Genomic DNA, 57,671 nt, shown 5'->3' on the forward strand with positions numbered 1-57,671 from the left:
CGAAACCTTTATTGAAAGCCGGGAACCCATGCTGTTGTGCTTTGATGTGCTGGCCCAGTACCTGTGCACGCTGGCAGTGTCAGACGGTTTTGTACCTGCTGAAATTTTTGAAGAAATAAAAAAGACACATTGCTATAATCAAATTACTGAAGATGAATGGCAGGAATTGTTGTTCTTTTTAACTGCAGGTGGTGCGGCTTTGCAGCAATATGATGAGTACAAAAAAATAGAAGTGGAAGAGGGCGTTTACCGTATCACCAACCGGCGCATGGCCATGCGGCACCGCATGCACATCGGTACCATTGTAAGTGACTCCATGCTAAAAGTAAAATTCATGAGCGGCGGTTATGTGGGTGTAATCGAAGAGTATTTTATTTCGAGGTTGCAACCGGGTGATGTGTTTACATTAGCCGGCAGAAACCTGGAATATGTGATGATAAAAGATATGACGGCGATTGTAAAAAAATCGACCTCCAAAAAATCAATTGTCCCCAGTTGGAATGGTGGTCGTATGCCACTAAGCGCCAACCTTGGACTGATGCTGCGCAAAACATTTGACAAAGCTTTTGAGATGAATGGCCGCACGCTTGTAAAAAAAGAAAGACTTGAAAACCCTGAACTGTCGGTGCTGAAACCCTTGTTCGATTTGCAGGAAGCTCTGTCGCATATTCCAAAAGAAAATGAACTGCTGATTGAACACATTGAAACCAAAGACGGCTTCCATTTATTTGTATATCCTTTTGAAGGCCGGCTGGTACATGAAGCCATGGCGGCAATACTGGCCTATCGCATCAGCCGGATAACGCCCATCACTTTTAGCTTTGCTATGAATGACTATGGCTTCGAATTATTAAGCGATCAGCCGATACCGGTGGATGATACCAACGTGTATGAATTGTTTAGTCTTGATAATTTGTTTGCAGACATTCAGCGTTCTGTAAACAGTGTTGAAATGGCCAAAAGAAAATTCAGGGATGTGGCCGTTATCGGCGGCCTGATTTTCCAGGGAACGCCAGGCGAGTATGTAAAAACAAAACACCTGCAAAACAGTGCGAGTCTGCTGTTCAATGTGTTTACCGAATATGATCCGAAGAATATTTTATTAAGACAGGCCTACCAGGAAGTGCTGGATCAGCAGATGGAGGAAGTACGCTTGCGCAATATGCTGGAGCGCATACAAAAAGGAAATATTAAAATACAATTTCCGGCCAGGCTTACCCCTTTTTGTTTCCCTTTAAAAGTAGACAGCATGAGAGAAAATCTTTCATCTGAGCAACTCGAAGACAGGATAAAAAGAATGCAGGCCCAGCTGGAAAAAATATAACTTTAGCAGGTCATCTTCTGGCGATTATACCACAAGATATTTTCTTTGCCTCGCATATAGTATAATAAACAGTATGGGAATACCAACGCCAAAGATTACGCTGGTTACACCTGTGAACTGTTTGGTTCCTAGCAAAATAAAATTTCCAATTACTGGTAAAATTTCTCCGGCCGAATAAATCCAAAATCCGTCCTTTTTTAATTTGCGCATCCATAATGCACCAACAAAACAAAGCACCAATGAGACAATACTGATCACCAAAATAGGAACGAGATTGTTCTGCATTAGCTCTATTGCAGCCCTGCCTTTTTGCATATCCTCCAATTGTTTGGCAGTCATTTCCTGACCGGAGCCAGCCGCCTTATCCATAATACCAAGTAAAAATTTGTTGAGCATTGGCGCTAACAGCGTATAAAGTAAGAGGAGACCGCAACCAATAAAAGTTAAAATGGTTAGTGTCTTTAAACCTGAAGGAAGTTCCCGCTTTTCGCCGGCAAAATCCAACACATCAGAAGTTGAGTTAGTTTCATTCATACTATAAATTTTTATCCAAAGTATATACTTATTCTTTCATTTCAAAACCATTCTTTTTCAGAAACCTGTTATCGGGTTACCTTTGCAGCAATGTCATTCGTAATTCCCCACCGTATATACAACAATACCTTTTTGCTGTCGGCTGACCGATGTATTTTTTGGGAAGAAGAAAAAATATTGATTTTATCTGATCTCCATTTAGGCAAGACCGGTCACTTCCGGAAAGCTGGTATTGCCATTCCGCAGGCAGTTTTTAAAGAGGATATGCAACGGCTCGTATCACAATTGCAATCCTTCAAACCCCGACAGGTTATCATCATCGGCGATATGTTTCACAGCGAAAGCAATAAGGAACATGAGTTCTTTTTAAAATGGAGGCAGGACTTTGCATCTTTACCCATTCACCTGGTAAAAGGCAATCATGATATTCTAAAAAAGGAATGGTACGCACTGGCAGACATTACCATACATACCTGCGAACTGCTAATCGGCGATTTTGTTTTTGTACATGATGTGGTGGATTGTACCGTGCCGGATCACGGCTATATTTTCAGTGGCCATATACATCCGGCGGTAACTATCCGTGGCTTGGGTAAGCAATCATTAAGTTTTCCCTGTTTTTATTTTGGCATGCGATACGCCGTGTTGCCCGCCTTCAGCAAATTTACCGGCACATTTACCATTGAACCAAAAGCGGGTGAAAACGTTTTTGCATTGGTGAAGCAAACCATCATCTCATTTTAATGCAGGATAAAATTTTAAAAATCGCATACGACCCAATCTATGCCCATCCTTTACCTGAAGGTCACCGTTTCCCAATGCTGAAATATGAATTGATACCAGCCCAGTTAATACATGAAGGAACAATCACATCAGCAAACATTTTTTCACCTTCTATTTGCCCGGATGAAGTTGTACTATGGACGCATGAGAAAGATTACCTGAACAGGTTGCATAACCAAAACTTATCGCCCAAAGAGCAGCGTCATATTGGTTTTCCGCAATCACCTGCATTAACCACCAGGGAATTGATGATTGCGCAGGGAACGATTGAATGTTGTTATTACGCCATGCAAAATGGAGTGGCGTTAAATGTAGCCGGCGGCACCCACCATGCCTTTGCAGATCATGGCGAAGGATTTTGCATGCTGAATGATATCGCAATTGCAGCCAATTATTTGTTGCATAAAAAGCTGGCGAAACAAGTTTTAATTATTGACCTGGATGTGCACCAGGGCAATGGTACGGCAAAATTGTTTGAAGCCGAAAACAGGGTATTTACTTTCAGCATGCATGGTGAACACAATTATCCTTTTCACAAAGAAAAAAGTGATTTGGACCTGCCTTTAAAAGATGGTATGGATGATGCAACCTATCTTACTTTATTAAAAGAAATCCTGCCTGCGCTCATCGATAAAACAGAGCCAGACTTTGCTTTTTATTTATCCGGTGTTGATATTTTGAATACAGATCGCTATGGTAAATTACAGGTAACTCCGGATGGCTGTAAGCAACGGGATGAATTTATATTTACCAGCTTGCTGCAGCACAATATTCCATGTGCCGTTTCTATGGGCGGCGGTTATAGTGCGGATGTAAAAATAATTGTGGATGCTCATTGCAATACATTCAGAACTGCAAAAGATTTATATGCCCTGTAATTTTTTGCCGATGATTTGTTATGCAAAACCACAGAATACTTCGTGGCCGTAATCTCATTGTTGCAAAGCAATACAATTACAAGGCCTTCCTCCTTGCTACTTCTTTCTTTATTAACCCCAACTCACGGCCTGTTTGGCCGCCCACGGATGAGTTTTCTTCTGCTCTCCGCATCAGGTATGGTATAACATCTTTGATGGGGCCAAATGGTAAATATTTACTAACCGAACAGCCCGCTTTTGCCAGGTTAAAAGTAATGTTGTCACTCATGCCAAACAGTTGGGAAAAATGCACATGCGGATGATTGAGCGGAATATTTTTTTGTTGCAGCAGCTGTGTGGTCAACAAATTGCTTTGCTCATTGTGCGACGCCACAATGACGGCAATGATATCAAGGTGTTCGATACAAAATTGTACGGCCGCGTCATAATCCCGGTCAGTGCTTTGTTTATCTGGCTGGATGGGAGAAGGATAATTCATTTCCGCCGCCCGCAACCTTTCTTTTTCCATATAAGCCCCTCTTACAAGCTTTGCCCCGAGGATAAAATTTCTTTCGGCAGCGGCTTCATAACTATCCTGTAAAAATTTGAGCCGGTCGTGGCGGTATAGTTGCAAGGTATTGTACACCACCACCCTGTTTTTATTAAAGGCGTCCATCATCAAAATGGTAAGGGCATCTACCGGATCCTGTATCCAGGTTTCTTCTGCATCTATCAATACGCCAATTTTTTTTTCCGCCGCCACTTCACAAAGCCGCATCAGTCTAACCCTAACCCGGTGCCACTCTTCCTTTTCGTTGGCGGGTAAATTTTCTATTACAGATAAATAACGCCGCATCAGTGTACCGGATGCTTCCGACATCAGCTGATCCATTTTTTCGAGTAATCCAAACCGGGCCAGCCCTGTTACCTTAACACTCATAAAAGGAATGTTAGCCTGCGTTGCAGCGTATTCTATCACCCGTATAAATTCTTCAGTGGAATGATCAAATCCATGCTCTCCATCATCCCCACCTTCAACACCGTAATCTAAAATTACCTGCACGTCATACTCGCCTAATTTTTTTGCAACGGCAGAAGTTTCTGCCAGCGTTTCGCCACCTACAAACTGTTTAAATATAGTATTGCGGATTACCGGCGTTGTAAAAGGCAATTTCCATTTAATTGCGAGTGGAGTGAATTTCAGGCCAAGGTTTACGAGCCATGGCTTGCCCATGGCGCTGAAAAGAAAATGGGCATTTGTTAGTTCGCTGTTTTTTTTGTACGCAAAAGCATACTCAGTATTATCGAAAGAAATAAAGTGATTGCCGTTCATAAAAATGGAAAATATTTACCAAATATACAGCATACTGTTTCACCGTTTACCTGACCTGGTTCAGTGCGCCGTATGTTTAACGGCATATTATTTTAATTGCAGAGGTTTTAAACAGTTATCGGTAATTATATAGCCTGGTGATTAAAAGGCTGCAAAACCATTTCATTGATAACCCCACTTGCAGGCTGCTGGCATAAAAACCAGATGGCTTTTGCCGCTTCCTGCGATTGCACCATTTTTTCCCGCTGTACTTTTAAATCAATGGTATCCCAAAAAGGTGAATCTACCCCACCCAAAAATAAATTGGTGATGCGGATATCTGTTCTTTTAACTTCTTCCCTTACACTTTGCATCATGCCAACCAGGCCGTATTTACTGGCGCAATAAGCGGCAGCACCGGCCATGGGCACTTTCCCCAATATTCCTGGTATGTTGATGATGAGTCCCTTTTTTACTTCTTTCATAGCAGGCAAAAAAGCTTTTACCAATAAGAAGGTAGCGAATAAATTGGTGTTGAGCGATTGCATAAAATCCTGTTCTGTTAAAGCATCCATGGGTTTTATTATACCAATGCCTGCTGCATTGATAAAGATGTCGATGGAAGCCATCTCTTTAAAATATTTTTCCTTTAATTGGTTTACTGCATCGGGGTCCGATATGTCCAGTGCCACAATTTTTTCCGGAGAAATATTATTCGCTGCAGCAAGTTGTTGCAACTTTTCCTGACTGCGTGCCGCAAGAAATAAATTGGCACCACTGCCTGCTAACAACTTCACCAGCTTTGATCCAATGCCGCCGGTGGCTCCGGCCAGTAATATATTTTTACCATTTAAAGTTTCCATCATAAAATGTTTGCTTCCTCAAACAATGTGGCAACCATTTTGTTTGAAAGCTACTGCAATATGCAATCAGTCACCATCATATTTCCGCACCAGCTTTTTAAACAGCATCCTGCTGTTGATGTCGGCCGCAAGGTTGTACTGGTTGAAGAAACCTTGTTTTTTAAACAGTATAATTTTCATCAGCAAAAAATAATATTGCACCGGGCGAGTATGAAATGCTATGCTGATTTTTTGCAACAACAGGAAATTAAAGTGGAATACATCGAAGCTGATTCCCCTTTATCAGACATAAGACAGTTACTGGCGCAGCTTCATCACCAGTCAATTACCAGCATCCATGTGGCCGATGTTACAGATGACTGGTTGCGCAAACGACTGGCATCAGCCTGTAAAAAATATGCCATCCAAATTGTAAATTATCCAACACCCTGTTTCATCAATACAATGAATGAGGTGAAAGATTATTTTGATAAAAGCAAAACGTATTTTCAAACAGCATTTTATATAGACCAGCGTAAACAACGCAATATTTTACTGGATGCCAACAGGCAACCCGAAGGCGGCCAATGGAGTTTTGATGCAGACAACCGCAAGCGATTTCCGAAAACAGAAAAGGCTCCCATTGTCAATCCGGCAAAGGAAGATGGCGATGTGCAGGAAGCAAAAAAATATGTGTCCGTTCATTTTTCATCCAACTATGGTGATGGAAAAAATTTTATTTATCCCGTTAATTTTAAGGATGCTGAAAAATGGCTGGATGAGTTTTTAGCACAGCGTTTTGAAAAATTCGGCGTGTATGAAGATGCGATTGTTGCGGATGAACACTACCTGCACCATGGCGTACTAACGCCCATGCTGAACATAGGCTTATTATTGCCACAGCAAATTATAAAAAAAGCAATCAAGGCCGCAGCCCAATATAACATTCCACTGAATTCGCTGGAAGGCTTTATACGTCAAATCCTTGGCTGGCGTGAGTTTATACGCATTGTGTACGAGCGGGAAGGCAGCCGCCAGCGTACCGAAAACTACTGGGGATTTACCAGGAAAATTCCCGCCAGTTTTTGGTCAGGTGAAACGGGTATTGTACCCGTGGACAACGTAATAAAAAAGGTATTGCAGACAGGCTACAGCCACCATATTGAAAGGCTGATGGTGATGGGCAATTTTATGTTGCTCTGCGAATTTGATCCGGATGAAGTGTATCGCTGGTTTATGGAAATGTATGTGGATGCTTATGATTGGGTGATGGTGCCAAACGTGTATGGGATGACACAGTTTGCTGATGGCGGGCTGATGACAACCAAGCCTTACATCAGTGGCAGCAATTATTTATTAAAGATGGGCGATTATAAAAAAGGTGAATGGACGGAAACCTGGGATGGATTGTTCTGGCGTTTTATGCAAGTGCACCGGGACTTCTTTTCACAAAACCCCCGTCTTGGCCTGCTGATAAAAACCCTGGATAAAATGCCGGCAGAAAAAAGAAACAGGCATATTGAAACAGCGGAAAATTTTTTAAAAAAACTGGATGAACAACATACATGAAATAGCGCAAGATATTCAGCGGCCCGGCATCAATGAAAAAGCACCGGCGACAATATTTACCGTTATTGAAACAGACCGCATTATTGAAATGGCATGGGAAGACCGCACCAGTTTTGAAGCCATTGAAGTACAATTTGGGTTAAAAGAGAAAGATGTGATTGAGCTGATGCGCAAAGAAATGAAGGCATCGAGTTTCAGAATGTGGCGCAAACGTCATCACGGAAGAAGCACCAAACATGCGGCTTTGCGGGGCAATTCTGTCAATCGTTTTAAATGCAAAAGCCAGCGGGCGATAACATTAAATAAAATCAGTAAAAGATAGCTGCTTTCGTTCGCTGTTTATTTTACTGGTCAGCAGCGTGCTATTTTTTACTTACATAACAAATTTACAAAGCCGCTGAATTCAGCGCATGGTTTTCAACCAGGAAGCTGAAGCCAAATAGCAGCAACCAGTTGAAGGGTGCGACGCCAATGAAGCCCAACCATGGTTCAATGCCCGGATCAAAAAACCTTTTAACAGTGTATGCTGCAACATCCTATACCCGACATCAGCCATTCCAACTTATCTTTGCCAAAATTTTTACATGGACAAAAAAGCAAGCGAATCGCTGGTAGTGATGACGGAACTGGTATTACCTAATGATACCAATACTTTTGGCAACCTGATGGGTGGACGGTTAATGTACTGGATGGACATCGCTTCTGCCCTGGCAGCAATGAAACACTGCGGATCTCCCGTTGTAACCGCTTCGGTTGATAATATCTCTTTTGAAAACCCTATCAGGCTCGGCAATGTAGTGCACATTGAAGCCAAGGTAAGCAGAGCGTTTAAAACCAGTATGGAAGTGCATTTAAAAGTGTGGGGCGAAGATGCATTACATCAATATAAATACAAAAGCAATGAAGCCTATTTTACCTTCGTAGCCCTTGACCCCAACAGCAAACCCAAACCGGTAAACCAGCTGATTGCTGAAACGGCAGAAGAAATAGAATTGTATGCAGGTGCATTAAGACGCAGGCAATTAAGACTGGTACTGGGTGGCAAAATGAAAGCCTCGGAGGCAGAAGAATTAAAAGCGCTGTTTGCGTAAATAAATTATTCCGGCACATAATTGTAAGGCAGCATATTCGCTGCCTTTTCGTATATCCAGTAGCCCGCATACAGCACATCCATTGGGTTGTTAATGATGCCCGCATTGTTAAGACTGATGGCTGGGGACGTAACAGTTACGTAGGCCCGGAACCCAACCGGAAGCCCGCCCTGCAAAAAAGTATTTTTGCTTAAGTAACTTTTTGAAGAAGGATTTTTTCCATATTGTACCATCAACTTGCCGGGAATAACGACATTATAATTACTGGTGTTACTGGTATCAGCTGAGATGATTTGTGCTGCTGTTACTTCGTACGCCATATCCATCTCTTCCCTGCTGCTTTTTTTACTGGTATCACTGCTCATCCGCACCGGCTTTATCAAATAAATATGATAATTTTCTTCCTTTAACCGGTTACTAATAAGCGCCCGGTAAAAATGAATGGTACTGCCATAATAGCAATGCTGCCGGTTCTTTTTCCATTTGTTTTTAACCCCCATTTCGTCAAAGCGGGTATAGCCGTAATATGAGGTGCGACCGCTTTGTTCATCATAAAAAAACTCCACCAGCTCAAAACTTATTTTGTAGCCCAACATTCTGTTTGTTATCACCAAAGGTGTGTCGCTATATGCTTTAAAAGAATTTTTACTGCCGCCGTTGGTAAAATAAATGTCTTTTTTATTTTGAATACTGCTGCGGCTTGCTTCTTCCGTAATACCTAAAAATTCTTTTTCAAAAATCGCCAGGTATTTTTTTCTTACGGCATCTGTTAATATCAATACATCTTTTAACTGTTCGGCTTTTTGTGCCAGTTTAAATACAATTGTATTGTGCTGAAGTGTTGAAGCATCCGGTTTATACACCAGTCGTTCATATCCCACGCTGGAAATAATCAACTCAGCATTTTCCATTGCCGGCAACGGAATTGAAAAAAAACCTTCTGCATTGCTGCTGGTGCCGATAGATGTGTTGTTGAAATATATACTGGCACCCTGCAAAGGCTGAGCGGTGGCCTCATTCACCACTTTACCGCGTATAACGGTTTGTGCCATGACACTCACTGCACCCGTGAATACGGCAATAAAAAAAAGCAGGCTGATTTTACAGTTTATACATCTCATATGGCTTCATGTAGCAGCAGGCTGCAATAATCAATAATTTAAAAATGGCCCGCATGCGCAATGCCGGAACGTTGTACTATTTCAAAGGCTTCGGATCTGGTTGATAGTCGAGCGGCAAAGTATTGGCCAGTTTCTCATAGCTCCAAAAACCACCGTATTCCAATTCACTGTCATCTACAGGCACACCAATGGTTGTCAATTCCACCGGCGCATGTTTAATTTCTATGCTTGCTTCTATCCCTTTTTTTAAATCCCCATCTATATACTCCAATACAGTCCGCAGGTAATTTTTTGTTGCCGGATTGTTGTTGTATTGAATAATAAGCTTGTCTTTTATGCCTATTGAATAATTATTGGTGCTGTCAATCCACAAAACCTGGGTGGCCGTTAGTGGTCTGTAGAGATCCTCATCGCCGGGATGCCGGGCACCGGCTGCAGGTACAGTGTCCTTTACAAATACACCAAACCCCTCCTGGTACAATTTGTTGGCTATAAGACTGCGATAAAAATGCTGGCTGCTTCCAAAGTAGCAATGGTTGCGAGCGGTTTGAAATTGACTGCCATCTGCCAGGGACTCGTAATGGCAATACCCTGAAAAATAGGATTGCCTGGTATATGTATCATAATAAAAACTCACAAGATTATAATACATTTTGTATCCGCAAAGTTTATTTACAACTATCAGTGTGGTATCTGCTGTGGCAATAAATCCTTCGAAGGAAGTATCCCTATCAAAATAAACATCTTTTAAATTGCTCACCGTGCTTTGAACTGCTTCATTTGTAATCCCCAGCAACCCTTGCAGGAAAGCTTGCCGGTAAGCCGGCGTGTTAGCCGTTTCCATAGCATCTTTTGGTAAACTACCAGCCTTCTTTTTGCGCATTTTAAACACAAATTTGTTACTCCCCATTTTTGCCGCGGCTGGTTTAAACGCAAACAACTCATATCCCGGGCTAATAATCACAACATCAGTATTAAAAAAACGGATGTTGTGAAAACTAAATTCGCCCTGAGCATTTGTTTCGGCAGCAATGGTAGTATTGTTGAAATACACGGTAGCATTTGGTATAGCAGCGTCGTTGTTTTCATCAATCACCTTACCTGTAAAACTTACCTGAGCAGTGGCCGTTTGTAAAATAAAAAACAGGGACAGAATGAAGGAGCAAACATTTTTGGGGTATGGTACATGCATAGTTAATCGCTGGGTTCAATTGGTTACGTGGTGCCTGCCTTTCAGCATATATTGTTTGCTTTGTTCAATACTATCCATCACCTGTTCCAGTATGTTTTCACTGGTATCATTGTAGTCAATTTGCAGCGGGGCTTTAAAAGTAATGGTTAGCCGGGTACCTCTCTTTTTAAATTTCAGACCCTTTTTATCAAAGGCACGCCAGTAGCCGCCTATTACAACCGGTATTACAATGGGCTGATGGTGTTTTATAATAAATGCCGTGCCTTTGCGCCCGGGTGCAAACGGTTTGGTTGTTCCCTGTGGAAACGTAATGACCCAGTTGTCGTTCAGCGCCCGTTCAATTTTACGGGTATCACTGGGGTCTAAACTTTTGCGCACTTCTTTTCCATCTTTTACCCAGGTACGCTTTACTGTAATGGCACCACCCAGGCTCAGTATTCTGCTGATCCAGTTTTTCTTCATGGTTTCTTCGGCCGCCACGTAGTAAATTTTTGTAAAAGGCCACAGCAGGTAATAAGGTATTCCCAGGCCATGTTTTTTTCGCCAGCTAACGGCGCAGAAAATATGTATAAAAGTAATTACTTCGGCAAAATAGGTTTGGTGATTGCTGACAAAGAGTACATTTTTCTTGGGCAGCTTGTGCAAATTCTCCATGCCTGTAATCTGCAGCTTATTAAAAATATTAATGCCAGGGTAGGTAATGGTTCCAATAACAGCATATACGATTCCCTTAACAAACCTGCTCTCTTTAAACTTCGTAAAAAACGTTGCCATGTAATTTTTTTAGCCGCAATCTCCCCTGCAATATACGGAATTATCATTTTTATAACTGCCTTAAAACCATCTTTAACGATTGGGTTTTGCAGCATGCCTCCAGGTAATTCATGGGGTTGCCAGCCCATCAGTAGCGACAGCACGTAGCGGCTCCCGTTTTATGCTCCGCGAATAAGTTAATATCTTTACCGCTATGCAATTAAACACCGTAATTTTTGATATGGACGGGCTGCTCGTAGACTCTGAACCCTTATGGGGCGAAGCAGCCGTTGAAGTTTTTAACCGTTATAACTTTCAGTTAACCGCCGCACAGTATGCCACCACCACAGGCATGCGTACCAAAGAGTTTGTTGAGTGGTGGTTTAACCATTATAAAATTGAAGCCCGTCACATGGCCGATGCGGAAAGCGCAATTTTAAAAAGCGTGGTAGAAAAGGTAGGCGCAAAAGCCAAACCCATGCCCGGTGTGGAGCACATCTTCAATTTTTTTATTGAGCGCAATTTTAAAATCGGCCTTGCCACTTCCTCCGGACAGCCGCTGATTGATGTGGTGGTAGATAAGCTGGGCATCCGCAATTTTTTGCAGGCCATTGCCTCCGCCGAAGGCCTGCCCTACGGCAAACCGCACCCGCAGGTGTATTTAAATTGTGCCGAAGCACTGGACACCCGCCCAACGCAGTGCATTTGCTTTGAAGATTCTTTCAACGGCCTCATCGCAGCCAAAGCCGCCCGCATGAAATGCGTGGTAGTACCGGCCCCGCACGACAGAAAAAATGAAAAGTTCAATGCCGCCGATTTAAAAATCTCTTCGCTTGCCAACTTCAACACTTTGCTGATGCAGAGTTTGTAAATATATTTTGATCCGGGCTAAGGGCTATGGTGAGCATCGTTGCGTCGCCCCCTTGTGCTTTTTTGACTTTGATGGGCTTTTATTAGTGGGTAGGATATCGGCAACACCCCGCTTTTGGTTGGATTGACTCAATGGTTTATATTTATTTGCACAAAACAAAATGTTGGGAAATATCATTAATCATTCAAAAAGCGCCACATGGAAAATCCTAAAGTTTTTATCAGCGTTGGAGGAACAGCTAATAGTCAACAAGAAGATTTTGTAAAACTTATTGAGGATAGATTAAAAAGTGAAGACTTGATTCCAAGTACGGTTGGAAGAAACAATTTTAGTGCGGATTCGCCTCTAAAAGCAGTGAAGGAATTGATGAATGATTGTTCAGGCATTTTAATAATAGCATTGGAACGTACATTCTTTGAAAGGGGAGTTGAAAAGAGAGGTGGGCCGCAACAAATTAATCTTAATGAAACAAGGTTTGCAACCCCATGGAATCAAATTATTGCTTGGTCCTTTCCAGACGGAGAATCATTACTTTATGGAAAGTATTTTGGGAGTGCCCCTAATTTCCTTTTATTTCTCAGGATGTCATTCAGCAATTACAAACTCAATGATTTTGTTAAACCAAGGTGAATGAAAGCAAATCAGCAATTGTGATTCAATATACATAATCTGATAACTACGTAAAAAAATTGCAAAGCACTAAGTCCGCAATTAATGTTGCATCAATAGACAATCCAGCCATTATTTCACCAGTTTAAACCCCGCCTCTTTTACACTGGCCGAACTTCCACCAACAAACACTTTAAAATCCCCCGGCTCAAAAATGTACTGCAATTTTTCATTGTAGAACCGCAGGTCATTTGCGGTCAGAGTAAATTCAACTGTTGTGGAGGCTCCTTTTTTCAGCTGTATTTTTTTAAATCCTTTCAACTCTTTTACCGGTCTTACAACACTGCCTACCAAATCACGGGTGTACAATTGCACGGTCTCCTCTCCATCATAATTACCGGTGTTGGTAACCGTACATTTTACTACCAGTTTTTCTGTTGATTTAATAACGGGTTTACTCAATACAATATCGCTGTACCCAAAACTGCTATAGCTTAATCCAAAACCAAACGGATATTTGGGGCTGTTGGGTAAATCAATATAAGATGAAACATAGTTTAAATCACTGTCATTTTTAGCGGGGCGGCCGGTGTTGTAATAATTATAATAGATCGGAATTTGTCCTTCTGTTCTGGGGAAACTAATGGGCAATTTTGCAGAAGGATTGTAATCACCAAACAATACATCGGCGATGGCGTTACCCGCCTGGGTACCCAACCACCAGGTGTACACAATGGCGGGAACGTTGTCTGCGATCCAGTTAAACACCAGCGGCCTTCCGGCACTCATCAGTACCACAACAGGCTTACCCGTTGCCACGATGGCTTTCACCAGGTCTTCCTGCACACCGGGCAGGCGGATGATACTTCTGCTTTTTGCTTCACCGGTCATGTCTCTTGCTTCGCCTACAGTCATCACTACAACATCCGCCTGCATGGCGGCTGCAACGGCTCCACTAAAACCTGCACGGCTGGTATCTTTTATCTCGCAACCTTTTGCATACAATACATTGGAACCCGCAGCCAGTTTGCTTTTCACACCCTCCCACAATGAAACAATGCGGGCGGTATCATCGGGCCAGTCGTAACTCCAGAAACCGAGGTTATCAGATTTTGCTTTTACAAACGGACCAATCAGCGCAATGTTTTTAACGCCTTTACTCAGCGGCAATAACTGCTTTTCATTTTTCAGTAACACGATACTTTTTTTTGCCACTTCTCTTGCTACTTTAATATGATCAGGGTTGTTAAACTGTTCTTTTTCTCTTGCTTCATTGCAAAATCTAAATGGATCATCAAACAGGCCCATTTCAAATTTCTTTCTCAGTATCCTTTTCACGGCATCATCAATCACTGCCATTTTCACTTTACCTTCCTTCACCAATTTGGCTAAATTTTGAATGTAGCTGCGGCTTTCCATATCCATGTCACTGCCTGCATTGGCAGCGGCCATAGCAGCTTCATAATTATCTTTTACAAAACCATGGTTGATCATTTCACCAATACTTCCCCAGTCGCTCACCACAAAACCTTTAAAGCCCCACTGGCCTTTTAAAATGGTTCTTTGCAGGTAGGCATTTCCACTGGCCGGTACGCCGTTCAAATCATTGAAGGAATTCATGAACGTGGCAGCGCCTGCTTTTGCGGCCGCTTCAAATGGAGGTAAATAAGTTTCCAGTAACTGGCGGTTGCTCATATCAACACTATTGTAATCCCTGCCTGCCACTGCTGCACCATAAGCGGCAAAATGTTTGGCGCAGGCCATCATGGCATCTGTATTGCCCAATCCTTTTCCCTGGAAGCCTTTCACCCTTGCTGCGGCAATTAAACTGCCCAGGTAAGTATCTTCACCTGCGCCTTCCATTACCCGGCCCCAGCGTGGGTCCCTTGCTATATCTACCATCGGTGCAAAGGTCCAGTGAATGCCGGCAGCAGCGCCTTCTGTTGCCGCCACCCGTGCAGACAATTCAATGGCCGCAAGATCCCAGCTGGCCGCTTCTGCCAGCGGTATAGGAAAAATTGTTCTGTAACCGTGCACTATGTCCTGCCCAAACAACAGGGGAATTTTCATTCGGGACTGCATGGCCAATTGCTGCAGTGTTCTTGTATGATCTGTACCGGTAACATTCAGCATACTACCCAGCATGCCCTTCTTTATCTGCTCCTGCTTATCGCCGTCTTTCGTTATAGGACCAGTTGCCGCCCAGTCGCCGTTGTACTGGTTCATTTGGCCTATTTTTTCATCCAGTGTCATCAGGCGTAAAACAGAATCTACCTTTTGATCAAGGCTCTTTTTTTGCGCTATGACTTTGTAAAAAGGTGTAACCAGCAATATCAACAAAAACAATGGTGAAAAAAGTAGAGAGGATTTCATACAAGCTGTTTATTTGAAATGCAAAATTACGGAGTGCAGATCAGTGGGACAGTTTTTAAATGAGTTTATTGAGTATATTTCAAATTGTAATTGGATGGCGCTGTCAACCGGTACGGTCATTCAACGGTGGATATTTGCGTTTGGTTTCAATAGCCGTTTGCTAATGATCCGTGGCGTTAGATTTATTTGCCTGGGTAGGTACAACAGCCGCCTTTCTTTTATCACTTAATTTTTTAAGATGCCGCAAGATGCGCTTTTCAGGAATATTTTCAGTGTCATCGCTCAGCAGTATTGACCACGGTTTAAGTGCGTCTATCTGGGAAAAAATCACATTCACAATGGCAATGGTGGGTAGCGCTAAAAAGATACCGGGCAACCCAATCATAGAACCGCCAATTACAACGCCCACAATCGTCATCAGTGCATTAATCTTTACTTTTGATCCGACAATCTTGGTCATCAAAAAATTCGCATCTAAAAAATGGATCGTTTCCATACCGGCAATGATCCAGATAATTTCATTCATGCTTGATGAATTACCCAGGGTTACAAGCACGGTAAAAACAAGGCTTGTAAACAATCCTATATACGGCACAATATTTAGCACCGCTGCAAAGACGCCCAAAAATACAGCATACTTCACCCCGATAATCAACAACACAGCTGAATTGCAGGCTGCTACAATAGCCATTTCTATCAGCAACCCAGTCATGTATTTTTGAATAATCTGTTTTGATTGGAGCAATACAAACTGCAACCGTTCTTTGTGCTGGCTGCTAAAAACGGCAAACAAAAACCGCCTGATTAATTGCCGGTAGCAAAGAATCAGAAAAGAATAAATAGCTACTATAATTGTAAACATGACTGTTTGCGATACGGTAAGAAAAGTTTGGCCAATATACTGGCCGCCCGAATGCCGAACCCCTTCCCGGATATCGTTGATGTAAGATTTTTGTACCTCAGTGCTGATATGCACTTTTTGTTCAAGCCATTTTTGCAGTGAAGTAATATGCCCGGCCAGGTGTTCCCTTATGGCAGGAACATCGTTTAAAAAGCCAATCATCTGCGCTGAAATAAAATAGACAATTGTGGCGATTACTGCAAGGGCTAAAATAACCGCCACAAGGTTGGCCATTGTTGCCGGCAGATAACATTTTTGCAGCAGGTTGGTAACGGGTAACAATAATATCGATAAAAGAATAGAAAAATAAATAGGTACCAGCACGCCATGACCAACAGAAATGAAAATACCGATTAATAAGATCAGTAATAATTGAAAACTAAGTTGCTGGGCGTAAGATATAGTTCTAATGTTGTTCATCGTAGCATTTGCATTTTATCCGCTGAATTTCTCAAGCTAAAAAATAGTGAAATCAAAAACAATGGTGAGTAAATTATGTGCCGGATTTATGCAACGGCAAAAACGCTCTCCAAAAATTCAGTGGGCATTATTTTACTCACTACCTCAATTTATTCAATACCTCGCCAATAGAACAACGTATTTTTCAGTCCCCAATACTTCACAACAAAATTTTTAAACATTCGTTTCCTTTGAGTATTTCTTCCTGCAGACAGGTGCTGGCTGGTTGCTGTTCAGTCCATTTGAAAACATTCATAAAGGTGGCTGGTGCGGACTGCGGTACACTGGCAAAACCCCAAAACGTTTTGCTGGTGTCATTTATGACCGTAATACGAGGTCTGATAGCGGAATGGAAACGGCTTGTGGCGAAATTAATACAGTAGTAACTTTCTAATTATTAAATTACCTTCCTGAAGAAAATTGCACATTATAATATCAAGGGCGGTGTAGGTAAAACTACTACCACCGTTAATATCGGCACTTAAAATGATGTGCTGGTTACAATTAACTTCAGCTGAGTGTAAAAAAATGAATCTCCATTATGAACCGTACGAGTGTTACTTTACTGTTGTTTTTAACAGCTGCTCTACTTATTATTTATTACCCGGTTTTTACTGCTGAGTTCCTCTATACAGATGAAGCCAACCAGCTTTGGGATGCCGCAACCAGGCTGAATTTTGAAACATCTGTTCCACAGGGAAGATTACTTACCTACAAAATTTTTGAATGGGTATTCAGCCACATACACACTGTTCACCAGGTTATTTATGCCCGCCTTTTTTCTTTCTTTGGATGGATACTGTGCTTGCCGGTTTGGTATTATATTATCAGTACCCTGGTTGTTAAAAACGGTTTACCCAAACAGCTTGTCTTGCTGGCAATGGTTTATCTTATCTGCATGCCACCCTTTATTATTTACATTGGATGGAGCGCCTGTATGGAAATGTTTATAGCCTGTTTAAGTGCGCTGCTGTCTGGGTTTGTGTTATATCAAGGTATAAGCTACAATGGTGAACTGGTAGAAGTATCATCTAAACGGATAGCACTATCCATTATTACAGGTGTAACCGCATTGTTCATTTATCAACATTGTTTTGGCTGCTTTTTTATTCCTTTTTTTATTCATTTTATCGCCACAAAAAAAATCAGCAAAACCATTTATATCGGCTTTGCTTTTTCCCTGGTAATCTTTATCGTGTATTACCTGGCATTTAAATACACCCTGAATGTGTATGCATTGCCAGCCAGTAGCAGAGGGGCGTTCGCCACTAATCCAGTGAATAAATTGTTGTTTTTTTTCTCAATGCCGCTGGCAACGGCTTTTCATTTTACGTATATTTTTACAGAAAAAAGTGTTGAGGGACTGATTGTTTACGGAACTGTTTTATTCGGATGGATGGCGGCTACTCTAATCACGCAGCGCACAAAATCACCGGCAGATAAACTGGTGTATTTATTGGGGCTGATTGTTTTTGCCATGTTCGCCGATCTGCCTTCTCTTATCGTACAGGAAAATTATTCTTCCAACCGCACTTTGTTTGCCCTGGATATGATTGCATTGTTACTTGTAGCGGAAACAATTTTTTCTCTGATTAAAAAAGAAAACACCAGTAATATTGTTGCAGGCGGATTTAGCATTTTCTTTTTAATGAATGCCTGGTATAATTACCATAAACAATTTATTGATCCGTTACAGGTGGAATATAGCCTGCTTAAGAATGTCATTACAAAACAATATCAGCCGGGTATCACCTCCATCTATTTTATTTGCCCCGGCGAAAATACATTCAAAGAAAAATATGGTATTACCCCTTCATGGGATGAATTTGGTATTCCTTCCACTGCAAAAATTTGGGCGCCTGAACCTACCATTAAACAATTGATTTTTGAAAAGACCGGCGACCGAAAAATTGCAGAAAAAATGGCAGTAAAAAGCTGGCCAAATAAAGTTGCCTTTGAATCTTCCGGAGGCACTCTTCCTCCAGGCGGGTTGTTGATTGACATGGAAGCAACACTGGCTAAATAATATGACGCGGGGAAAAGAAGTTCGTCTTATAAGAAACTCGAACTATTTGGATGAATTAAAGCAAAGAGCTATTTTTAGTTACAGCTAACAATCTAAAAATGATCTATCAATTCTTTCAGCCTGCTCCTTTTTTGAAAGAATACGTGAGGGAATATCTTTTGTTGCATTTTAAATTTGATGGTGTTTCTATAAATCCTACACGGGCATATACCCCTTGCCCTGAACAATGCCTGACTTTTGATCCCAGGGGCCGCATCACGGCCGTCGACAGGCAGACGGGTAAAGTACAACGCAGGAGTAATGCGTATTTATCCGGCCAGCAAACGGCCTGCTACGACCTTCATTTCGATCCGGATTACCTGATGCTTAAAGTTGTTTTTCAGCCAGGAGCATTGTTTAAACTGTTTGGTATTCCGCTGAATAAATTGGAGGGGTATGTAAACGCAGATGATGTGCTGGGTAAAGAGATCAGCCTTGTAAATGAACAACTGGCAAATACTGATATTTATGAAAAAATGATACAGGTAGTTGACTTGTATTTATTTCATAAAGTGAAAAAATTAAAGCGACAACATCAACCGATAGATGAGCTTGCCAGCATGCTTTACTGCCAGCCCAATCAATTTTCGCTTAACTGGTTTGCAACGCAGGCATGTTTAAGTCCAAGGCAGTTTGAAAGAAAATTCCTGGAACGTATAGGTGTGCCTGCCAGGTTATACCACCGCATTGCCCGGTTTAACAAGGCTTTTGAATTAAAAGATAAACACCCTGAGTTAGACTGGCTTGACATTTCAGAAACTTGCGGCTACACCGACTTTCAGCACATGAATAAAGATTTTAAGCAGTTTGCCGGAGTTACTCCTACGACGCTGCTTAAAGCTCATGAGCAAGCCACAGAAAAACTATTAAGGTTGGTCTGAAAATGTCGTTTTCTTACACCTGACAACAGGGGCTATTCATTTACATTTGCTTTACCGGTTTCTGATTAAAACAAACATTCATAAAGTAACCGGCTATTACCTATGCACAATTCAACTACAAGACGCACTGCCATTCAACAGCTGGCGATGGCTATCGCAGGGTTAAGTTTATTTTCTTTACCTGGCTGCAGTGCCAAACAAAAAGAACAGGAAGAAGTACACAACACAACGAAAAAATTGTCGCCATTTTCCCTGCCTCCAGCAGCTCCACTGGATCCCGGACCGGGCGGAATAAACATTCGTACGTGGATCCGCAGTTCGCAAACCAACATGCAGTTTTCAAACGTAGAGACTGCCGTTGCCCCCAAACAAATGGGCCCTGCCCCGCACGTACACAAAGAGCTGGATGAAATAATGTTGGTACTCGAAGGAACTGCCTCGGTTATTGTTGATGGAAAAACTGATGAAATAACAGCCGGTGGCTGGCACATGCGGCCAAGGGGATTGGAGCATACTTTCTGGAATGCGGGAGATAAACCGCTGCGCTTTATGGACATGTATTTTAACCAAAACTTTGAAGATTACCTCGAAGAATTATTTCATAAAATGATTCCTGATATGGTACAAAATAAATTATCTCCTGCCGATCCTGCGATAGCCGGGAGAATGGATGAACTGAACAAAAAATTTGGAGTAACCATGTTCCCTGAAAAAAGGCAGGCCATTATTGATCAGTATGGTTTAAAGGCTTAATGTACAAAAAATAAGCGGGATAAACTCCTGCAGCAAAGCGTTGCGAATCAACAATTGAATTAACTTACCATTATTATTTAATTGTTGAACCACCAACCTTAAACCACTTTGATTTTGAATCGCTGTATTTTTTGCATTGCATTTATCATTACTTCTATTTCTGTCAAACCCGTCAAAGCCCAGGACCTTTTTACGGGCTACGAACAGTTATTTACCACCCCACGGCAATACACCATTTACAAAACAAAAGACCCTATAAAAATTGATGGCAAATTAAAAGAAGTATCGTGGAGCAAGGCAGAATGGTCAGATGATTTTGTTGATATTGAAGGTAATAAAAAACCCGTTCCTCCATTGAAAACGCGTTTTAAAATGCTTTGGGATACGCAATATGTATACATCGCTGCTGAGCTGGAAGAGCCCAACACCTGGGCCACACTGAAACACCATGATGACATCGTTTTCAATGACAATGATTTTGAAATTTTCATCGATCCGGATGGCGATATGCACAACTATTTTGAGATAGAGGTAAATGCGCTCAATACTATCTTCGATTTGTTTTTAACCAAACCCTACCGCAATGGTGGCGTCGCCCTGATCAACTGGGATGTACAGCAATTGAAGTCGGCTGTATCCGTGCAAGGTTCTGTTAATAATACCAGGGACATTGATAAAAAATGGTTTGTTGAAATGGCCATTCCATTGCGTTCCATTGCTACCGGCTTTAAAGAACAGGTGCCTGCAGATGGAAGTTTCTGGCGCATCAATTTTTCAAGGGTTGAATATGAAACTGAAATTGTTCATGGTAATTATATTAAGAAAGCGGATTCTGTTTCAAAACGTCCGCTGCCAGAACACAACTGGGTTTGGTCGCCGCAGGGACCAATCAACATGCACATGCCCGAACGCTGGGGTTACCTGCAGTTCAGCACGCAAAACGCAGGTTCATCAAAAATAAATATGCCGTTGCCTGCGGCCGAAACATACAAAAAATATTTGTGGTTACTGTTTTATAAACAACAGCAATACCGGCAGCAACATCTCCAATACGCAACCGATTTACCGCTGTTAAATTTTCCTTCAACAATTGAAAGTGCTGGCTTAAATTGCCATATCGAACTGGTGGCAACAGGGCTTCAATACATAGCAGTCCTGCAGCCTGCCGGTATTGCGGAACGGTGGCAAATAGACCAGGATGGTAAAATCAGTAAAGCAAGCAATCCATGATCAGCAAAAGACAATTTTTAAAATCAGCGCTGGTAGCCGGTGTTGCCAGCGCACAGCTCTCCTTAAACGCATCTGCAGGCGATGGCTATTTAAAAAAGAATAAAAAGAAGTGGAAGCATTGGGTATGGATCAATCCCAATCCAAAAGATACAGATGCAGCCATTGATGCCTTGTATGCAGCTTATCATGATGCAGGTATCCGCGGTATATTTTTTGAAGCCGACAGTGAAAAACACTACCGGCTGGCAAAGAAAAATAACATCGCAGCTCATCGCTGGATGTGGACCATGAACCGTGGTGAAAAGGAATTGCTGGCAGCACATCCCGAATGGTATGCGGTAAACCGCAAGCTGGAATCCTGCGCTGAAAACCCTCCTTATGTGAGTTATTACCGCTGGCTTTGCCCATCCAAAGAAGAAGTGTACCAGTATTTGGAAGCTGATGTGAAAAGCATACTCAGCAAAGATTATGTTGATGGTATTCACCTGGATTATGTGCGTTATTGCGATGTTATTTTGCCATTGAATTTATGGGATAATTATGGGATTGAACAAACCAAAGAACTGCCTGAATACGATTATTGTTACTGTGATGTTTGCCGGGAAAATTTTCGTTTACAAAAAGGCGTTGATCCGTTGTCTGTAATGTATCCCGAACAGAATTTATCCTGGCGCAGGTTCCGTTACAATAACATAACAAGAATTGTAAACAGGCTTTCAGCTGTGGCGCATGATTTTAAGAAACCCATTACAGCAGCGGTTTTCCCAACACCGGAAGTGGCTAAAAGAAATGTGCGGCAAGACTGGACGAACTGGAACCTGGATGCTGTTTGCCCGATGATCTATCATGGATTTTATAAAGAAGATATTGGATGGATCGGTGATGCGGTGGCAGAAGGTGTGAAAGGAATAGGCGGTAAATTTCCCTTGTATGCCGGGTTGTATTTACCCGATTTTAAAAGCAATGATGATATAAAAAAAGGCATTGAAATTGCGATGCAAAATGGTGCAGCCGGTGTATCCTTGTTTGGACATGTGGATGCGCCCATACTGGAAATATTAAAGTCTGTGTCTTAAACAATCATTGCTTTTTGCTCCTTATGTAAACTAAAATAAATTGCCTGAAATGACAAACGATACGATTGCCCTGCCAGAAACTGACCCTGCTGATTTGATTGGTTTAAGAGACAGCGTTTACGCAACAGACCTGTTGATCACTGCGCTTGGCCATCTCGATTTTTTTACAGCCATTGAAAAATACGAACTGGATTTCGAAGGCATCTGCAATCACTTTAAAACAGACCGTCGGTGCACCGATGTAATGCTTACTTATTTTGTTGCACTGGGCCTGCTAGCCATCGAAAATGGTCACTATGTAGTTACTAAAAAGACGTCCGAGTTTTTGTTATCTACTTCAACATGGAACCTGATCCCCTACTTTTCCAACCTGCTTGAGCGGCCGATTATTGAAAAAATGCTGGATGCACTGAAGACCGGAAAGCCACAAAGCTGGGGCGCTAAAAAAGATGAGCTGGACTGGGCGAAAGCCATGGAAAGACCTGATTTTGCAGCGATGTTCACAGCGGGTATGGATAGCCGTGCGGCATTAATGGCTCCGGCTATTTCAAAAAAATTCGACTTCAGTAAATACAATACAATGCTTGATATCGGTGGTGCTTCCGGTGTGTATGTTTGTTCCATCATTGATCATTTCCCCAACCTCACCGGTGGCATTTTAGAAAAATCACCTGTAGATAAAATTGCTGAAATTTCTATCCGAAATAAAGAAAAAGAAGCATCTGTAAAAGTCATCGAAGGCGATATGTTTCAGTCCATCCCCGCAGGTTTCGACATCCATTTATTTTCGCATGTACTGCACGACTGGACGCTGGAACAAAACCAAATCCTGATCAACAACTCATTCAACAGCCTGAATAAAGGTGGCGTAATCATGATTCATGATGCCCATATTAACCCGGATAAATCTGGCCCGCTGTCAACGGCCGAGTATTCTATTCTGCTGATGTTTTCCTGCTGGGGCAAATGTTATTCCATTACAGAACTGGCTCCGCTGCTGGAAGCTGCCGGTTTTGTAAACATACGAGAAACCCACACCACCGGCAACAGAAGCATCATCACCGGAGAAAAGAAATAACACGAATACTTCTCTGGGAATGGCGAAAAAAGGCCAGGCACAGACCATCCCCAATTTTTACTTTTTACTTAAGCATTAAGCCTTTTGTCTCCTGCCTTTTGCCTACTGCTTTCTGTCTTTGCCTTCAGCGTTCAGCCTTAAGCTTTAAACCTTCTGCGTTCACCTACAAAACACCTGCGTTTACCGCCTTTCCACCTGCAATTGCCTAATGCCATTTTCATTAGTATTTGCGCTACTATACATTTGTGATATAAAATTAAACACAATGGAAAACAGTAAAGGAACAAGAAACTATGATGGAGGAAGAATCGTAGCAGGATTGATACTGGTGGGCGTGGGTGCATTTTTGTTATTACGTAACATGGGCTTCTGGTTGCCCGGTTGGTTATTTTCCTGGCCAATGATTTTAATACTGGTCGGTATTTACTCTGGCGTAAAACATAATTTCAGAAACAATGGGTGGATAATTTTAGTCGGTGTAGGCGGTTTTTTTTTGGTAAGCGATTTTATTCCCAGTCTTGGCTTGCAACCTCTTTTCTGGCCGCTGGTGATAATAGGCGTGGGAATATTATTTATACTAAGGCCCAACAAAAAAAGCTGGGTTGATTTTAATGCCGATATTAATATCAATAAACAAACAACCAGCACAACCGACGTATACGGCGTTACTCAATCGCCGGTTGTAGCGGGTTCTATCGACAGCTCAGACTTCCTGAATGTACGTTCCGTGTTCAGCGGCGTAGTAAAAAATATAGTATCAAAAAATTTCCAGGGTGGCCGTATCTCCTGCGTATTTGGCGGTGCCGAAATTGACCTGAGCCAGGCCGATATTAACGGAACGGTGATATTAAAACTGGAAGCCGTATTCGGCGGTGTAAAACTGGTAATACCTCCACACTGGTCTGTGCAAAATGACATCGAAGGTGTCTTTCATGGCATCGATGATAAGAGAAGATTCAATCCGGATGCCACCATCAATCCCGGGAAAATATTGATACTAAAAGGTTCTGCGGTATTCGGTGGCGTGGAGATTAGAAGCTACTAGCGAGTTGGTGAATGGTGAATAGTGAGTGGTGAATAGGGCCCACAAAAACAAAGTCACCAACGACCATTGACGATTGAGCGCTCACAACTCACCATTGACTATTGACCATTCACTATTGACCATAACAAAACTACAGCTCATGAATTGGTTCCTTGCAAAATTGGTTTTCAGAATTGTTTGCGGATCGGGTACGCATACCGCACAATTTGAAGAACAGGTCCGCCTGATTTATGCAGATGATGAATTGCATGCGTTTCACAAAGCAAGATTATTGGGAGAAGGAGATTCTTTAAAGGAGGGAAGTCTCGTGGACGTACAATGGAAATTTATCGATGTATGTGAGCTGCATTTGCTTGGACAGTCCACCGATGGCGCCGAGATTTTTTCTACGATAAAAGAAGAAGCAAATGCAGAAGCGTACATTCGCAGCATACAAAAAATAGCTTCGCAATTGTTCCAGCGCAGCCTGCATCAGTTCACTTGTTTAAACAGCATGTCCATTGGCACGTAATACTGCATCGCAAAAAAAAAGCGTACTGGTTTTCTTTGTCACCTTCCTCTCCTGGTTTGGGATATGGAGCACGCTGCAGGTAAATGTATTGCTGGATTTTGGCATCCCAGTTTCACGTGCCATTACTGATTCCGTCATCAGCAATTTATTGCTCGAAGCTTTCTGCCTCCTCATCATCAACAACATGCGGTATTATCTTCCCAAGAAAGAAAAATACTGGTACACGCTCATCATCAGCTTTGGGTTAAGTTGTTTATGGCTCTTATTATTACGCATCATTTTATGGCGGGTATTTAAAACTGACACGGCTTATTTAACTATGCTGGCGCATACTTCTCTCATCCGTTTTGCTATTGCTTTTTTAATCATCGGTTGTTGTACTGTGCTGAGTTTGCTCTGGTATTCCCAGCAGGATCAGCAAGCCGATAACGAGCGAAAGCAGGCTATGGAAAGGTTGGCAAGAGAGGCAGAACTGAATAAATTGCGCCAGCAATTACAACCGCATTTTTTATTCAACAGTTTAAATTCCATCAGTGCACTTACCGGAAGCCAGCCCGAAAAAGCCCGTCACATGATACAGCAGCTGAGTGATTTTTTACGCGGCACCTTAAAAAAAGAACAACAGCAATGGACCAGTTTTGAAGAAGAACTGCAATACCTGCAATTGTATTTAGATATCGAAAAAGTGCGCTTTGGTTACCGTCTGCAAACGCAGATAGAAACAGAACCTGCTGCAATGCAAATGCATTTACCATCTATGTTACTGCAGCCACTGGTTGAAAACGCCATCAAGTTCGGACTGTATGATACCATTGGTGAAGTCACGATTTTTATACAGGCAAAAAAAGTAAACGACCTGCTGGAAGTGAGTGTACAAAACCCTTTTGACGAAACCACCTCGGCGCCGGTAAAAGGTACGGGCTTCGGTTTATCTTCCATCCGTCGACGGTTATTTTTGTTATTTGCAAGGCACGATTTGTTACAGATAAAAAAAGAAGCACAACAATTTATTACCACAATCAGCATACCGCAACAAAATGAAAGCAATCATAATTGACGACGAACCACTGGCAAGAATGATGGTGAAAGAATACCTGCAGGCCTATCCGCACATTGAAGTAGTGCAGGAATGCAACGATGGTTTCGAAGGCATGAAAGCCATTCAGCAACACCAGCCCGATTTAATTTTCCTGGATATACAAATGCCCAAAATAAATGGTTTTGAAATGCTGGAACTCATCGATAATCCGCCGCAGGTCATTTTTACCACAGCCTTTGAAGAGTATGCTATCAAAGCATTTGACGCCCATGCTGCCGATTATTTATTAAAGCCATTCAGCAAGGAACGCTTTGATAAAGCCATGCAAAAATTGCAGCAACCTCACACCAACGCTGCACAAGCAGTAGTTGAAACTGCACTGCAGGCCGCCACACAAAGCAACCGCATTGTGGTAAAAGACAATGGCAAAATAAAGATCATCCCCGTAGTACAGGTGCAGTACCTCGAGGCCGCCGACGACTATGTAAAAATCGTGACCGCCGAAGGCAGCTTTTTAAAAAAGAAAACGATGCAGCATTTTGAAGACATCCTGCCGCCACAGGAATTCATCCGCATCCACCGCAGCTACATCGTCAACGCACAACTCATCACCCGCATAGACCCCTACGAAAAAGACAGTCACCTTGCCCTGCTAACCACCGGCGCCCGACTGCCTGTAAGCAAAGCTGGTTATGCCAAATTAAAAGAGGTGCTGGGTATTTAGCGTTGTAATTTTTTTATGTGACCAGCCGTATTTTTTTATAGCGGCATCGTTGCGTCGCACACTTTTACGGTATACCGTTGTGGAACTTTTATCGAAGTGGAGGCGTACCCCTGTCATCAACTCACACAGCAGACGATGTTTATTCAAAAGGCGATTGATGAATATATCTGATGTGCTGACTAATCTGTAATTAAAATTATCATTCAATTTAAACAAGGTATATTTATCAGCTTCCATACAACAACGGAATATGAAAACACTTAAATCCTTTGCTCTTTTACTAAGTTCAAATATAGCTGTTTGTCAAACAACACTACCTGTTTCAACACACAACCAAAAACCGGTTCAGTCAACTGATAGTATTTTGAGTGCATCGCAAACGGAGCTATTGGTTAACAGCTCTTATGCCAGATCATTGGATAGTTTGGCTTTGCATGTTACAGGCCAAAAAATAATGAATACGTATTCCGGCAATGCCGGCTTTATTTTAGTATTGAATAACAAATCCTGGGCAGTAGCATACAGGGTTGACAGCATGGTTGTTTCTTCTTTTGGCAAGGGCAAAATTCCCGATACAATTATGAATAAAATCAACTCAAAAAAATTGGGCAATGCGGCAGCTCCTATTGGCAATTATCAAATATCCAGCGGAGAAAAATGCGATATTAAAGCAGAACTAAAAAAGGCATATGGCAACGTAATAACGGGGCTTTCAATAGGAAAAAGTACATTCAACTTTAATTTTGAAAATGACATGGAACTGGAATTTCTGTTGGTAAAAGACAACAATAATCAACCAGCCATCAGGGTGTTTTGGGAACAATGGTGAGGCAGGATTAAAGTTGATGGAGCATGCTTGCTTACGCTGTTACCGATACAGTTTAAATATTTTCCTCGTTACGTCCCCGTTACACCATTGTGCCGGTCTGACCTTCGGTGCCCACCAGAGGTTTAGCCACTCACATCAAAAATATTTTCAGGTCTTTTGAAAATAAACGCTACGTTTATATTCAACACACAATCATTTAAACAACTAACAGGTGAATACAGCAATTCAAACAACACTGTTCCAAAAAATAGCAAGAATAATGTTGGGCACTTTTATGGTGCTTGCCGCCGCCGGGCATATGACATTTCAGCGGGCTGCATTCCAGGCGCAGGTTCCTGACTGGATACCCATGAGTAAAGATTTGGTCGTGTTGCTCTCTGGTGTTGTGGAACTGCTGTTGGGCCTTGCTATGATCTTTTGGAAAAAAGAAAGAGTAAGAGTTGGTATCGCACTGGCAATATTTTATGTATTGATTTTTCCGGGTAACATTGCGCAATATGTAAACGGTGTAAATGCGTTTGGTCTTGATACCGATGCTAAAAGATTAACTAGGTTATTCTTTCAACCCATGCTGGTGCTTTGGGCACTATGGTCAACAGGTGCGTTGAAGGCACTGCTTAAAAGAAGAGCACAAAATTGACGCCGGTGGTCTTTAACCTGCCCAATAAAAATGGTGCAGTGCTGCTTTGAATTTGTTCTGCTAAAAAAAATACGCCATTAAAACGAAATGGCTGTGTATCAATAAAACGTTCCCAGGTGAAAAATATTTTTTTAGTTTTGGTGCTGGCGCTGATATTTCGAGCAACTGCAAAGGCCCAGACATGCGATGATTTGCCGGCTAATTTCCGTTCGTACAATGAGGCCACCCGCGCAATACAAAACACTTCCTTCGTACTCACCGATGAACTTCCCTTCGGTAAAAGCTCCTGGTTTTTGAGTGCGGCGTACTACAGTTGTGATAATTATTTTGGCTACCTGGTATACTCAACACAGGACAGAAAAGAACACATTCTTGAAGGCGTTCCCCTGAAAGTGTGGACGGAATTTAAAACCGCCAAAGTAACCGTTACCTATTACATACAAAACGTAAAAGGGAAATACCGGATGGTGCCTGACTAAGAACTTATCTGCATCAAATAAAAAAGGGTCATGCTATAATGATGCATAACCCTTTAAGGAAAACCCCGCTTTGTATTTACTGAAATTTAATCGGTGTTTTATTATCCTTTACACCAAGGTCGGTCCACAAGGTTGTCGCAAGTCCGGCCAGTTGCTGGGACATGGTTGCCAGCTGGTCAATTTGTTTACGTTGATCAGGCGGCATTTTTTCATCTCCTGCAAAATGCGCTATAGTTGCGTTTCTGAACAATGGGGCGGCGAAGGAAGCCAGCGGCGCTGGCGCACCCATCAGTGTGGTCAGGTAATAATTAAAGTAGCCATCCAGGTGTTGGGTAAGGAACATATTTGAATAGGCGGTAAAACTTAAACCACCGGGCAAACTTGCCGCTATAGATTGTACTGTTTTTGTATCTACGTCCAGCGTTTTTTCTTTCATGGTTATAATCCTGTATGGACTGGGGTTACTCACCAGCGAACCTGTTTCAATGTCAAAAAGTTCTCTTCCATTGTGTGTATAAGAGGTGATGTCATTGGCATGATAGTGCCCGGTAAAAATAATATTTAACCCTGCATCCATCAGCTTATTGGCGATGTTGATATTATCCTCCACCACATACCCGGGATCTATCTGTGTTTGCCCTGCATAATGCTCTACTAGATTATGGTGCATCATGGCAAAGATGGTAATGTGCTGTTGTTTTGCCTGTTCCAGCTGAGCCAACGCCCATGTAAGTGTGGCTGGTTTAATCCGGCCATCTGCTATATCGCCGGATGGACCATACTCTTCATACCGGCTGGCATCAATTGCAATGATGCGTAACCCGGCTTTTGGTTGTACCACATAACTTAATGAGTTCGCATCCCTGGAAATAGCATTGTTGTATCCAAAATTGCCATAGATGGTTTCAAAATCAGTTTTTGTCGTCATCTCAACGGGATAGGCGTTGTTACCATCATATTTCTTTGCCTTGGCATTGTTAATATCATGGTTGCCGGGCATAACGTACACCTTGGTACCACCGCTCTGAAGCTGGTTAAAAAAAGCCGCCATCGCCTGGTGACCGATCTTTTCGCCATCCTTTGTAAGGTCGCCCGGCACAAGTAAAATATCCGGCCGTTGTGCGGTTAAATCAGCCAATACATTCCTGAAAATAGGATCGCTGAATTGCACCAGCTTGGGATCCCGCGCTACATAGTCTTGAAAAGCTGCACCCTCAGCACCATTGTTCACCAGCAAAGAGGGGTGCATGTAATGTATATCGGAAACGACAGCAATGGTAAGGTGGGGATTGTCTTTTAGCAATCCGTCGTCCGCCTTGTTGTATTTGGAAGACAGCGTTTCCTGGCTGGTAAATTCCTTTTTGCAGGATAAGACAAACAGGCTTAATACTGCTGCAAGCATCCATAGTTTGAGTTTCATTTTATAGATTTTAAATGATGAAAAATAGTACCCGATATTGGGAATCGATAAGATGTATAAGACTTAAAATACAGTGTTTCCGGAAACTGTTCAATACCAAAACTAATGGCCAAAAAAGCCGTTGCCAAATTGATTTCACCGTGTATCATTGTGTGTGACCGCATGATCAACCAAATAATAACTTTGCTGACTTGTAATTGGTAAAATTTGCAAAACGATCAGCATGTTGATGTGGCATTTGCAAAAAATGCTAAAAAATTAACCCAGTGTTATACAATTCTGCAAAAGAAATTTATCAGGGCAAACCAACTTTATCCTCTTTTGCCGTGCCACATACCATTCAATTTACCTTATCATGCTGCACTATGAATTCCGTCAGATTGAATTTACCGGCAATAGTCAAACGTTAAACCAAAAATAGACATGACCTTAAGGTTTGTCAATGACAACTATTAGTGAAAAAAATGATTGTGGTCAATAAGTTTGTTTTGTCAGTGGTCTCTTGATTTTCTCACTATGCTGCATTAGCTTACACACAATTCCTGGTTCGTTTTACAGCATTTTCTATCCAAAACAATCCGCTATATTTGGGTAGGCTGCAAATCCCTTATTATGCAAATTTCACCTGCCAACAAATTATCCGGTTTAATAAAACATTATCTTTTTTTAGAAAGCAATCAGTCGCAGATACGAAAGCTGCGCTTGTTTTCTGATGGTAATCCGGCAATGGTACTTTCGCTTAGAAACAGCCTGATAGATTTCAGCAACGGCAAAGGGCTGCCGCAATATTTACCTGCTTCATTTTTATACGGCCAGTTAACTAATTTCAGAGACATTTTTATGTTTAACGAAACAGCCCTGATCATTGTAGTTTTTCAACCAACCGGCTTATATCAGTTGCTTGGAATGCATATTGCCCAAATGCAGGATGCCATTGTACAAACAGAAGACCTGCTCGGTAAGAAAGCAATCGGCCTGCAGGAAAAATTAGCAGATAATTTTTCTCCGGGCAAGGCGGTTCAGCTGTTGGATAGCTTTTTCATGGACATTCTTGTAAGAAAATCATTTATTGACATTACAATGGTGAACGCGGCCGTTAATTGTATTGTATCAAACAAGGGTATTGTTCCAATGCGCCAGTTGGTAAAATTAACCGGCTATACAGAACGGCACATCGAAAGAAAATTTATTGAATCAGTCGGTATTGCTCCCAAAAAATTCGCCGGCATTGTAAAACTTCATTCCTTTTTAAAACAATTAAAAGAGGGCGAAAATCTTACTGCCGTTGCGTATGCCGCAGGTTATGCTGATCAGTCACATCTTATCAAAACTTTCAAAAAACACACTGGTATTACCCCGAAACTATACCTGGTAAAAGCGCAAAAACTAGCTTCCAATTTTGTGGAATTTGCCGAAATGTAATTAAAGTGCCATGTCGGAATTGTACAATTTTGTTAATGCCCTGCCGTGTAATTTTGGGCATTAATTAAACTCATCATCATGAATAATCTCAGAATAGCTACCGCACAGTTTGAAAACAAAAGCGGTGATAAAAATTACAACCTGTCTGTTATCGATTCCCTTTCACAACAGGCAGCTGCCGGCGGGACGGATGTTATTGCCTTTCATGAATGCTCTGTCACAGGCTATAGTTTTGCCCGTCATCTTTCAAAAGAACAAATGCTGGATCTGGCGGAGTTTATTCCTGGTGGTGAAAGTATTGCTGCGCTCACTGCGATAGCAACAAAACATGGTATTGTTATTTTAGCGGGGCTGTTTGAAAAAGATGAACAGGATAATTTATACAAGGCCTATGTATGCGTAAATGAAAACGGGCTGGCAGCCAAATACAGAAAATTACATCCGTTTATCAATCCCCATTTAACACCGGGCGATGCGTATTGCATTTTTCAAATCAAAGGTTGGCAATGCGGTATTTTGATTTGCTATGATAACAATATTATAGAAAATGTAAGGGCTACCAAACTGCTGGGGGCCGACATTATCTTTATGCCGCATGTAACCATGTGTACGCCCTCCACCAGGCCGGGCGCAGGTTTTGTTGATCCGGCATTATGGCTCAACCGCGAAAACGACCCTACTTCTCTGAGGCTCGAATTCGATGGCATGAAAGGTCGTGACTGGCTGATGAAGTGGCTGCCTTCAAGAGCGTACGACAATGCGGTGTACGTTGTATTTAGCAACCCGATTGGCATGGATGACGATCAATTAAAAAATGGATGTTCTATGATCATTGATCCTTTTGGTGATGTGCTTGCTGAATGCCGTTTATTGGATGATTGTTTTGTAACTGCTACCTTAACTCCGCAGAAATTAACGGAAGCAGGCGGCTATCGGTATATAAAAGCAAGACGACCCGATTTGTACCGTGATATCATTGGCATGGAACATCAGCCGGAACAAAAAGTTGTTTGGCTGAACGGAGATAAAAAATAGAGGATGGCCACGCCCAGCACTTATTTCTTTCCGAAGCTGATTAAATTGGCCATAATGCGGTAGGCACCCGTTACGCCATTTGGCAACTGCCGGTGAAATGAATAAGCGCAATAAGTATAGTACCCCTTTCCAAATTTAGCCATCAGCCATCCGCCGCTCTGTGGTGCCTGGTCTTTATCATGCGTGGCAACAATGGGCGTATACGCAGCGTCCCAGGTTGAAAAGAATTTTGAACCCCTTTGTTCTTCCCAATGCTCAAAATCTTTCACCGTTATCTTGTTTGGATAATTTAACACCCGGTGATGTTCATCCAACAATTGAATGGGCGAATCTTCTTCAGAAACTTCTTCGGAATTATCTGGTAATACAGCAGGATATGGAGCCATTTTTTGTGGTACAAATTCCGGCGTTTGAAACAACACGATTAAGTGGCCCCCATTTTTTGCATAATCCAGCAGGCGTTGGTTGTAAGTGTTTAAATCGGAGCGAACGGCGTAGGCTCTTGTGCCAATCATAATTACGTCATACTTGCTTAAAACAGCGGATGAAAGATCACTGGGGTTGAGTAACTGTACCGTAGCGCCCAGCTGTTCAAGGCAGCGTGGCACTTCATCACCAACGCCCATTACATACCCGATCCGTATGCCCGGCGTGATTGTGACGTTCATTCCTTTTATGTTGGCGATAGCAGGATGATACAATACAGCCTGGTCCATATCCCGATGGTTAATTAGCTCATAGCCCTCCGTATAGTCTTTACCGTTCGCCAATGCGGTCGCCTGTATAGCGTAATTTTTTTGCTCAATGCCCTGCATTAAAATTTTTATGGTAAAGTTGTTTTTTTCTCCAGCCCTGCTAAAGGAAAAAGCTTTTTGTTGCGGAACCGTTTTCCAGCCGGTGGGTACTTTCAACGCCAGGCTTCCGCTGATAATGCTGTCATAATTATTGACCAGTTCTATAGTCACATCGATACTCTTCACTTTTTTATTCAGCGGAATAATACCGTGCCGGGATTGGATATTTACGGCGATTGCCGGCGCTATTTTTAGCGTGTAATCGTTATAACCGTAAGGCAGATTGGCCTGCCTTACCTGAACCGGCATTTGTAGTTCGATTGCTTCCCCGTTAATGGTATAAGTGGCGGACACATTCATTGCCGGAGCACCCCATGGTAAATATTCGTATGCTGGGTTTTTTAAAAAGTATTGATTCTGCTGCAACGAATCCAGGTAAAAATAAGGTTGCGAATAAGGTGCATTTTCAGAAAGGGTCACCTCACACGACTGCGTTATTTTTTCATTCGGCCGCAACTGGTTAAACACGGCTTCATTACCAATCAACCTTGTTCCGGCCGGACCGGTAATCCGGATTAGTTTGGGCGAAATTGAAACCGTACTGTTGTTTACCAGCTCCACTTGTACCTTAAAAGTTTTGCCAGCAACGGCAACCCCCATCGTTGGGAGCGGTTCCCAGAAGTTCCGGGTATTGCTTGTATTTTCCGGCACGGCAATGCCTTGCAAATGAATGCCCAGGGCCGTGTTGATAGCATCCGTGAACTGGCGTTCTTTGATGCGTAATAAAAAAAGCGCTTCAGACGGATAGGTAAGTAAACGAATGGCAGCACGTGTTTTCGATAAGCCATCGGTAAGCTGCGAAACTACAGCTACAGGTGTATCAACACGAAGTGCGGCAATTGCTTGAGTTATGTCTGTGGCGATGTCCGTGAGTAAAGGCATTATTCCTGCGGGTGCCGTTTCACCACTCATGGTAAAGATGCCGGTGATAGTCGTGTCTATTCCGTCAAAAAAACTATTTTCTTTTTCATTGCTTTTTAAATTGCTGTGAAGACGTTCGTAATATTGAACAGCAGGGCCGCTGACTTCATTGATTTGCCCGGCAAATTGTGAGCGGTGAAAGCTATATCCCAGCGCAGCAAAATTTTTGTAGGACTTGCCAAGCCATGGACTGTACTCCCCGGTATTCAATCCGATATTCCAATGCTCATTTTCTTGCACGCCGCCTCGGTAAAATTTAAGCGCCTTCCACGGCCGTAATCCTTCACCACTAATTTGCTCGGGGAATGCCAACGGATCGCCGGCCAGCAAAAAAGCCTGCTGACTTATTTCGCCTGCTGCCTGGTGGTTTCCATGCCCGTCTCTTTCCGAACCATGAAACCGGGACACGATCACCAACGGCCTGTTGATACGGATAACCTTTACCATCTCCCGCATTACATTTTCTTTACCCCATTTATCATACGCCTCTTCTACCCTTTTTGAAAATCCATAATCAACCAGTTTGGTAAAATACAAATCATCCAAACCATAATAACTGGCCGCCAATAAAAACTCTTCTGTTCTTAATAATCCTAATGCTTCAAATGCTTCTACGCCCACCACATTGCCACCACTCTCGCCCCGGTTTAACGACAGTAAAGCAGTCCGGGCGCCGGTGCCGCGGCCAAGATAAGTTACCAGGTCTGCAGCTTCATCGTCGGGGTGCGCCTGGGTATGCAACACACTGGCAGTAGTTGTAAGTTTCAGCAATTTTTGATATAGCCCTGTTACACCATGATCCTGCGGCAAGTCACGTGCCGCCTGTTTCTCGCCGGTGAGGGTTAAAACTTTGTACAAGCGATCCGTGCTGATTTGCGCCGATACATTGGTGCTATCAATAGCGATAAAACATATAATAAAACCGCAGCAGTTAACTACTTCTAAAAAGAAAGAATGCAGGAACAACATACATTTCATGTGGCTGATAATTTATAGTACTGAAATTACTGTAATTGAATGGAATTAATCTGCCAACAATTTCAGCAAATCTCTGCCTGTAATAAATTCATCATTCATTTAAACCGCATGAAAAAAATGTTTCCGATGGCCGTACAAGACACCAGGTTTCTGCCATACTTGTACCCTTTCAACCGAGCAATTATAACAGCCTTGTTTAGCGCTGTGGATATGGATATAAGTGATTGAAGGATTTGAAAACATAATCTCAATCTGCTCACTCAGTGCGTCACCTTCGGTAACAGCTGCCTCTTTCATAAAACCCTTTTCATCATATCCCCTTAAAGAAAGTGGCTTGTTCATCAATATCACCGGAATTTGGTTGACTGCCATTGCAGCTGTTGTTGCCTGCTTTCTTACAAAGATGGGACCTGTAGCCTGGTAAGGTGAATTTGTTCTATGGTGCTGGTAAGGGAGTAATAAAATTTCTTCTCCTATGGCAGGATTATCCAGACTTACCCTGCAGGGAAAGCCACGTTCCTTGTCTACGATCATTCTTACAGCGCCTGTTTCAGCCAGTTGATCATCGCTCAAATCAAACAGGAAACTGAATTCATTTTCGTTTAAAGACTTCATTAAAAAATCTGTTTTCATGTTGCTATTTTTTATAAAAGTAGCTAACTCATGTGTTTTGTAAAACCCGGATCTTGCTATGTCTGCAGGCATTTTTTTAATTTTAACCACATTTGCTTCTGGCAGAAATTGTGTAAAAATTTACCCACTGCTACATTTTCTTTCGCCTTGTTCATACAGGCAAATTATTAATTGATTAAATCTTGTGCAACGATTTGAATGAAATAGAGACGGATATCTGAACACGTCTGAAATATTAACTATCATTATACAACTTGTAATGCAGTTCTTCAACAAAAGTGTATGTGATAAAAAATAAGCATGGGTATTGTAGTAAATTTTTCACATCTCCCCTTTTCAATGTACAGTATAGCAACGGGGTTGACCTAATATACAACTAATTAAGCTATGAGATATCTATTGCTGCTATTATTTACGACCGCTGCTGTTAACGTTACGTCATGCCGCGAAACAAAACAATCTGCAACCACACCCGCCGTAACGGACAGTTCACAAACCGGGGAAATGAAAATAATGATTCCAAATATTTATTGCTATTCCACCCCGGGCGGCAAAGATTCCGTGTATTTAAAAGTGGAAAAATTTCCAAATGTAGTCACCGGCCGGTTGATATATAAATTGTTTGAAAAGGATAGTAATACCGGGGATATCGATGGCGTATTACATGGCGACACGCTGATTGCCGACTATAAATTTCTATCGGAGGGAGTGAACTCGGTAAGGCAAATCATCTTTTTAATTAAAGACGATACGGACAGGGAAGGATATGGCGAAATGGAAGAGCGCAACGGTAAAATGGTCTTCAAAAATCTGCAGGAAACGGATTTTAAGAAGAGTGTACCGCTTAATAAAATAGAGTGCCCTATTCAATAGATACTTCGACTAAATTATGGTCCTCGTCATCCATTTGTTTTAAAATTTTGATTATGAAAAATTTAAAGCGATGCTTCTTTGCGATTGCACTGCTACTGTTGTTAAACAATTGCTCCAATACAAAAAAACAAACACAGGTTACCGGCGGCAGTGAAATGTTGTATGCCAATCAATGGAACCTTACAGAGCTAAACAGTACACCGGTTACTGAAGGCAAAGCTCACCTGCTGTTTTTCCCGGGACAGGTGACTAGGGTATCAGGCAACGCAGGCTGCAATAACCTTACCGGCACTGTTGAATTAACGGGCGTGAACCTGATACATTTTTTACCGCTTGCAACAACCCGTATGGCCTGTATTGAAGCCACCAGGGAACAGGAATTTACGAAGGCTCTGGGCCAGGTAAATAACTGGAGCATTGTTAATAACCAACTGCTGCTGAACAATGGCAAAATATTATTGGCCAGGTTAAATGCAGCACCGGTTAAACCAACAAATTTAGTGCAGTAACTATCGTACACACTGTGCAAGACTGTCTTTACCCCGCAAAAATCTTTTTATTCCAAACACTTTAAACAACTATTATGAGATTCATTACTTGTACTGCAAACCTGATTTTAAAATCAACCCTTACCCTTGCCGCAGTTGGATTTTTGCTTACCGCCGCCGCCCAGCATCTTAAGTCCGGCTTTGATAAAGAAGAATACCGGCAATTGATGTTATTGAATGTAAGAACCGCCGCAAACGAAGAATATGCAAAGGACTTTGAAGCACCGAAAGATTATCAAATGATCTATCGTTCTGCTGTTATTGGTCTTGATAATTTATGGGACCTGTGGACAGCTCCCAACAATACTGCAGTTATCAGCATAAGAGGTACCACCGTAAAGCCAGAGAGTTGGCTGGCGAATTTTTATGCGGCCATGGTACCAGCGAAAGGTAAGATCCAGATCAATGACAAAGAAGTTTTTACCTACCAGCTGGCGGCTAATCCCAATGCAGCCGTACATGTTGGCTGGTTATTGAGCACGGCTTATTTAAGTAAAGACATACTGCCCAAAATAAAAGAGCTCTATAGCAAGGGTACTAAAGAGTTTTTAATTATGGGTCATAGCCAAGGCGGAGCCATTGCTTTTTTAATGACTTCTTATTTATACAATCTGCAAAAAACAAATGAGCTACCGGCAGATATCCGCTTTAAAACGTATTGCAGTGCAGGCCCCAAACCCGGCAATTTGTATTATGCCTACGAGTACGAAGCGATGGTTCAGGGTGGCTGGGGTTTCAATGTGGTGAATGCAGCAGACTGGGTACCCGAGGTTCCTTTTTCCATTCAAACAACCAATGATTTCAACAGGCCCAATCCGTTTGCAGGGGCAGGCGACATGATTAAAAAGCAAAGCCTGATTAACAGGATCGCATTAAAATATGCCTACAATCAATTAGATAAACCCACAAAAAAAGCGCAGCGCAATTTTCAAAAATATCTGGGCGGTGTAGCATCTAAAATGGTAAGCAAATCTATCCCTGGCTTTACTGCGCCGGATTATTACAACAGCAATAATTATGTAAGAACAGGCACTACCATTGTATTGTTACCCGATGACGCTTACTACAAAGAATTCCCGAACGATACCAGTAACATTTTTATCCATCATCTGCACAAACCCTATTTGATGCTGCTGGATAAAATGCCCGCGGAAGCACCGACCACAACTTCAGCTACCAGCCTGGTGTATAACCCAAGTCCGGCAGATATTGCGGCGGCAAAGGATCGCACAAAACCGTTGATTCCAAAGAGAATGGTGTTGCACAGCGCCTTCGGTTTTCAAAGCCCAGACTTCGATAACCTGAACCAGCAACTGGCAGCGGCGGGCTTTATGAAATTTAATAAAACCTACTTCACAAGAGGTGCAGGCTTCTTTACCGTTTTCCCGCAAATAAGGTTGGCCACTTTAACCAACTATCAAACTTATACAGCTACCAAAGATGAAGGCAATGCAGAAAATTCATTGCGGGGCACTACAGTAGGCACATCGCTGGGCATTTCATTGCTAAGATCTTCTACTACATTTATCATTCCTTATGCCGGGGTTAGCTACTCGTGGTTTGGAGCAAGAATTTCAAAAACGCTGGCCGGCACTCAATCGTTTAATTCCTATTTAAACGGAACCGCCAACCAGCAGCATATTTCTTACAACGGGTTTGTAAGCAACATTGGTTTGCATGTTTCCTGTATGCCGTTAATCAATAAAAAGCTGTTGCATAATACTGTGGCAGGTTTTAAGGCGGGTTACTTTTCCGGCATCGGCAATCCCAAATGGAAAACAAATACCACCACGCTGGATGGCGGGCCCAAAACAAATACGCAGGGCTTTTATGTCAATGTTGTTTTGGGTGTTGCATTGTAAAGAGCAACAATAAACGCAGTGTTAACTAGTTGATGAATGGCGGTTAACACTGCGTTTATTTTTTTAGCAAGCCTGTTCACTATTGTACTATTCTCTATTGTACGACATTGAAAAATGCTTGTCTTTGATGTATTGGTCCTTAAATTTTTTGAAAATTTCATCCGGTTGTTTAACCCCATTTACAATCAACCCATTATTGCTTAATTCATAAGAGCTCAGTTCATTTTTATCTGTAATAATATGCTCTTTGATAAGGCCTGCAATTATTTTCTCCTGTAACAATCTCGCCCGCTCTTCGTCCTTTTTTGCCAGGGCTTCATCTTTTGCAGCCTGCTCCATATCTCTCTTTGCCTGGGCCATATCTTTCGCGGCATGCTCCACATCAAGTTTGGATTGCTTCAAATCTTCCTTCATTTCTTTTTCCGCCTTTTCCATTTCAATTTTTGCCCCGGCCATCTCAATATTCGATTGCGCAATATCCCGCTTTGATTGTTCGATATCTTTGTCAGCCTGCTCTTTATCCAGTGCCATCTCCTTGGCGGCTTCGTCCATTTCTTTTTTGGATTGTTCCAGTTCCCTTGCAGATTCAGCCATCTCTTTTTGAGACTGGCCCAGCTCAAGCTTTGCCTCTTCCATTTCCTTTTTGGATTGCTCCATTTCCTTTGCTGATTCAGCCATTTCTTTTTGCGATTGCTCCAGTTCAATTTTTGTATCAGTCAATATTTTAGCGGTAACTTTTTTATAATTGTCCATTTTTTCCTCCGGTATTTTTTTGCCGTCCACATACAGTTCCTTTACCTGGTTGTTTTCTGTTACCAGCATGTATTTTTTCCCGTTTTGGGTTGAATTGATGGTACCATTGATCAGTTGATCAGTAGCCGAAGGAGAAGGAACTGTGTCTGTTTGAATGGTTATGCCAGTGGCACGATTATTACCGGGAGTTTGCGTTTGGGCGTTGTTAGCAGTGAATGAAAAAATCAATACACTGGTTACAATAATACCCGCCGCTAAAAATTTCTTTTCCATGTTATTTAAGGTTTTGTTGTTGTTATAAATAATTCGTTTTATTCTGTTCATCAGTTGATTTTTTTCACCATTAAAGGCGGTAGTCAATATTGCAGCCTGCGGTAAATTAAAGGCTTCAAAAGACAGTAAGGCATTGATGTAATGTTGTTTGCTTTTCGTTTGCTGCACAGCGATTTCGTCGCAGCAATTTTCTCTTCCTGATTTTATTAAAGAAGAAACCCACAACACAGCCGGATTAAAAAAGAAGATGATCTCAACCAGTTGCTGCAACAGGTTTACCAGGAAATCTTTCCGTCGGATATGCGCCAGTTCGTGTAATAACACGGCTTCTATTTCTTCCGGTGGCAACGATGCCAGCATACCTGCCGGAAATAAAATAACCGGTTTAAAATAGCCAATCACCGAAGGTATTTTTACAATCGCTGATTGCAATATTTGCACCCGTCTCTGTATTTGTAATTGCATACTTAAAGCAGCTATTCTTTCATTCCAGTAATCGCCGGCATTCATCACTTGCCGGTTTTTCAATTTATTCACATTATACAAGCCCGCTGATAGCCGCATAAATTGCAATGCGATTATTAGAAGCCATGCCAAGACTATGCTACCTGCATTGTTATCAATAAAATAAATGATTGCATCAACTATGGGTAAGTTATTTTTTGTTATCGCCGGTTGCACAGGCTGAATTAGCTGTGTTTGAACCGTAGGAATAAAGGGGGCAGAGTCTATCAGGAGTTTTGCTCTTAGAAGCTGCAAACTAAATGTAGAAGCAACAGCCACGATGAAAACCAGTAAAGCGCTTAATAACAGATTATAGCGTACTTGTGGACTCGTATCCCTGGTGGAAAAAATGATGGTGGCTGCAATTACCGACAGCAATACACCTTGCCATAATGAATGAATCAGTGTCCAGCTTAATGCCTGAAGCATCTCTCTGGCGATGTCGGTTACAAAAAACAATACCATACAACAATTTTAAGGGTTAATTTTTATCGATCTTATTCAACCTGTCCATGATCAGCTATCACTTTGTTTGACTGTTTTATATGACTACTAAGCCTTGTTAAATTATTAGCATCCTTGCCAAATTCTCTTTTACAATTTAAAGATAGGAAAAATTTCGTACGAATACAACGCAAGGTATGCTTTATATTTTTTTTAACACGGCTTAATTTCTTCAGCCAGTATTGCTTCTAATTGCACACTAAGTTTCTGTGAATGCTTATATTTTTAATATCTTAGCCCGCTCTTATTGCTTCACATGAAAAGACTAACTATACTGCTGCTGTTTTGTGCCTTCCATTCTTATGCCCAGGATACAGATATGTTTAAACCTGATTCTGTACGCAGAAGCCTTGAAGCTGTCCGGATACAAACAACCCTGCACATAGACGGACAATTAAAAGAGCCTGAATGGCAACTGGCGAGGCCTTCGTCTCATTTTATACAGGTAGAACCATTACAGGGTACCCCGCCCAACTTTCAGACACAGGTAAAAGTGTTGTACAACAAACAGTTTTTATACTTCGGCGTTTTCTCGCAGGACTCGCTTGGAAAGAACGCGATACGAGCCACCGATTTTAAACGCGACTTCAATGTACTGCAGCATGATTTGGTTATGCTATCATTTGATGGATTTAATGACAAAAGAAATTCAATGTCGCTTGCAACAAATGCTTATGGTGTACAACGGGATCTGTTATCCTTTGATGATATCTATTACGATCTTGACTGGGATGGACTTTGGAAGGTTCGGACTACCAGGACGGACTCTGGCTGGATAGCTGAGATTGCTATTCCGTGGCAAACATTGCGTTACCCAAAAACTACCGACAGTGTACAAAACTGGGGCTTTAATATTTACCGCAATCGCCGGCTTACGAATGAAGTGACCGCCTTTTCGCCATACCCCCGCTCGTTTACTTCGATGCGCATGGACTATGCCGGCATGTTGAGAAATCTACAACCGCCACCACCCAAAACCAATATCAGGGTACAACCTTATTTAATTACTTCGTACGATAAACAAAAAGTAGATGGCGTTAAAATAGCAAGCGATGCCAAACTAAAAGCAGGTGGTGAAATTAAGTGGGCCATCAATCCCAATGCTGTCCTGGACCTTACCGCCAACACTGATTTTGCACAAGCGGATGCAGACCGGCAGGTAAACAACACCACGCTGTTTTCTGTTTTTTTCCCTGAACGCAGGCAATTCTTTTTAGAAAACGCCAGCCTGTTTGGCATCGGTGTAAGTCAGAGCCCGGATGAGTCGGGCGGCCTGATGCGTATACAACCTTTCTTCAGCAGGCGCATTGGCCTGGATGACAATGGCAACCAGATACCGCTGGAGTACGGTGGCCGTTTTGTATACCGCTCTTCCAAAAGGAATTATGGTGCTATGATGATGAGGCAAAAAGAAATGGAGGCATCGCCGGGAACCAACTTTTTTGTGGGCCGCTATTCTGAAAACTTTGGAAAACAAAACCGCATCGGTACATTGGTCACTGTTAAAAATCAACCGCAGGGTAATAATACAGTGGCTTCTGTGGATGGATTTTTTCGCCTGGCGGAATCGCATTCTGTAAGTACCATGGTGTCCGCAAGTAACACCAGTAATACCGGCAAGCGAGGCATGTCAGCCTATGCACAATATTATTTTATTAGCAACAAATTAAAAATGTGGTGGACAGAATCCATCGTTACAAAAGACTATGATCCGCAAATGGGCTTTGTATCCCGTACCAATGTAATTGGTACTACCCCTGGTGTATTCTGGTGGTATCGCGGAAAACACCTGCCTTTTAAAAAATGGTTGCGGGCATATGAACCAAGCATTTTTCCGGAGTTTTATCACCAGGTTGGTAGCGGAAAATTAGTGGAACGTACGTGGACGATTTATCCTGTTTGGCTAAACCTGCAAAGCGGTGCTTACTTTGGGTATAGCGCCACTCCAACTTACCAGTTTCTTACAGAAAATTTTCAACCGCTGGGAGTAAAAATCTTAGCCGGACCATACAAATATACCCGTCAGAAAATTTACGCAAGCACTGATCCGGCACGCAAATTAAACCTGCAAACCATCTACTGGTGGGGCACTTATTTTAACGGTCGCCTCCGCAGCGGTGACTGGACATTGCAGTACGCACCATCACCTCATTTTTCGTTATCGGGTCGTTTTAACCGCAACAATTTTTTAAAGGTGGGCGAACTTAATACCTCCACAAAAATCGACCTCTATTCAATCGAAGGACGCTTTGCAGTTAATCCCCGTGTTCAGCTGATTGGCTTTTACCAGGTGAATGCTGAGAATGATTCCAAGAATTACAATATTCGTCTTTCATGGGAGTACCAGCCCCTATCATACATCTATGTAGTGCTTAACCACCGGGACTTTCAGGACCTAACTGCAAAAACGCAAACGCAGGACCAGGCCTTGTTAAAGGTTAGTTTTTTGAAGCAGTTTTGATGAATGATTTACTGACAGCTCTTTCCGTTTATACAACGATTACCCTTGCTGAAGTATAAGCAAAAAATGACTTCCTTTTATTTCCCAAAAATTCTTTCTGGCAAGATTTTATTATTCGCTTTATCATGACAACTATCATTGCAATATTTGACATACATCATTGCAGCTTGCAACGCTTCAAAATATTTTTATGCAATCAAACGCACAACAGTTATAATAATTAGCTGTGATGTATATTGATATTGCTCCGGTACGTTATGCCATCTTCTTCCAACCAGGTATGTGATAAAAAAGAGCCCACCATTATTATTTAAATTCTTCCCTAAACCATCGATTGCTATTAATGCAACATTTAATTAATCTAAAATAATTCAATATGAAAAAGATTATACTAAGCATCAGTTACTTTATTGCAGGTGTATTTCTTGTAAAGGCGCAGGTTTTATATGGAACGACGGCTCGTGGTGGCAACGAGGGCGCAGGGGCTATTATAAAATTCACTCCTTCGGCAAACAGTTTGATGCCAATTCATTCTTTTTCGTACAATAATACAGACTCCGGCTTTTCTGAAACAGGTATAACGCCCTCCGGCAAATTAGTCAGGGCAAAAGACGGGAAACTATATGGAATGACAGAAACCGGGGGACGAAACAATCGAGGTGTAATATATTCTTTTGATCTAAAAACTTTCGCCACAACCAGGTTAGTTGATTTTGGCAAAGACGAAGGAATGTATACCGAGGGTACTGGCGGTAAACCACAGGGGAGTCTTTTTGAAGCTAACGATGGAAAATTATATGGAATGGCAATGGGGGGAGGGCACTACGGTGCCGGGGTTATCTTTTCCTTCAATCCGGCAGACACAGCTTATCAAATTTTGATGCGTTTTACGGATTTCTATACTGTAGTGCCAAACTCACTGCACACTATTGTAAACGGTGGAAATCCCGCTGGCAGCCTTATGCAGGCAACCAACGGGAAATTGTACGGCATGAATCAAACCGGAGGACAATACAATTACTATGGGGTACTATTTGAATTCGATTTGTTGACTGCCACTTTTAAAAAACTTGTTGATTTTGATTATACCAATGGTTCCCGCCCTTTGGGTAATCTGGTACAGGCATCTGATGGCAAATTGTATGGATTGACTATAAATGGTGGCATTTATGGCAATGGAGTCATTTTCGCATATGATCCGCCCAGTTCAAAATATACGAAACTGAAGGATTTTAATGATGCAGAAGGAAGTTATCCTTTTGGTAGTCTGATAAAAGCAAAAGACGGGAAATTATATGGCACAACATCCAAGGGAGGAGATTATGGGTCAGGGGTTATTTTTAACTTCGACCCACTTAGTTCCAGGTATGAAAAAATTGTCAGTTTTACTGGTTTAGACGGCGCTTTCCCGGGAGGAGACTTTATGGAAGGCAGTGATGGAAAATTATATGGGATGACATCGCTTGGTGGTATACGTGATTCAGGCGTCGTTTTTTCCTTTGATCCGGCTACCTCTTCCTTCAAAAAAATCGCTGACTTTAATGGTAATAATGGTGCCAATCCTGGTATGGGTTCCGCATTCATTGAAGTTAATGAATGCACTGCCGACAACATCTATTACCGCGATGCAGACAACGATGGCTATGGAAATTTAAATGATTCAATAAAAGCATGCAGCCAACCCGCAGACTACGTAAAAAACAACACTGATTGCAATGATAACAATCCAGCCATTCACTCACCAGTAACCTATTTCCGCGATGCCGATAGTGATGGCTTTGGAGATGCCAGTCACCCCATCAGTGTTTGTGAATCCATCCCACCTGCCGGTTATGTAACCAACAATTATGATTGCGAAGATAACAAACGTCCAGGCAATGGCAGGGATGAAATGGTGGCCATGTGCCATAACGGAAAAGAGCAGTGTACAAAAGTAAAAGAGATCAACAAAAAGCTGCAGCAAGGCTGGACGTTAGGACCATGCAACAACGCATCCGGAACAGGTAACGATAACCTAGTGGCAAAGAACCATTCCTTTAAAGGTGGTTATAAGTTCATTAATTATCCCAATCCGTTTACATCCACCTGTACAATACAATATGAGCTTCCCTTTGATAGTAAGATTTCCATAAAAGTATATGACGTATTGGGAAGACCGGTGGCGGTATTGGTAAATGACAACAAAAAAGCAGGCGTATATACTATCGATATTAATGCAGGTAATTTGAATAAGGGCTTGCTGTTACTGAAAATAATTGCCACATCAAATGAACAACAGTTTGAACAAACCAATAAGCTGGTGCTGATGAAATAAATATTCATTTTCTGGCAAAGCCGCTATTTCAAAATTTGAAATTGCGACTTTTTTATTTCGTTAACAAAAAAAAACAATGTCGCATTGTTAAAAAAATCATTCTTTCAATTCTATCATCTAATCGTAAAATCAGTCTTAATAAATGGATGCATCTGGTGAGTCCCTGAAAGCTTTTTGCGATAATATTACCAGGCGAAAATCACTTGTTCGCCCAATCGCTTTGATCATTATATTTACAGGCCAATTGCCATAAAATATAATAACGATGGAAGCCTTACAACTAATATTCAACGAACTGATTTCATTTTTAGGAATCAACGCCTGGTTGCAAATGTTTAAATCAGGAGATTACAGTTCACTATCTACCCTGGATGGATTTACATCGGCCATGGGGCCACTGATTCCATTTTTACTGTTGTTCGAAATTATAAGGGGATTAATTTTTAAAAGATTTACCGGAGGTGTTTACAAGGTTAACTTTTTCATCTTTATTTTCAATCGCTTTACCGGCAGGTTTATTTCCATCGCGGCAGTTGCCTTTTGTATTGGCTTATTTGAAAAATATGCCCCGTTCAAAAGTACTTTTACCTGGTATTGGTTAATATATGGCTACATCGTTTGGGAACTGGCGCATTTCGTTTACCATTATCTCGCCCATAAAGTAAGGTTGTTCTGGTGTTTGCATTCTACCCACCACGTACCTGATGCCATGAATCTTTCAGTAACCTATGCCCATTTTTTTCTTGAAGGGCCTTATGCAGATGTCATCCGCACTTCTATCTGTATCATTCTGGGCGTACATCCTGCCTTGCTTTTTTTTATTATGTTTATTGACGGCACCTGGGGCGCACTGATTCATGTGGGTGAAAATATTATTAAGGATGGCCGGCTTGGTTTTTTAAACCGGATTATATTAACGCCCTCCCACCATCGTGTTCATCATGCCAGAAATCCATTGTATATGGATACCAACTTTTGTAACCTGCTCAATATCTGGGACAGAATATTTGGTACGTTACGACATGAAAGAGAAGATATGCCTCCCGAATATGGCATTACCCGCCCGATAAATCCCCATAACTTTTGGGATGCTTATTTTGGTGAAATTGTTTGTCTTGCAAAAGATGTTTACCATGCCCCTGGGATAAAAAATAAACTGGCCTATATTTTTATGGCGCCAGGCTGGAGCCATACAGGAGATCATAAAACGGCCAAAATTGTAAAGCGACAATACATGCAAACAAAGCAACCTCTTTCTGCTGCTACCATCAAAAATTAGTGCGACAGATTTCAATGGCCTGTTCACCATTCAATAAACGGAAATGCCACTGCGCCAGAAGAGGCAACCATTTTATGCCTCTGTAAAATCTGCCTTGAATCACAGCACTGAGTATCGCCAGTAGCAATAGCATTTAAATTCGTTACCTTCGCCGCCGTTAAAAATAACTGTTACTATGAGTTTTGAAAAAGAGTTACAAAAAAGAAGTGGCGAGAAATGCGAATTGTGTGGATCTTCAGATGCCAATACAGCTTATGCGGTTCCCTCAAGCCCCGGCAATAAAGCAGCTCATCATATATGGGTGTGCCCTACCTGCTTACAGCAAATGGAAAACATTGAAACAGCAGATGCCAATCACTGGCGTTGCCTGAATGATAGCATCTGGAGCGAAGAGCCTGCTGTAAAAGTAGTTTCATGGCGCATGTTGCATAAATTAAAACAACTAGACTGGGTGCCAGATTTACTGGACATTGCTTACCTGGAAGAAGAAACATTGGAATGGGCCAAAGCATCTGGTGATGATAAAGATCCTGATGATATTGTGAAGCATGTAGACTGCTATGGCGCTTTATTACACAATGGGGATAACGTTGTATTGATTAAAAGCCTCGATGTAAAAGGAGCAACTTTTAGTGCCAAAGTAGGTACTGTTGTGCGTAAAATTCATTTGGTGGAAGATAATCCCGAACAAATAGAAGGCAGGGTAAACGATTCAATGATTGTGATATTGACCAAATATGTAAAAAAATCTGCGAACTAAATTGTACATCCATAAAATGCTTGTTACATAATTCCACCAGTATTAATGACAAAATTTAAAACTAACTTTAACCTTTCAACCCTGAAACATTATATTTAAAATAAGCATGTGATTAAAAATATTTTTTTATTCATTTGTAGTTTGCTTTTTCATTCTTTACAACTACTGGCACAAACAGATCCATTTTCAGGTACCTGGCAAATGGTATATTCCCCGGATGCAATTATGCCCGGTATAAAATTTCAGTTACAGATTGGACCTTCTCAGCAGAATATTTTATATCCTGCACATATCTTCATCAGCTGCGATAGTTTTTTTGCTGAATATGATTTATTGCTGGCAAAAAAAAATATCCGGGAAGTAGGTATCAGTAAAAATAAATTTCCTCGTGTTCAAAGGCCATTCGGATTAAAAGACCGGACTCTTTTTTTGACCGGCAGCTTCGATCTTAGCAAAGATTTAAAAGGGGCTCCAGTCTTAAATTTCTTGCGCATTCACTCCAAACAAAAAGATATTATTGCCACAACAGAAGTAAATTCGGATAGCGCAAAATTGGTGGCAAAACTTAAACATTTTTTAGGTGATGAAGACATCAGCTTAAAAAAAATCAGCAGCATTCCCTGGCATAGTGAAAATTCGGATGATATACTTGAACCGGCTCTGTCGCCCACGTATTTTGGTTTAAAGGATACTGTGTATTTACCCACCCGCGATGGTGTTGTTAATTTTTCAGGAATCAAAAAAAGAAAAAATGATCGTGTATCCGTTACATTAAATGGTATTGTAATTTTTGATAAAATTGATATAGAAAAGAAGACACAGCAATCCGATATCCTGCTACGCCCAGGAGTGAATATCCTTACTTTTTTTGCTGATAATTTTGGTAATGATTTACCAAATAGCAGCCGGCTGAATCTTGAATTTGGCAATAAAAAATTCGCACTTGATTTCGCAAATAGAAAAGACAGTGCTGCAATATTTATTGCTGTTAAATTAATTTGCGATCCCGATAAATCAAAAGACAGGTATTTTGCTGAATACCCGCAATCGGGCCCGGAAAGCTTATTGAAAAAAGATGAAAAACTGGTGGGGGGTATTAAATCCGTAAAACAACAACTAACCCTTGCCATTTGGGATGAAGTGATTGATGACGGAGACACGGTATCAATTAAAATAAATAATGAATGGTTAATTAAAGGTTGCCCGGTAAAAAAAACGCCTAAGTTTATTACCGTAACATTGCAACCCGGTCCAAACACCATCACCTTTTTAGCCGACAATCTTGGCTCCATTCCACCCAATACTTCAGTACTGGAAATTATCGATGGCAAGCGGAGAAAATCTTATGAAATGGAAAGTAACCCCGGTGAAAAAAATCTCATCAAAATATTTTACGACAGTGGTACGCCGATAAAATAGTACAACGTTAATGCTTGCCTGAATATACAAATGGAATTGAATTTACAATAAAGCGCCCTGTATACTAAGGGCGCTTTATTGTAATCACTAAAACGAGTATCAATTATGCATCCGCTTATTTACCTGGTGTAATCAAAATATTGCGGTATTCAATGGTGCCATGATCTCCCTGCAACATGATTGGCCCGGGTTCACCTTCATTGCTATCTAAAGCTCCACCTGTAACCCCGGGAATATCCTGCCTGCAAATAACTTCCACTCCATTTGCTACCAGTGATACGGTTCTTCCCACCAATGTTACATCATAGCTTTGCCATTCGCCGGGCGCTTTTGCCACCATTTGCAACGGTGCGATAAAGCCATAAATGGCACCCAAATAATCTTTCAAAGGTTCCATGCCTTTATTGTCCGCCACCTGTATTTCATAACGTCCCCGCAGGTAAACCCCACTGTTGCTTTCTGCCGGGTATCTAAATTCAATGTGCAGTTTAAAGTCATTAAATTTTTGGTCGCTGATAAAATTTGATCCCGGGCGGGGGCTGCTTAAAACGCCATTTTTTACCTGCCATTGATTTTCACCTTCTGTATGCCAGCCTTTTAAATCAGTGCCCGAAAAAAGCTTTACCTGCTTTCCCCAAACAGGCTGTTTTGTTCTTCTTAAATCGGGCGCTCTTACGCCAGTCCAGTTATGGCTTTTACCATTGGCTCCAATAATGGTACCTGCTAATTTGCCGTCTTGCAATGTGCCTTCAACAACAATGTCCCTGTCTTCCGGCTCCCATTGTGGCGGCAACGTAAAGCTTATTTTCCCATCTTTAAAATTTACTCTTGAAACAGGCCTCGCACTGCCGCCCGCTCCAACAAATGATCCAGTGAGCATATGCAAACCGGAGTGCCTCACTTCCAGCCAGGACGGAACTGATTTGCCATCCATATCAACGGTAAGGTCCCACCTTCCTTCAATAGCAGGATCTGCAGCTGGATGATTGTTATTTGCCTTTGCGGTAGTTACCACCAGCAGCAACACCGCCAGTTGTAATAAACGCTTAATTGAAAATGGACGATTGACGCTCTTCCTGTTTTTTTTCATATGACTTTTTTGTTTTAAAATGAAATGGTGAAATAATGATCGTTTGTTCAGAATAATAATAAAATTTAAATGCTGACTAACCGTTTACAAAGTAAAGAAATAACAAGGTACAAATATGTATCTATGGAGAACCTTTCACTGTATTGTTTGCCGGTCGTAATCCAATGGAGGGCATTTCACAAAGTTGTTTTGTAATGGACACCAAAGCCAGGTTTACAGTTTCGGGCATTCCAGGCTTTGCCTTGATCTCCTTGATCCCCGTTCTGCACTTCCGCCTTCTGATCCATCACGATTTTTACCCGGCCGTATGGTGAGCGCCAGGTAAAAACCACCAGACTGTATTTTATTTTTTGAAACGATATTGGCCAGGTTATGCGATCCCAATAATAACGGCCCTGCTTTAAAAGCGGCTCCCAGCCACAATTGCTTCTGATTGTTTAATTGAAGGGGTAGATACGCTCCCCAGGTTTTTGTTTCCCAACGGGGAGTTAAAGCCACCAGGTTCATGTCTTTTATATATCTGATTTGTTTTGGCACCAGGGGAAAAACCGGCACCGTCAGTTCTCCATTTAAATAAAAGTTATTTGCAAGATGCTGATCAACATTGATGATAACACGTGCAGGCTGATAAATATTAAATAACCCGGCTAAAGTGGTAAATGAAGCTGCTACCGTTTTTAAACCGTTATTAAAATCATCGGTCGAATTAATATTAAAAAAAGCATTTGATACGGCTGTATCACTCATGTTTGGCTTAATGCCGGCAGCATTACTGCTTCTGCTGCTGTAACGGAATTTATTCCGGCCTACATCCATTAACGAAATGCCGATTTTTGTGCGGTAGGTAAAATCATTCCCCTCTTCTCCAGCTTCGTCATCCAATAGAGTATATTCAAGTCCCGCATCAGCACTTATGCCCGCCATGGTATGTTGAAAAAAACTCTTTCTGTTGGCAGAAGCGGACCGGTTACTGTCGATTTCATCAAAGTTAGAAGAATACCCATATTGAACATTTCCCCCGGTTACCTGATAGCCCGCGGTATTACCGGCAGGTATATAATTTAAGCCCGTTGCGCTAACATACTCGCCGGCCAATGCACGATTTATTTTCAACGTTAGACCTGCCGTTAAAATTCGTCTATCGTCACTGTAGATAGTGCGTGCGTAGGTCCCATATAGTTCCGCCCAGGAACTACCCCTTGATTCGCCTGATAAGGGCAGGCGACCATTATTGATTTTCATAAAATCCTGCAGACGTTGAGTAGTATCCTGCCAGTTAACCTGCGATGTAGTTGCATAAACATAGCTTCGGATATTGGCACCAAAAGCAATTGCCGATGCGTTGTTCAGATTTATCCTTGCATTAAAAAGGCGTATATTCTGGTTTGTAAATGCAAACCTTTTTTTTGTGCCGTTTTCGCCGACTAGCTTTGCTTTTGACGGAGCTGAAAGCATGGAATAATTCCTTATGATAAAGGAATTGGTTGTCTCTTTTGTTTGAATTGCAAAAGGTGTAATATCCCAGGCAAACGGCACCTCTACAATGGAGGCCGGATTATTTTGGGCACCTAAACTGCCAGCATAACTGGATCCATTGATGGCCTGGTAATTTTGCGCCTTTAGTGAATTGTATATCAAAAAGAAGTGGAGTATAAAACAGAATTTATTCAAGCGCATATTCAGGCGTAGATAATTAAAATTTTTTATAGCTGGAAGATACAATATGTGACAAGCACTATTTTAATGCCATTAAACAAAATTAATTGTTTACTACATTAGATTTTATTAAATTACTACTCACAATGCCTTACCTTATATGTGTTTTTAATGTCAGGTACTTTAAAATTGCTAGTCAACAGGACGCTTCATCTCAGTTCAATTCAATATCCATCTAAAAATCTTCCGAAAGCAAAGTAGTGGTGAAACCGATTAAAATACTTTTTTAAACACTTTTAATAATTAAAAAAAACAAAGTATGGAAATTATTTGCCCCATTTGTAATCAGGGAATGGTTTTATTTACCCGCAATAAAGATCTTCAAAAAAATGGCGATCAAAATATATACAGCGCATATGAATGCAACAAATGCAATATTTTGTTTCAATATCCTTTTTGGAAGCAGGAGGAAACATACCCTTTTTATGAAACTACCTATTATGCCCATACTGATAATTCTATAATATCCAGATCGCTGAGGATTCTGGATTTCTATTTACGAGATAGTTTTTACAGTAAACTTTTCTCTCCGTTCCTGAAAAAAAAGTTATATCCTTTTTATGATGATATTGTTCAGGCGAAGACCGTTCTGGATATTGGATGCGGAAAAGGGTCTTTTTTAGACGTCATGAAAAAACACAATAAAAAAACATATGGCCTTGAACCAAGTGATCAGGCGAGTGCAATTGCGTCTTCAAAGGGACACACGATGATTACCAAAGAATTCTTTTACTCTGGTAACAAGGAAGTGAAGTTTGATTTGATAACTATGTTTCAGGTAGCTGAACATTTATCTGTACAGGAAATATTTGATGAAAATATTTTTTTGGTCATGTATGATTCACTTGCAGAAGGTGGCCGGCTTGTGATTGAAACTCCTAACTATGAATGCAACTACGCTAAAAAATATAAAAGTAACTGGAGAGCTTTGGAAATGCCCAGACATTTGGTAATTTTTTCTCCATCAAGTTTGTCTAAAATATTGAATATGCAGGGGTTTGCAACTCATGTTTTTACGAGAGTATCTCCCATTGACGTAAGAGAAAGCTTTAAATTACAATTCAGGGAAAACACAATTAGAAATAGACTCAATAAATTTATCACCCTTTTGAAAATCGCCATTAATCAAAAAAACAATAGTAGCCTTGTTACTGTAATAGGCCGGAAAAATAGCGAATAGGTAACCGATAATTTACTGTGCATTAAATTCACTTTTTAGTTGCAAATAGTTTGGGGCTGAAACCCCTGAAAAAGCTGGCTTTTCAGCACTTTTTTCCGTTTAATTTCTTACCTTTGCCCTCCCGTTAAAAAACCGGGATTATATTATGTCATTTAACATTATTAAACAACTAAACGCAGATGCACAGGAAGGAGCAGCTACCAATGAAGGTGCTGAACCTGCTGCGGTAACAAATGTGCCTGTGGAAGCGCCTGCTGCTGAACCAGTAGTGGCTGCTGCACCCGTTGAAGAAAGAATCGTGACTGCTCATGATGACTTTGACTGGAGCGTTGACAAACGTAACGTTTCAAGTTACAACAAAGAAGAAAAAGCCAAGTACGATGTTGTGTACGACAACACGTTCAAGCAGATCAATGACGGTGAAATGATCCAGGCTACCATTGAAGCAATCACTAAAACAGATGCAGTTGTAAACATCGGTTTTAAAAGTGATGGTCTGATTTCTCTGAATGAATTCAGGGATATACCAGGCGGATTAAAAGTAGGCGACATCATTGAAGTAATGGTGGTTGAAAAAGAAGACAGGGACGGTAATCTGAATCTGAGCCGCAAACAAGCCCGTACCAGCAGAGCCTGGGAAAGAATTGTTGAGTTACACAAAACCGGTGAAATCGTTACGGGTATTGTTACCAGCAAAACCAAGGGTGGTCTTATCGTGGATGTATTTGGTATGGAAACATTCTTACCAGGTAGCCAGATCGACGTTAAACCAGTTACAGATTACGATCAGTTCGTTGGTAAAACAATGGAATTTAAAGTGGTTAAGATCAACGAAACCATTAAGAATGCAGTTGTATCTCATAAAGCACTCATTGAAAGCGATATCGAAGCACAGCGTGCTGAAATCATTGGCAAACTGGAAAAAGGACAAGTACTGGAAGGTACCATCAAAAACATCACTGACTTCGGTGCGTTTCTTGATTTGGGCGGCTTAGACGGTTTGTTGTATATCACCGATATTTCATGGGGACGTATCAACCATCCAACAGAAGTGTTGAAGATGGATCAGAAACTGAATGTGGTTGTATTGGATTTTGATGATGATAAAAAACGTATCAGCTTAGGCTTGAAACAATTGACTCCTCACCCGTGGGATACTTTGAGCGAGAATATTAAAGAAGGTGAAGTAGTGAAAGGTAAAGTAGTTAATATTGAAGATTATGGCGCATTCCTTGAAATTATGCCTGGTGTGGAAGGTTTGGTACACGTAAGTGAAATTACATGGGCCAACACTCCTATCAACGCTAAAGAATTCTTTAAATTAGGTGATGAGTACGAAGCGAAAATTGTAACGTTAGACAAAGACACCCGCAAGATGAGTCTTTCTATCAAACAAATGGCTAACGACCCATGGAGCGAAATTGATGTGAAATTCCCAGAAGGAAGCAAACACACCGGTGTCGTTAAAAACATTACTCCTTACGGCGTGTTTATTGAACTTGCCACAGGTATTGGTGGAATGATTCACATAAGCGATTTAAGCTGGTTGAAACGTTTCAACAATCCCAACGAATACACTAAGGTGGGTGCATCAATTGAAGTGATCATTATGAACATTGATAAAGATGGCCGCAAATTGCAATTGGGACACAAGCAGATAGAAGAAGATCCATGGAATTCACTGGAAGAAACTTTTGCTGTTGGAACCGTGCATGAAGGAACTGTTACAAAGAAAGATGACAAGGGTGCTGTTGTTCAATTGCCATACGGACTGGAAGGCTTTGCGCCTAGCCGTCACCTTGCAAAAGAAGATGGTAAAACCGTTGGAGCTGATGAAATTGCCCAGTTTGTGGTGATTGAATTTGACCGTAACGACAAACGCATCGTTCTTAGCCACACACGTTTGTGGGAACAGGCTCATGAAGAAGTGAAGCAAGCTGAATTTAAAGAAAAGAAGGCAGACGCTGAAGTAACCAAAAAGGCTGTAAAAAATCTGCAGAGCAAAGTAGAAAAATCAACTTTAGGTGATCTTGGTGTTTTAGCCGGATTGAAAGCAAAAATGGATAGTGCTGCCGCCGCTGATGGTGCTGCCGATGAAGCTCCAAAAGCTGAATAGCTCTTATATTTTTATTGCAAATCCCGGTACGAAAGTATCGGGATTTTTTTGTGCATTTTCATTCTCCAAAAAAAGCAAATCAGAACTCTTTAGAGCCTTGCCATATCGGAAAACAATGGTGATAAGTAAGAAGGATGGCAACGATATTTACGTTTTAACAACCACATTGCTTTAAGTGACAGGGATAAAAATAACTACCTTTGTTTCATGAATAATTTCAACAAATATTTTAAACTGATGGCCCTTATTTTTGGAGGTTTTATTGGTTTTGTAGCACTGGTCATTGGCATTTTTTACCTGCTGAAATTATTTTCTGTAACGTTATTTTACATTCCCGGGTTCGATCACTTCTTTAGTTTTATAATGATCATTATACCCTATGTTGTTTTCTTTTCAGGATACTATTATTTACATAAAAAAATCCCGCTTTCAAAAAATAAAACAACTGCGGCAATCGCAAGGGTATTGATGATTTTGGGAAGTTTGCTCTGTGCTGCTACTATGATTTTATCAACCCTTAAATTATTTGGCGTACACAAAACCTTCGTGCTCGCTTTTGATGAAAAATCACAGTATGGCTGGATGATTCAAATTGTACTCCTGTTTTTTACTGCATTGTTTGTTGCATCGGGCGATGCTAAAGAAAAGGATTGGATGCATAAGAAAGTTATAAGTGATGAGTTATAAATGCTTCGGGTTGCCCTTCTTTAAATTATTTACTACTCCTGGTTGCTATTGCTTTGGCAGCAATAAAGCCAGTTGTCCAGGCATTTTGAAAATTAAAGCCGCCGGTTACACCATCGGTATCCATCACTTCACCACAAAAAAATAAGTTGGGAGTTATCCTGCTTTCCATTGTATTGTAATCAATCTCATTCAGCAATATACCACCGGCAGTTACAAATTCTTCTTTGAAGGTGGTCTTCCCTTTCACTGAAAATTCCTGCGCACATACATTTTTTATAAGCCGGTTTTGCTCTTTGGCAGGGAGATCGGCCCAGCGCATATCCTCATTTACGCCAGACTGCTGCAACAAATACTGCCACAAGCGCTGAGGCAAAGAAAATGGATTGCGGTTACTTATTTTTTGTGCTGCAATGTCAAATCTTACCTGCTGAAACTTGTCTTTTAAAGTTTGTTCGTTGAAAGCCGGTGCCCAGTTTACAATTGCTGTGAATGTATAATTATTCTCTGCCAGCTGCCTTGCTCCCCAGGCTGATAATTTTAAAATGGCAGGGCCGCTCATTCCCCAGTGTGTAATCAGCAGTGGTCCTTGTTCTGCTAATTTTGTTCCGGCAATCTTCACAATTACATTTTCTACTGTAACACCCATTAATCCTGTAATTGCATTGCCAGGCATATTAAAAGTAAATAAGGATGGTACAGGTTTTTCTATCGTATGGCCTGTTTGTTGAAGCCATTCGAACTGAACAGATTTTGGATATCCTCCACTCGCAATACATACATAGTCAGCCTCCATAATAGTATCATTGGCAAATAACAAATGCCATTTATCGCTCAGCCTGCTAAAGCCGTTTACTTCTTTGTTCATCAATATTTCAACATGATATCTGTTAACTTCCTTCATCAGGCAATCAATAACTGTTTGAGAAGAATCAGTAACAGGAAACATACGTCCATCAGGTTCTGTTTTTAAATCCACATCTCTTTCCTTAAACCAGGCTATCGTATCTGTTGTAAAAAAATGATGAAAAGCCTTCTTTAAAAAACTGCCCCCACGGGGATACTTTTTAATCATGTCTGCAATGCTGTAACAGGCATGTGTAACGTTGCAACGTCCGCCGCCGCTAACCT

At 41.4% G+C, this 57,671-nt stretch carries 48 protein-coding genes and 1 pseudogene (1 of these 49 running past the window's edge); 34 read left to right on the forward strand and 15 right to left on the reverse strand.

Features of this window, described 5'->3' with window-relative positions; translation table 11 throughout:
• Window positions 1-1,324 (forward strand): annotated as a pseudogene (locus JWR61_RS23810) (DNA ligase-associated DEXH box helicase); the annotation flags it as partial.
• A 24-nt stretch (window positions 1,325-1,348) separates the two neighbouring features.
• On the opposite strand, the gene JWR61_RS23815 reads toward JWR61_RS23810, so the two are convergent.
• Window positions 1,349-1,858, reverse strand: coding sequence for a hypothetical protein (locus JWR61_RS23815; RefSeq protein ID WP_301930200.1), 510 nt, complete (start codon window positions 1,856-1,858; stop codon window positions 1,349-1,351).
• A gap of 90 nt (window positions 1,859-1,948) precedes the next feature.
• Here JWR61_RS23815 and pdeM point away from each other — a divergent pair, with 90 nt between their 5' ends.
• A complete protein-coding gene (gene pdeM, locus JWR61_RS23820; protein WP_290339427.1) occupies window positions 1,949-2,602 on the forward strand; it encodes a ligase-associated DNA damage response endonuclease PdeM in 654 nt (217 codons plus the stop codon).
• Entirely contained in the window at window positions 2,602-3,519 is a 918-nt protein-coding gene (locus JWR61_RS23825; protein ID WP_301930201.1) for a histone deacetylase, read from the forward strand. Before pdeM ends, JWR61_RS23825 begins: the two co-directional genes overlap by 1 nt.
• Before the next feature lie 76 nt (window positions 3,520-3,595).
• Here JWR61_RS23825 and JWR61_RS23830 read toward each other — a convergent pair whose 3' ends face one another.
• Together JWR61_RS23830 and JWR61_RS23835 are read right to left on the reverse strand one after the other, a co-directional pair.
• Window positions 3,596-4,831 carry a proline dehydrogenase family protein gene (locus tag JWR61_RS23830; protein WP_301930202.1) on the reverse strand — a complete coding sequence of 412 codons (1,236 nt, stop codon included), beginning with the start codon at window positions 4,829-4,831 and terminating at the stop codon, window positions 3,596-3,598.
• Window positions 4,832-4,956: 125 nt separating this feature from the next.
• On the reverse strand, window positions 4,957-5,676 hold the full coding sequence (locus JWR61_RS23835; RefSeq protein ID WP_301930203.1) for an SDR family oxidoreductase: 720 nt from the start codon (window positions 5,674-5,676) through the stop codon (window positions 4,957-4,959).
• Window positions 5,677-5,679: 3 nt separating this feature from the next.
• Between JWR61_RS23835 and JWR61_RS23840 the strand changes: the two genes are divergently transcribed.
• The 3 genes from JWR61_RS23840 (at window position 5,680) to JWR61_RS23850 (ending at window position 8,312) form a co-directional block, all read left to right on the forward strand.
• Window positions 5,680-7,221 carry a cryptochrome/photolyase family protein gene (locus JWR61_RS23840; RefSeq protein WP_301930204.1) on the forward strand — a complete coding sequence of 514 codons (1,542 nt, stop codon included), beginning with the start codon at window positions 5,680-5,682 and terminating at the stop codon, window positions 7,219-7,221.
• Window positions 7,205-7,543, forward strand: a complete 339-nt coding sequence (locus JWR61_RS23845; RefSeq protein WP_301930205.1) for a TIGR03643 family protein — start codon at window positions 7,205-7,207, stop codon at window positions 7,541-7,543. Before JWR61_RS23840 ends, JWR61_RS23845 begins: the two co-directional genes overlap by 17 nt.
• Window positions 7,544-7,805: 262 nt before the next feature.
• Entirely contained in the window at window positions 7,806-8,312 is a 507-nt protein-coding gene (locus JWR61_RS23850) for an acyl-CoA thioesterase (RefSeq protein WP_290339433.1), read from the forward strand.
• Between the two features lie 5 nt (window positions 8,313-8,317).
• Here JWR61_RS23850 and JWR61_RS23855 read toward each other — a convergent pair whose 3' ends face one another.
• The 3 genes from JWR61_RS23855 to JWR61_RS23865 all read right to left on the reverse strand — a co-directional run bounded on the left by JWR61_RS23855 (window position 8,318) and on the right by JWR61_RS23865 (window position 11,399).
• On the reverse strand, window positions 8,318-9,433 hold the full coding sequence (locus JWR61_RS23855; protein WP_301930206.1) for a carboxypeptidase-like regulatory domain-containing protein: 1,116 nt from the start codon (window positions 9,431-9,433) through the stop codon (window positions 8,318-8,320).
• A gap of 76 nt (window positions 9,434-9,509) precedes the next feature.
• Complete coding sequence (locus JWR61_RS23860) at window positions 9,510-10,625, reverse strand: carboxypeptidase-like regulatory domain-containing protein (protein ID WP_301930207.1); 1,116 nt, start codon at window positions 10,623-10,625, stop codon at window positions 9,510-9,512.
• Between the two features lie 15 nt (window positions 10,626-10,640).
• A complete protein-coding gene (locus tag JWR61_RS23865; RefSeq protein WP_301930208.1) occupies window positions 10,641-11,399 on the reverse strand; it encodes a lysophospholipid acyltransferase family protein in 759 nt (252 codons plus the stop codon).
• A gap of 193 nt (window positions 11,400-11,592) precedes the next feature.
• Here JWR61_RS23865 and hxpB point away from each other — a divergent pair, with 193 nt between their 5' ends.
• Together hxpB and JWR61_RS23875 are read left to right on the forward strand one after the other, a co-directional pair.
• A complete protein-coding gene (gene hxpB, locus JWR61_RS23870; protein WP_301930209.1) occupies window positions 11,593-12,249 on the forward strand; it encodes a hexitol phosphatase HxpB in 657 nt (218 codons plus the stop codon).
• Between the two features lie 198 nt (window positions 12,250-12,447).
• Complete coding sequence (locus JWR61_RS23875; protein WP_301930210.1) at window positions 12,448-12,879, forward strand: hypothetical protein; 432 nt, start codon at window positions 12,448-12,450, stop codon at window positions 12,877-12,879.
• 111 nt (window positions 12,880-12,990) lie between these two features.
• Here the strand turns inward: JWR61_RS23875 and bglX are convergent, their stop codons facing one another.
• A complete protein-coding gene (bglX, locus tag JWR61_RS23880; protein ID WP_301930211.1) occupies window positions 12,991-15,231 on the reverse strand; it encodes a beta-glucosidase BglX in 2,241 nt (746 codons plus the stop codon).
• Window positions 15,232-15,391: 160 nt separating this feature from the next.
• Window positions 15,392-16,552 (reverse strand): AI-2E family transporter, encoded by a 1,161-nt coding sequence (locus JWR61_RS23885; protein ID WP_301930212.1) that lies wholly within the window; start codon window positions 16,550-16,552, stop codon window positions 15,392-15,394.
• Between the two features lie 580 nt (window positions 16,553-17,132).
• On the opposite strand from JWR61_RS23885, the gene JWR61_RS23890 reads away from it, so the two are divergent.
• The 13 genes from JWR61_RS23890 to JWR61_RS23950 all read left to right on the forward strand — a co-directional run bounded on the left by JWR61_RS23890 (window position 17,133) and on the right by JWR61_RS23950 (window position 28,941).
• Window positions 17,133-18,617 (forward strand): hypothetical protein, encoded by a 1,485-nt coding sequence (locus tag JWR61_RS23890; protein WP_301930213.1) that lies wholly within the window; start codon window positions 17,133-17,135, stop codon window positions 18,615-18,617.
• 98 nt (window positions 18,618-18,715) lie between these two features.
• Window positions 18,716-19,537, forward strand: coding sequence for a helix-turn-helix domain-containing protein (locus tag JWR61_RS23895; RefSeq protein ID WP_301930214.1), 822 nt, complete (start codon window positions 18,716-18,718; stop codon window positions 19,535-19,537).
• A gap of 102 nt (window positions 19,538-19,639) precedes the next feature.
• Window positions 19,640-20,290, forward strand: a complete 651-nt coding sequence (locus JWR61_RS23900) for a cupin domain-containing protein (RefSeq protein WP_301930215.1) — start codon at window positions 19,640-19,642, stop codon at window positions 20,288-20,290.
• A gap of 114 nt (window positions 20,291-20,404) precedes the next feature.
• On the forward strand, window positions 20,405-21,520 hold the full coding sequence (locus JWR61_RS23905; RefSeq protein ID WP_301930216.1) for a carbohydrate-binding family 9-like protein: 1,116 nt from the start codon (window positions 20,405-20,407) through the stop codon (window positions 21,518-21,520).
• Window positions 21,517-22,596: a family 10 glycosylhydrolase gene (locus JWR61_RS23910; RefSeq protein ID WP_301930217.1), complete on the forward strand. Its 1,080-nt coding sequence runs from the start codon at window positions 21,517-21,519 to the stop codon at window positions 22,594-22,596. Before JWR61_RS23905 ends, JWR61_RS23910 begins: the two co-directional genes overlap by 4 nt.
• Window positions 22,597-22,645: 49 nt before the next feature.
• On the forward strand, window positions 22,646-23,674 hold the full coding sequence (locus JWR61_RS23915) for a methyltransferase (protein WP_301930218.1): 1,029 nt from the start codon (window positions 22,646-22,648) through the stop codon (window positions 23,672-23,674).
• Window positions 23,675-23,939: 265 nt separating this feature from the next.
• Window positions 23,940-24,719: a DUF5668 domain-containing protein gene (locus tag JWR61_RS23920; protein WP_301930219.1), complete on the forward strand. Its 780-nt coding sequence runs from the start codon at window positions 23,940-23,942 to the stop codon at window positions 24,717-24,719.
• 139 nt (window positions 24,720-24,858) lie between these two features.
• Entirely contained in the window at window positions 24,859-25,230 is a 372-nt protein-coding gene (locus tag JWR61_RS23925) for a DUF4288 domain-containing protein (protein ID WP_301930220.1), read from the forward strand.
• Window positions 25,220-26,287: a sensor histidine kinase gene (locus JWR61_RS23930; RefSeq protein WP_301930221.1), complete on the forward strand. Its 1,068-nt coding sequence runs from the start codon at window positions 25,220-25,222 to the stop codon at window positions 26,285-26,287. The genes JWR61_RS23925 and JWR61_RS23930 overlap by 11 nt, the downstream gene beginning before the upstream one ends.
• Complete coding sequence (locus tag JWR61_RS23935; RefSeq protein ID WP_301930222.1) at window positions 26,268-26,993, forward strand: LytTR family DNA-binding domain-containing protein; 726 nt, start codon at window positions 26,268-26,270, stop codon at window positions 26,991-26,993. The genes JWR61_RS23930 and JWR61_RS23935 overlap by 20 nt, the downstream gene beginning before the upstream one ends.
• A gap of 250 nt (window positions 26,994-27,243) precedes the next feature.
• The gene (locus JWR61_RS23940) at window positions 27,244-27,822 is read left to right on the forward strand and encodes a hypothetical protein (protein WP_301930223.1); all 579 of its coding nucleotides are present in this window, start codon (window positions 27,244-27,246) and stop codon (window positions 27,820-27,822) included.
• Between the two features lie 211 nt (window positions 27,823-28,033).
• Window positions 28,034-28,462, forward strand: coding sequence for a hypothetical protein (locus JWR61_RS23945; RefSeq protein WP_301930224.1), 429 nt, complete (start codon window positions 28,034-28,036; stop codon window positions 28,460-28,462).
• Window positions 28,463-28,578: 116 nt separating this feature from the next.
• Window positions 28,579-28,941, forward strand: a complete 363-nt coding sequence (locus tag JWR61_RS23950; protein ID WP_301930225.1) for a hypothetical protein — start codon at window positions 28,579-28,581, stop codon at window positions 28,939-28,941.
• 76 nt (window positions 28,942-29,017) lie between these two features.
• On the opposite strand, the gene JWR61_RS23955 is transcribed toward JWR61_RS23950, so the two are convergent.
• Window positions 29,018-30,361 carry a metallophosphoesterase gene (locus JWR61_RS23955; protein ID WP_301930226.1) on the reverse strand — a complete coding sequence of 448 codons (1,344 nt, stop codon included), beginning with the start codon at window positions 30,359-30,361 and terminating at the stop codon, window positions 29,018-29,020.
• A 612-nt stretch (window positions 30,362-30,973) separates the two neighbouring features.
• On the opposite strand from JWR61_RS23955, the gene JWR61_RS23960 reads away from it, so the two are divergent.
• Both JWR61_RS23960 and JWR61_RS23965 read left to right on the forward strand, forming a co-directional pair.
• The gene (locus tag JWR61_RS23960; RefSeq protein ID WP_301930227.1) at window positions 30,974-31,783 is read left to right on the forward strand and encodes a helix-turn-helix transcriptional regulator; all 810 of its coding nucleotides are present in this window, start codon (window positions 30,974-30,976) and stop codon (window positions 31,781-31,783) included.
• A gap of 78 nt (window positions 31,784-31,861) precedes the next feature.
• Window positions 31,862-32,818, forward strand: coding sequence for a nitrilase family protein (locus JWR61_RS23965; RefSeq protein ID WP_301930228.1), 957 nt, complete (start codon window positions 31,862-31,864; stop codon window positions 32,816-32,818).
• A gap of 20 nt (window positions 32,819-32,838) precedes the next feature.
• On the opposite strand, the gene JWR61_RS23970 is transcribed toward JWR61_RS23965, so the two are convergent.
• Together JWR61_RS23970 and JWR61_RS23975 are read right to left on the reverse strand one after the other, a co-directional pair.
• Window positions 32,839-35,571, reverse strand: coding sequence for a PIG-L family deacetylase (locus tag JWR61_RS23970; RefSeq protein WP_301930229.1), 2,733 nt, complete (start codon window positions 35,569-35,571; stop codon window positions 32,839-32,841).
• Between the two features lie 99 nt (window positions 35,572-35,670).
• Window positions 35,671-36,204 carry a DUF1203 domain-containing protein gene (locus JWR61_RS23975; RefSeq protein WP_301930230.1) on the reverse strand — a complete coding sequence of 178 codons (534 nt, stop codon included), beginning with the start codon at window positions 36,202-36,204 and terminating at the stop codon, window positions 35,671-35,673.
• A 387-nt stretch (window positions 36,205-36,591) separates the two neighbouring features.
• Here JWR61_RS23975 and JWR61_RS23980 point away from each other — a divergent pair, with 387 nt between their 5' ends.
• From JWR61_RS23980 to JWR61_RS23990, 3 genes are all read left to right on the forward strand, one after another.
• Window positions 36,592-37,077, forward strand: a complete 486-nt coding sequence (locus JWR61_RS23980; RefSeq protein ID WP_301930231.1) for a hypothetical protein — start codon at window positions 36,592-36,594, stop codon at window positions 37,075-37,077.
• A 53-nt stretch (window positions 37,078-37,130) separates the two neighbouring features.
• Window positions 37,131-37,586, forward strand: a complete 456-nt coding sequence (locus tag JWR61_RS23985; protein ID WP_301930232.1) for an META domain-containing protein — start codon at window positions 37,131-37,133, stop codon at window positions 37,584-37,586.
• Between the two features lie 74 nt (window positions 37,587-37,660).
• Complete coding sequence (locus JWR61_RS23990; RefSeq protein ID WP_301930233.1) at window positions 37,661-39,487, forward strand: lipase family protein; 1,827 nt, start codon at window positions 37,661-37,663, stop codon at window positions 39,485-39,487.
• 87 nt (window positions 39,488-39,574) lie between these two features.
• On the opposite strand, the gene JWR61_RS23995 is transcribed toward JWR61_RS23990, so the two are convergent.
• Window positions 39,575-41,482 (reverse strand): M56 family metallopeptidase, encoded by a 1,908-nt coding sequence (locus tag JWR61_RS23995; protein WP_301930234.1) that lies wholly within the window; start codon window positions 41,480-41,482, stop codon window positions 39,575-39,577.
• A 295-nt stretch (window positions 41,483-41,777) separates the two neighbouring features.
• Here JWR61_RS23995 and JWR61_RS24000 point away from each other — a divergent pair, with 295 nt between their 5' ends.
• The 5 genes from JWR61_RS24000 to JWR61_RS24020 all read left to right on the forward strand — a co-directional run bounded on the left by JWR61_RS24000 (window position 41,778) and on the right by JWR61_RS24020 (window position 49,754).
• Window positions 41,778-43,982: a carbohydrate binding family 9 domain-containing protein gene (locus JWR61_RS24000; RefSeq protein WP_301930235.1), complete on the forward strand. Its 2,205-nt coding sequence runs from the start codon at window positions 41,778-41,780 to the stop codon at window positions 43,980-43,982.
• Between the two features lie 376 nt (window positions 43,983-44,358).
• The gene (locus JWR61_RS24005) at window positions 44,359-46,296 is read left to right on the forward strand and encodes a choice-of-anchor tandem repeat GloVer-containing protein (RefSeq protein WP_301930236.1); all 1,938 of its coding nucleotides are present in this window, start codon (window positions 44,359-44,361) and stop codon (window positions 46,294-46,296) included.
• Between the two features lie 265 nt (window positions 46,297-46,561).
• Window positions 46,562-47,575: a sterol desaturase family protein gene (locus JWR61_RS24010; protein ID WP_301930237.1), complete on the forward strand. Its 1,014-nt coding sequence runs from the start codon at window positions 46,562-46,564 to the stop codon at window positions 47,573-47,575.
• Between the two features lie 175 nt (window positions 47,576-47,750).
• A complete protein-coding gene (locus tag JWR61_RS24015) occupies window positions 47,751-48,335 on the forward strand; it encodes an alkylphosphonate utilization protein (RefSeq protein ID WP_301930238.1) in 585 nt (194 codons plus the stop codon).
• 108 nt (window positions 48,336-48,443) lie between these two features.
• Window positions 48,444-49,754: a hypothetical protein gene (locus JWR61_RS24020; RefSeq protein ID WP_301930239.1), complete on the forward strand. Its 1,311-nt coding sequence runs from the start codon at window positions 48,444-48,446 to the stop codon at window positions 49,752-49,754.
• Window positions 49,755-49,869: 115 nt separating this feature from the next.
• Here JWR61_RS24020 and JWR61_RS24025 read toward each other — a convergent pair whose 3' ends face one another.
• Window positions 49,870-50,844, reverse strand: a complete 975-nt coding sequence (locus JWR61_RS24025) for a DUF1080 domain-containing protein (protein WP_301930240.1) — start codon at window positions 50,842-50,844, stop codon at window positions 49,870-49,872.
• 213 nt (window positions 50,845-51,057) lie between these two features.
• Window positions 51,058-52,482, reverse strand: coding sequence for a hypothetical protein (locus JWR61_RS24030; protein ID WP_301930241.1), 1,425 nt, complete (start codon window positions 52,480-52,482; stop codon window positions 51,058-51,060).
• Window positions 52,483-52,819: 337 nt separating this feature from the next.
• Here JWR61_RS24030 and JWR61_RS24035 point away from each other — a divergent pair, with 337 nt between their 5' ends.
• The 3 genes from JWR61_RS24035 (at window position 52,820) to JWR61_RS24045 (ending at window position 56,543) form a co-directional block, all read left to right on the forward strand.
• A complete protein-coding gene (locus tag JWR61_RS24035) occupies window positions 52,820-53,740 on the forward strand; it encodes a class I SAM-dependent methyltransferase (protein WP_301930242.1) in 921 nt (306 codons plus the stop codon).
• A gap of 145 nt (window positions 53,741-53,885) precedes the next feature.
• Window positions 53,886-55,856: a 30S ribosomal protein S1 gene (rpsA, locus tag JWR61_RS24040; protein WP_301930243.1), complete on the forward strand. Its 1,971-nt coding sequence runs from the start codon at window positions 53,886-53,888 to the stop codon at window positions 55,854-55,856.
• A gap of 207 nt (window positions 55,857-56,063) precedes the next feature.
• Window positions 56,064-56,543, forward strand: a complete 480-nt coding sequence (locus tag JWR61_RS24045; RefSeq protein WP_301930244.1) for a hypothetical protein — start codon at window positions 56,064-56,066, stop codon at window positions 56,541-56,543.
• Between the two features lie 25 nt (window positions 56,544-56,568).
• On the opposite strand, the gene JWR61_RS24050 is transcribed toward JWR61_RS24045, so the two are convergent.
• Window positions 56,569-57,671, reverse strand: the 3' portion of a protein-coding gene (locus JWR61_RS24050; RefSeq protein ID WP_301930245.1) for an NAD(P)/FAD-dependent oxidoreductase. It continues 133 nt past the right edge of the window; 1,103 of the gene's 1,236 nt are visible here — the last part of the coding sequence; its start codon lies beyond the right edge, outside the window; its stop codon occupies window positions 56,569-56,571.

It is taken from the genome of Ferruginibacter sp., assembly GCF_028288465.1.
Classification (GTDB): domain Bacteria; phylum Bacteroidota; class Bacteroidia; order Chitinophagales; family Chitinophagaceae; genus Ferruginibacter.

Bases quoted from the DNA above. Each gene is read 5' to 3' on its own strand.
- JWR61_RS23985 (WP_301930232.1), top strand. From the start codon at position 37,131: ATGAAAAATTTAAAGCGATGCTTCTTTGCGATTGCACTGCTACTGTTG.
- JWR61_RS23835 (WP_301930203.1), bottom strand. From the start codon at position 5,676: ATGATGGAAACTTTAAATGGTAAAAATATATTACTGGCCGGAGCCACC.
- JWR61_RS24000 (WP_301930235.1), top strand. From the start codon at position 41,778: ATGAAAAGACTAACTATACTGCTGCTGTTTTGTGCCTTCCATTCTTAT.
- JWR61_RS23815 (WP_301930200.1), bottom strand. From the start codon at position 1,858: ATGAATGAAACTAACTCAACTTCTGATGTGTTGGATTTTGCCGGCGAA.
- JWR61_RS24035 (WP_301930242.1), top strand. From the start codon at position 52,820: ATGGAAATTATTTGCCCCATTTGTAATCAGGGAATGGTTTTATTTACC.
- JWR61_RS23995 (WP_301930234.1), bottom strand. From the start codon at position 41,482: ATGGTATTGTTTTTTGTAACCGACATCGCCAGAGAGATGCTTCAGGCA.
- JWR61_RS23925 (WP_301930220.1), top strand. From the start codon at position 24,859: ATGAATTGGTTCCTTGCAAAATTGGTTTTCAGAATTGTTTGCGGATCG.
- JWR61_RS23940 (WP_301930223.1), top strand. From the start codon at position 27,244: ATGAAAACACTTAAATCCTTTGCTCTTTTACTAAGTTCAAATATAGCT.
- JWR61_RS23830 (WP_301930202.1), bottom strand. From the start codon at position 4,831: ATGAACGGCAATCACTTTATTTCTTTCGATAATACTGAGTATGCTTTT.
- JWR61_RS23970 (WP_301930229.1), bottom strand. From the start codon at position 35,571: ATGAAATGTATGTTGTTCCTGCATTCTTTCTTTTTAGAAGTAGTTAAC.
- rpsA (WP_301930243.1), top strand. From the start codon at position 53,886: ATGTCATTTAACATTATTAAACAACTAAACGCAGATGCACAGGAAGGA.
- JWR61_RS23990 (WP_301930233.1), top strand. From the start codon at position 37,661: ATGAGATTCATTACTTGTACTGCAAACCTGATTTTAAAATCAACCCTT.
- pdeM (WP_290339427.1), top strand. From the start codon at position 1,949: ATGTCATTCGTAATTCCCCACCGTATATACAACAATACCTTTTTGCTG.
- JWR61_RS23855 (WP_301930206.1), bottom strand. From the start codon at position 9,433: ATGAGATGTATAAACTGTAAAATCAGCCTGCTTTTTTTTATTGCCGTA.
- JWR61_RS23920 (WP_301930219.1), top strand. From the start codon at position 23,940: ATGGAAAACAGTAAAGGAACAAGAAACTATGATGGAGGAAGAATCGTA.
- JWR61_RS24010 (WP_301930237.1), top strand. From the start codon at position 46,562: ATGGAAGCCTTACAACTAATATTCAACGAACTGATTTCATTTTTAGGA.
- JWR61_RS23890 (WP_301930213.1), top strand. From the start codon at position 17,133: ATGAACCGTACGAGTGTTACTTTACTGTTGTTTTTAACAGCTGCTCTA.
- JWR61_RS23965 (WP_301930228.1), top strand. From the start codon at position 31,862: ATGAATAATCTCAGAATAGCTACCGCACAGTTTGAAAACAAAAGCGGT.
- JWR61_RS23850 (WP_290339433.1), top strand. From the start codon at position 7,806: ATGGACAAAAAAGCAAGCGAATCGCTGGTAGTGATGACGGAACTGGTA.
- JWR61_RS23885 (WP_301930212.1), bottom strand. From the start codon at position 16,552: ATGAACAACATTAGAACTATATCTTACGCCCAGCAACTTAGTTTTCAA.
- JWR61_RS23845 (WP_301930205.1), top strand. From the start codon at position 7,205: ATGAACAACATACATGAAATAGCGCAAGATATTCAGCGGCCCGGCATC.
- JWR61_RS23900 (WP_301930215.1), top strand. From the start codon at position 19,640: ATGCACAATTCAACTACAAGACGCACTGCCATTCAACAGCTGGCGATG.
- JWR61_RS24015 (WP_301930238.1), top strand. From the start codon at position 47,751: ATGAGTTTTGAAAAAGAGTTACAAAAAAGAAGTGGCGAGAAATGCGAA.
- bglX (WP_301930211.1), bottom strand. From the start codon at position 15,231: ATGAAATCCTCTCTACTTTTTTCACCATTGTTTTTGTTGATATTGCTG.
- JWR61_RS23895 (WP_301930214.1), top strand. From the start codon at position 18,716: ATGATCTATCAATTCTTTCAGCCTGCTCCTTTTTTGAAAGAATACGTG.
- JWR61_RS23860 (WP_301930207.1), bottom strand. From the start codon at position 10,625: ATGCATGTACCATACCCCAAAAATGTTTGCTCCTTCATTCTGTCCCTG.
- JWR61_RS23910 (WP_301930217.1), top strand. From the start codon at position 21,517: ATGATCAGCAAAAGACAATTTTTAAAATCAGCGCTGGTAGCCGGTGTT.
- JWR61_RS23935 (WP_301930222.1), top strand. From the start codon at position 26,268: ATGAAAGCAATCATAATTGACGACGAACCACTGGCAAGAATGATGGTG.
- JWR61_RS23875 (WP_301930210.1), top strand. From the start codon at position 12,448: ATGGAAAATCCTAAAGTTTTTATCAGCGTTGGAGGAACAGCTAATAGT.
- hxpB (WP_301930209.1), top strand. From the start codon at position 11,593: ATGCAATTAAACACCGTAATTTTTGATATGGACGGGCTGCTCGTAGAC.
- JWR61_RS23915 (WP_301930218.1), top strand. From the start codon at position 22,646: ATGACAAACGATACGATTGCCCTGCCAGAAACTGACCCTGCTGATTTG.
- JWR61_RS23865 (WP_301930208.1), bottom strand. From the start codon at position 11,399: ATGGCAACGTTTTTTACGAAGTTTAAAGAGAGCAGGTTTGTTAAGGGA.
- JWR61_RS23840 (WP_301930204.1), top strand. From the start codon at position 5,680: ATGTTTGCTTCCTCAAACAATGTGGCAACCATTTTGTTTGAAAGCTAC.
- JWR61_RS23960 (WP_301930227.1), top strand. From the start codon at position 30,974: ATGCAAATTTCACCTGCCAACAAATTATCCGGTTTAATAAAACATTAT.
- JWR61_RS24045 (WP_301930244.1), top strand. From the start codon at position 56,064: ATGAATAATTTCAACAAATATTTTAAACTGATGGCCCTTATTTTTGGA.
- JWR61_RS23825 (WP_301930201.1), top strand. From the start codon at position 2,602: ATGCAGGATAAAATTTTAAAAATCGCATACGACCCAATCTATGCCCAT.
- JWR61_RS23980 (WP_301930231.1), top strand. From the start codon at position 36,592: ATGAGATATCTATTGCTGCTATTATTTACGACCGCTGCTGTTAACGTT.
- JWR61_RS23975 (WP_301930230.1), bottom strand. From the start codon at position 36,204: ATGAAAACAGATTTTTTAATGAAGTCTTTAAACGAAAATGAATTCAGT.
- JWR61_RS23955 (WP_301930226.1), bottom strand. From the start codon at position 30,361: ATGAAACTCAAACTATGGATGCTTGCAGCAGTATTAAGCCTGTTTGTC.
- JWR61_RS24005 (WP_301930236.1), top strand. From the start codon at position 44,359: ATGAAAAAGATTATACTAAGCATCAGTTACTTTATTGCAGGTGTATTT.
- JWR61_RS24025 (WP_301930240.1), bottom strand. From the start codon at position 50,844: ATGAAAAAAAACAGGAAGAGCGTCAATCGTCCATTTTCAATTAAGCGT.